We start from the raw sequence: 53820 nt of genomic DNA, 5'->3' as shown, positions 1-53820 counted from the left end.
TAGTCAACGCCGCACCTCTAAATTACCACCCTCTCTTTTCGTCGGCAGCGTAAGATGGGTAAAAGAGACGGCCGGAGAGGGGTTAGAGGTGAGGGTGACGCGCTCCATCCTGAAATACCTTTGATGTTACGAACCTGACCTTCGAAACGACGACGGGGCCGCCTCCTCCCGGAAGCGGCCCCGCCCATCATCCCGATCCGGCCTGACGCCGGCGCGTGTCACTGCACCAGGCGCGGCCCGCCGGTCTGCACCTTCTCGTTCTCGCCCAGGATGCCGAGGCGGCGAGCCACCTCGGTATAGGCCTCGATCAGGCCGCCGAGGTCCTTGCGGAAGCGGTCCTTGTCGAGCTTGTCCTGGCTCTTGATGTCCCAGAGGCGGCAGGAATCCGGGGAGATCTCGTCGGCGACGACGATGCGCATCATGTCGCCTTCCCAGAGCCGGCCGGTCTCCATCTTGAAGTCGACGAGGCGGATGCCGACGCCGAGGAAGAGGCCCGACATGAAGTCGTTGACCCGGATGGCCAGCGCCATGATGTCGTCGATCTCCTGCGGCGTCGCCCAGCCGAAGGCGGTGATGTGCTCCTCCGACACCATCGGGTCGTTGAGCTGGTCGTTCTTGTAGTAGAACTCGATGATCGAGCGCGGGAGCTGGGTGCCTTCCTCCAGGCCCAGCCGCGTCGCCAGCGAGCCGGCCGCCACGTTGCGCACCACCACCTCGAGCGGGATGATCTCGACCTCGCGGATCAGCTGCTCGCGCATGTTCAGCCGGCGGATGAAGTGCGTCGGCACGCCGATGTCGTTGAGGTGCTGGAAGACGAACTCGGAGATCCGGTTGTTCAGCACGCCCTTGCCGTCGATCACCTCATGCTTCTTGGCGTTGAAGGCGGTCGCGTCGTCCTTGAAATGCTGGATGAGCGTGCCGGGCTCGGGACCCTCATAGAGGACCTTCGCCTTGCCCTCGTAGATGCGACGGCGGCGGTTCATAGGCGTGTACCGTGGTTTGAGGAAGTCCATGGGGCCGAGGCTCCTGACGACGTGTGGGACCCGCGGCGCGGCGACCTCTGAGGAGAAGGTCGGGCCGGGGGACGCGTCGCTCCGGGCGTCCCGGCGGCCGATGGCAAATTAGCCGAACCGCGAAGGCAGCACAACGCGTTAGCCGGAACGCCCGGGGGCGCCCGGACGCCGCTGCGGTGAATTGCGGTCGTTGGTCGCGTCGATATGCGCATGAGGGGGCGAGGATGCAAGCGTGGCGGGAGGGGGCGGCATGTCGCGGGCGCTGGCGTTGCCGCCTCGACGGCGACCTCCGGGCTGACCTAAGCTCGCCGGACGAGCCGCGGCGAACGCGCGGCCGATCCGGGAGGGACCACGATGGCGGAACGGGCGATGGCGGAACGCGGCGGTGCGGTGGCCGCCCTGGCGGCGCGGTTTCGCGAGGGCAAGCCGCTGATCACGGCCTGGTGCGGGATTCCCGAGCCCGCGGTCGCCGGGCTGCTCGCCGCCGAGGCGTTCGACACCGTGACGCTCGACATGCAGCACGGCGCCCACGATTTCGACAGCATCAACCGCACCGTCGCCCTCGTGGCGGCCCGCGGCAAGCCGACCCTGGCGCGGGTGCCGGTCGGCGGGTTCTCGACCGTCTCGCGCCTGCTCGATGCCGGCATCTCCGGGATCATCGCCCCGATGGTCAACACCGTGGAGGATGCGAGGCGCTTCGCCGCGCTCGCCAAGTACCCGCCGCTCGGCGAGCGCAGCTGGGGGCCGGCCCCCGCCCTGATGCTGTCGGGCTTGTCCCCCGAGGCCTACCTGCGCGAGGCCAACGGCTTCTGCCAGACGCTGGCGATGATCGAGACCAAGGAGGCATTAGCCGCCCTCGACGACATCCTGGCGGTGGACGGGATCGACGGCATCTTCATCGGCCCCTCCGACCTGTCGATCGCCCTTTCGAACGGCGCCGGCCTCGACCCCGACGGCGCCGCCGTGCGCGACGCGCTCAAGCACGCCATGGCGCGCACCCGCGCGGCGGGCAAGCGGATCGGGATCTACTCCCTCTCCGGCCCGCGCACCCGCGAGCTGATCGCCGAGGGCTTCGACCTGATCGCGCTGTCGGGCGATTCCGCCCTGCTGCGGGCGGGCGCCGCGGCTGCCCTGAAGGAGGCGCGAGGCTAACCCCTCCGCGCCGCCCGGGCGAAACCGGCGGCGAGGAACTGCCCCGCATGGTGGAGGGCGCCGTCGTCGATGCCGTGGCCGATCCCGGCGGAGAGGTGCCACTCCGCCGGCACGTCCGCCGCGGCGAGCGCTTCCGCCGAGAGGAACAGCGCGTCGACCGGGATCACCTCGTCCTGGTCGCCGTGGGCGAGCAGGACCGGCGGCACCGCCGCGACGGCCGGTTTCAGGCTCTCCGGCCCCTTGCCTTCCTCCAGCACCAGCATGCCGGACAGCCCGACCACGGCCGCGACCGGGGCCGGGCGGCGTAAGGAGACGTGCAGGGCCATCATGCAGCCCTGGCTGAACCCGACGAGGGCGAGCTGGTGGGCCCCCAATCCCAAAGCCTCGAGCTCCGCATCCAGGAAGGCGTCGAGCGCCGGGCCGGCCCGGTTCACGCCGCGCCAGCGCTCGTGGGGGTCGCGGAAGGTGAGGGAGAACCATTGCCGCCCGAAGCCCTGGATGCACGGCTCGGGCGCGTGCGGCGCCACGAAGGCGGCGTCGGGCAGGAGCGGCTGCCATTCCTGCGCGAGGTCGATCAGGTCGTTGCCGTCGGCACCGAAGCCGTGCAGCAGGACGACGAGCTGGCGCGGCCTGGCGCCGGAGCGGGGCATCAGGCGCGGGCCGGTGAGGATCGGCATCGGGTCGGGCTCCGTGGCATCGAAAAGGAAGCGGCGCGGGCTCAAGGGGGCAAGAGACGCGCCGCGCCGGCTCAAGGGGCAAGAGCGCGCCGTCGCGCCGGCTCAAGGGGTGAGGGGCGCGCCGTCGCGCCGGCTCAAGGGGTGAGAGGCGCGCCGTCGCGCGCTTTGGCGACCCGGTAATAGGCCCATAGCACCTTGGCGGCGACCCCGCGCCACGGCCGCCAGGCCTCGGCCCGCGCCGTGAGGGCGGCGGCGCTCGGCCGGGTCTCCAGCCCGTCGGCGAGGCGCGCCGCCTCCTGCAGGGCGAGGTCGCCGGCCGGGAAGGCGTCCGGGTGGCCGAGGCAGAACAGCAGGTAGACGTCGGCGGTCCAGGGCCCGATGCCGTGGACCGCCACCATCCGGCGGTGGGCCTCGTCCGCCGGCAGGGCGTGCAGGGCGGCGAGGGGCAGGGCGCCGTCGATGACCGCCTGGGCCGCCGCCCGCAGGGTGCGGATCTTCGGCGCCGACAGGCCGGCCCCGCGCAACCGGTCGTCCGGCGCTGCCGCCAAGGCCTCGGCGGTGAGGTCCGGCAGGGCGGCGGCCAGCCGGCCCCAGATCGCCGCGGCGCTCGCGGTCGAGATCTGCTGCGACACCACGATGCCGGCGAGGCCCTCGAAGCCCGGCGGGCGCTTGCGCAGGGGCGGCACCGCGCCCTCGGCCACCAGCCGCCCCATCACCGGGTCGAGGACCGTCAGGGCCGCCAAACCCTCCTGCAACGCGGCCTCGGAGTCGAGCAGCGGGCCGGTGACGCCGGTGGCCGGCAGGCTTATGGCTTGAGGAATCGTCCGCGTCCGCATCCTGCCGTGTCGTCTCCCCGCCTGCGCTTCGCCCCGAGCCCGAACGGGCGCCTCCATCTCGGCCACGCCTACTCGGCCCTCCTCAACGCGGAGGTCGCGCGGGCGCTGCGCGGAGACTTGCTGCTGCGCATCGAGGACATCGACCCGGCCCGTTGCCGGCCGGAGCTGACCGACGCGCTGGTCGCCGACCTCGCCTGGCTCGGCCTGACCTTCCCGGAGCCGGTCTGGCGCCAGTCGGCCCGGATGTCCACCTACCGCGCCGCCCTCGACGGCCTGCGGCAGCGGGGCCTGATCTATCCCTGCACCTGCACCCGCCGGGAGATCCTCGCGGCGGCCGGCGAAGCCCGCGACCCGGACGGGGCGCCGCTCTATCCCGGCACCTGCCGGGGCAGGCCGCTGCCGGACACCCCCCATGCCTGGCGCCTCGACATGGCGCGGGCGCTGGAAGTCTGCCCGGGGCCCTTCACCTACTCGGCCTTCGCGCCGGGCGAGCCCGGGCGGGTCTGCACCGCCGATCCGGCCCGGTGGGGCGACGCGGTGCTCGGCCGCAAGGACGTGCCGACGAGCTATCACCTCGCCGTGGTCCTCGACGATGCCGCGCAGGGCATCACCCACGTGGTCCGCGGCCAGGACCTCGAAGCCGCCACCGACCTCCACGTCCTGCTCCAGCGCCTCCTCGGCCTGCCGACCCCGCGCTACCACCATCACGGGCTGATCCGGGACGCGGCGGGGGACAAGCTGTCGAAGAGCCTGCGCTCGGAGGCGCTGGCCGCGTTGCGGGAGCGGGGCGCGAGCGCGGCGGAGCTGCGGGCGCGGCTGGGCTTCGGCATGGACGAAGGAGAGGCCCGACAGCCCTTGCACCCCACCCCGCCGTAGGGAATCCTGCCGCGAAACCGGAGGACTCTCTGTGTCGCTCAGCTTCGGACTCCTCGTCTTTCCGCAGGTCCAGCAACTCGACCTCACCGGGCCCTACGAGGTCTTCGCCTCGGTGCCGGACAGCGCGGTCCATCTGATCTGGAAGGACGGCGAGCCGGTGCGCTCGGCGACGGGTATCCCCTTCGTGCCGACCGCGACCTTCGACACCTGCCCACCCCTCGACGTGCTCTGCATCCCCGGCGGCGCCGGGGTGAACCCGCTCATGGAGGACGAGGAGACCCTGGATTTCGTGCGGGCGCGGGCGAAGGAGGTCCGCTATCTCACCTCGGTCTGTACGGGCGCGCTGGTGCTCGGGGCGGCCGGGCTGCTGCAGGGCCGGCGCGCGACGACGCACTGGTACGCGCACGATTTCCTCGCCCGCTTCGGCGCTGTGCCGGTGCAGGACCGGGTCGTGCGCGACGGCAACCTGATCACCGCCGGGGGCGTGACCTCGGGGATCGATTTCGGGCTCGCCGTGGTGGCCGAACTGCTCGGCCGCGAGGAGGCCGAGACGGTTCAACTGGCGCTCGAATACGCGCCGGCCCCGCCTTTCGGATCCGGCACCCCGGCCGAGGCCCCGGTGGCGGTGGTCGAGCGGGCAAAGAAGCGGCTCGGCGGCTCGCGGGCGGCGCGGGAGGCGATCGTCGGGCGGATCACGTGACGTCATGCCAACGGCCTAAGATGCTGACGCGTCAGGCCGTTGAACCATCTCGAATTTTCGATTTCAAGCCAAAGGCTTGGCGGAAATTCGAGAACGGAACCGAAGGTCGTTTTCAACGACCTTCGGTATCAGGGCTCGCGTAGCCCACGGTCCTGCCACCCTCCGCATCATCCCGCGGCCCGGCGCAGCCGGGAACCTGGGATGTTCGCGCCGGATGGCAGGACTGTCGGAGGAAACCAGAACTCGCGTCAGGCGGCCTCAGCGCATCGCCTCGCGCTGCGCCAGGGTGGTCGGTGCGCCCGATTTCTGGATCAGGCCGTCGATCTGGTCGCGCTGGCGCCGGAACTCGGCCAGGAGCCGGCCGTCCAGCTCGCGGCCGCGGGGCACCCGGATCTTCATCGGGTCGACGAAGTGGCCGTTGATGATCACCTCGTAGTGCAGGTGCGCGCCGGTCGAGAGGCCGGTCGAGCCGACATAGCCGATGATCTGGCCCTGGCGCGCCTTGGCGCCGGCGCTGACGCCGCGGCCGAACCGCGACATGTGGTTGTAGGTGGTGACGTAGCCGTTGGCGTGCTGGATCTCGACCCGGCGGCCGTACCCTGAATCCCACTCCGCCTTGATGATCGTGCCGTTGCCGGCGGCGAAGATCGGGGTGCCGATGCGGATCGACCAGTCGACGCCGGTATGGAGCTTGGCGTAGCCGAGCACCGGGTGGCGGCGATAGCCGAAGCCGGAGCTCATGTTGCCGTCGGCCACCGGCTTGCGCAGCAGGAACTTCTTGAGCGAGCGGCCGGCCTCGTCGAGATAGTCGACGCCGCCGTCGTCGGGCGACTGGAAGCGGTAGATCCGCCGCGATTCGCCGCCGAGATTGAGCGCCGCGAAGAGGATGTCGGGCCGCTCGGCCGAGCCGCCGGATTCCTCGTCGTAGGTGTAGAACAGCTCGATGCCGTCGCCGGTGGCGACGCGGCGCTGGAAATCGACGTCGTAGCCGAAGATCCGCACCAGGTCCTCGACCGTGGAGCGCGGCAGGTCGTGGCGCGCGGCGGTCTCGTAGAGGCTGGCATAGAGGCGGGCCCCCGTGCCCTCCTCGTCGTCCTCCGCCTCCGGCTTCGGGGCGGGTTTCTGGACCGCGCCCTCCGGCACCGGCGGGGCCACCGACACGAAGGCGCCGCGGTCGTTCATCGCGGCGATCGCCTCGACGCCGGACTCGCCGTAGAGGATCACCCGGGTGAGCTGGCGCGGGTCGCCGGTCCGGGGACCGGGGCCGATCTGGAGCCGCATCTGCTGGCCCTCGCCGACCGCGCCGGCCCGCACTCTGGTGCCGAGGGCCGCGAGGATCGGGCGGATCTGCTCGTCGAGGCCGCCATTGGCCTTGAGCACGCCCTCCAGGGTCTCGCCGCGCTTGATCGCGACGTCGCGCTCCTCGACCAGGGGCGCGTCGCGCTCGCGCTCGATCTTGGCGAGATCGGTCACGTTCTCGCGCATCACCCGGACCTCGATCGACTTGAACGGGCCGGAGCTGCCGCCGAAATCACCGCCGCCGTCGAGGCCCGGCAGGGCCGCCATGCTGCGCAGGGTGCGCGAGAGCATCAGCTGGGGGGCGATGGGAAGGGCGGCGCGCCGCCCGGCCTCGGCGGCCAGCCGCCGCTCCTCCTCGATCTGCGCCGCCACGTCCTCGTCCGAGAGGGCGGGGGAGCCGGACGGCACCGCGACGTCGCCGAGGTCGCGCTTGACCACCGAGACCTCGGCATCCGGCATGTCGGCCGCCGCCTGGGCCTCCGGCGCGCGGTCGGTGCCCGGATCGGTGAAGAAGCGCATCGGGTCGAAGGGCGGGATGTCGGTCGCCGCCATCCCGGCCGTGGTCGAGAGCGCGGTGGCGATCCGCACGAAGGGCCGGACCTTGATGATCTCGCGCTCGCCCGCCCGGAGGGTCACAGGTGCCTTGAAGCTCTGCTTGGCGAGCGCCACCATCGGGTTGCGCACCAGGCGGTCGCCCTTGCGGGCGAGGTTGGTGCCGCCCTCGCTGGCGACCGGGCGCGGCGCCACCGCCACCGCCTGGGGCAGCTCCGCGAAGGTGATCTCGCCCTGGAGCGAGACCCAGATCGCCGAGCCGATCAGCGCGGCACCGGTCATGCCGGTGAGCACGCAGGCGGTGAGCCAGCGCAGGTTGACGTCGCGGCGGTCGGAACGCGGCGAGGCGGTGCCCGAGAGGTCGAGCGGCGGCTCGCGGCCCGGATCGGCGGGCCGGCCGCGGGGCGCCTGCTGGGATCCGACAGGGTCGAGCCGCGCGCGCTTCACCGTCACTCCTTTGGCCGTCTCGTTCCGGTGCCGTGGCCGGCGCCTGTGGCGCGCCGTTGCGGCAGGGGCAGGGAGCGCTCCGCGCTGCCGCGACCATGCGTGGCTCACGCATGGAAATCAACGGCGGGCGGGGCCCGCATCCCCAGGGGGCAGATCGGGCCGGAGCGTCACCCGTCTCTCCGGCGCCAGGATGTCAGGATTGAGGCGCGCGCGGCCCGCGGCGGTTTTCCCTCATCCCGGCATGCCCTACGGTTCCGCCGGCGCGCTCCGAAACTTCTTTCTGACGCCGCGCCATATCGATCTCGGCCATATCGATCTCGGCGCGACGGGTCGGCGGCCGGACGAAGGAATCTGCGCGGCCATCCCGGTCAGCCCGGGTTGAACGCCGTCGCGAGCCAGCAGGCCGCGCCGAGACGCACCGGTCCCTCCGCCGGCATCGCCGCCCGCACCGCCGCCACGGCCCGCTCGCGCAAGGCCGGATCGTCGAGTTCGCGCAGCAGCCCGGCCACGGGACCGACGGTCACGGCAAAGCGCGTCGCCGCCCCGATGTCGTCGCCGATCGCGATCGCCCGATCGACGGGCGCGACCGCGGCACCCGTGAAGCCGGCCTGCGCCAGGAGTTCGGCCAGCGCGGCGCCATCGGCGAACCGGAACGGTCCCGGACCGCCCGGAGGCGGCGGTTCGGGCGCCGGCACCACGCCCAGCACCGCGTCGCGCGGCAGGCTCACCCACTCGTTCTCGGTGAGCGCGCGCCAGCACAGGACGACGAGGCGGCCGCCCGGCCGCAGGGCCTGCCGGATGTTGGCGAAGGCCGCGCGGGATTCCTCGAAGAACATCACCCCGAACCGCGACAGCGCCAGATCGTGCCCCGGCGCGAAGGCGTGGATCTGGGCGTCGGCCTCGATCCAGGTGATCGGCGCGCCGGTCGCCGGCCGGGCGCGAGCCCGGGCCAGCATCGGCCGCGACACGTCCAAAGCCGTCACCGCGCCGCCGGCTCCGAGCCGCTCGGCCGCCAGGAGCGCGGTCTCGCCGCAGCCGCAGCCGATATCGAGCATCCGCTCGCCGGACCGGAGTGAGGCGGCGTCGAGCAGGGCGGCGGTCAGGGGCGCGAACACCCGGTCCAGCTCGGCCTGCATGGTGACCCAGCGTTCGCCGACATCGCTGTTCCAGTACTCGGTCTGGGTGGCCGGCTCCGGCATCGGCGGATCTCTCGTCCCATGGGCGTCGCATGACGGTACCGCCGCGGCGACGCCCGGGACAAGCCGGACGGGGTGCCTCAGGTCGCCTTGCTGCCCCGGGGCCGTCCGCGCCGCGCGGCGGGAGCGGCGCTCGCCGGTGCGCCGTCATTCCCCTCGGCGCCGCGCAGGCGGCGCCGGCCGAGGCCGCTGTTCTTGGCGAGTTCGGAACGCTGCGAGGCGTAGTTGGCCGCGACCATCGGGTAGTCGCGCGGCAGTCCCCATTTCTCGCGATACTGCTCCGGCGTGAGGCCGCGGCCGGCGAGGTGGCGCTTGAGCGTCTTGTAGGGCTTGCCGTCCTCGAGGCTGATGATGTGGTCGGGCGTGACCGTGCGGCGGATCGGGATCGGCGGCTCGGGTTTCGGCGCCTCGGGCGCGGGCGGCGCCATCAGCTGAGTCAAGGTCGAGTGTACGGCCCCGATCATCGGCGGCAACTCATTCGGCGGCACCGCATTGTTGGACACGTAGGCCGTGATGATCGCGGCGCAAAGATCGACGACGCGGTCACCAGAGCCGTTCTCCTCGACATTCATCGCCCTACCCCGTCTGCATTCGTGATAAAGAATGCATGACCACGATCGAACGTCAAACAGACTGAGCGTTCACGGAGGTTAATCCTGTGGACGTAACCGCTGTTCATCAGTCAACCACGATGAACGGCGACTAACTTATGTTTATGAAACGGGCTACGCTCTTCGATGTAGGGGGCGCCCCGGGGATGGCGGCGCCTCTGCGGCGCGCGGCCTCCGCGCAAGGGGCGGTCGACCGCGCGCGGGACCGGACGCGCGGCGTCGCCGGCATCTGTGGACGGTCTGGGGATGAAGAGGAGGGAGGATCCGCGCGGCCGGCGGAATGAATGGTCGGAGTGGCAGGATTTGAACCTGCGACCCCCACGTCCCGAACGTGGTGCGCTACCAGACTGCGCTACACTCCGACGCGCCCGAAGGCACGGGTATCATCTTGTCAAAACATCCCGGGCAGATGTTTTGTAGTCTCGGGAAGACACAGGCTCGTGAGAGCGCTGGTCGGAGTGGCAGGATTTGAACCTGCGACCCCCACGTCCCGAACGTGGTGCGCTACCAGACTGCGCTACACTCCGAACGGCCGGCCGTGGCCGACGACCGGGCTTATAGCGAGGGCTTCCGGGGGCCGCAAGGCCGTTCGTGTGCGATGGCCGAGTTTCTTGAGCCGGCATTTCTCGATCGGCATGCGGCGAGCGGCATGGGGAGAGAGCGGCATGGGGAGAGCCTGAGCCCTCCGACCAAACGACGCGCGCAGGGGAAGGCCTTGCGCGATCTCCTCCCGGCCCCCATTGTCGCGCCACGAAGATGGTCGACACCGGCGGGGTGGCGGATGGCGTGCCGGATGGCGGCGTGAGCGAGGACGATCAGGCCGGGGCGCCGGAGCCGGGAGCCAGCCACTCCGCGCAGGCGCCGTCCTTGGCGCATCTGAAATCCGCGACGATCCGCGAGCCCGGTCTCGACGACCGCGGCAGCGTGTTCTACGCGGCGATCGAGATGACCCGGATGCCGATGATCCTGACCGATCCGCGGCAGCCCGACAACCCGATCGTCTTCGCCAACCGGGCGTTCCAGGACCTCACCGGCTACACGCAAGCCGAGCTGGTCGGCCGCAACTGCCGCTTCCTGCAGGGGCCCGAGACCAGCCGCGAGACCGTGGCCGAGCTGCGCGAGGCGGTCGCGGAGCGGCGGGCGATCGCCACCGAGATCCTCAACTACAAGCGCGACGGATCGCCGTTCTGGAACGGCATCTTCATCGGCCCGGTCTTCGACGAGGCCGGGGAGATCGTCTACTTCTTCGCCTCGCAGCTCGACGTGACGCGGCGCCGGGTCTCGGAGCAGGCCTTCCGCCAGGCCCAGAAGATGGAGGCGATCGGCCAGCTCACCGCCGGCCTCGCCCACGACTTCAACAACCTGCTCCAGGTCGTCTCCGGCAACCTCGAACTGGCCCGCGGTTCCGTCACCGGCGAGCGGGCGCAGCGCCAACTCGCCAACGCGGCCGGCGCGGCGGAGCGGGGAGCGAAGCTGACGAAGCAGCTCCTGTCCTTCGCCCGCAAGGCGCGGCTGGAGCCGCGCCCGCTCAACCTCAACGCCCTGGTGCTCAACCTCGCCGAGGTGGCGGAGAGCACGCTCGGCAGCAGTGTCTCGGTGCGCCTCGACCTGACGCCGCGGCTGCCGGCGGTCACCCTCGACCGCACCAATCTCGAGATGGCGCTCCTCAACGTGCTCATCAACGCCCGCGACGCGATGCCGGCGGGCGGCACGGTGACGATCTCGACCGCCTCGGTCCATCTCAACGGCAACGGCAAGGCCCGCGGCCTGCCGCCCGGCGACTACGTGGCCCTGCGGGTGCGCGACGAAGGGGAGGGAATGGCGCCCCACGTCGCCGCGCGGGCGACCGAGCCGTTCTTCTCGACCAAGGGCCCCGGCAAGGGCACCGGCCTCGGCCTCGCCATGGCGCACGGTTTCGTGCAGCAATCCCGCGGCCGGCTGGAGATCGAGAGCCGGCCGCACACGGGCGGCTCCGGGGGCGGGACGATCATCACGATGCTGTTCCCCGCCGGGATCGACCCCGCTGCCGAGGAGGAGCCGGCCGAGCGGAAGGCGGTGCTGCGGCGCGGCGACGAGACCGTGCTGGTGGTCGAGGACAGCGACGACGTGCGGGCGCTCGCCCGCGAATACCTCGAGAGCCTGGGCTACCAGGTGCTCTCCGCCCGCGACGGCGAGGAGGCCCTCGACATCCTGGAGCGCGGGGGGCGGATCGACCTGCTGTTCTCCGACATCGTGATGCCGGGCAGCATCAACGGCCTGATCCTGGCGGAGCGGGCCCAGAGGATGCGGCCGGACCTGCCGGTGCTGCTGACCACCGGCTACAACGAGGACCTGGTGGCGGAGGGACCCGCGACCCCGACCATGGACGTGCTCGGCAAGCCCTACCGCAAGGCCGAGCTCGCCGATCGGATCCGCGCCGCCCTCGACCGCGGCGCGAGGGCCATGCCGGCCCCGGGCGAGCCGCATCACGGCTGAGGATTCCGCGGGGGCTCGTCTCCGCGCGGATGAGGCGACAGGGCATGTCGTCACTTCGCCGACATGGGTGATGCGCCAGAAGGGCCGTGCCCTTCCACGCGAGGATGCCGCGCCGTTCCGTCCTCGCCCTCTCGCTCCTCCTGTCGGGCGCTTCCGCCGCCCTGGCCCAAACCTCCCAAGTTCCCCAAGCCCCCAGGCCTCGCCCGCGCCCCAATCCTTTCCCGCCACGCTCGCCGGCCACGCCGTGCTGCCGGCCGACAGCGTCGCGCCGCTGCCGGCGGACGCGCCCAAGGACCTCGCCACGCCGGGCAAGTTCACCACCGGGCGCCGGGTCGAGGCGGTCGGCACGATCGAGGCGCAGTCGATGAGCCGGGCCACCAGCATGAGGCTGCCCCGGTTGATTCAGGTGGTCGTCGCAACGGCCTGGCGGCGGGCGGTGGTGATGCCAGGTCGGCGGCGTTCGGATCGGTGCCTTCGAGAGAAGCTGCGGTCGCCGCACCTCGGCTCTTGCGCTCGAACTCGTAAGGTCGCGCGCCGCCCACGGCGCCGGATACGAGAGCAAGAACCGGGATGCGGCCTCATCCAGGCCGTGCTGCGATGCCCCGAAATAAGAGGTGCCCGATGCTGTCGATCCGAGTTGGCTGCTGCCTGGCGGCGTTGCTCATGCCGCCGGCGTATGCGGCGGAGCCTGTCATGCTGGAGAGCGGCAGCTACGAGGTCGAGGTGAAGCTCGAACTGCCGCACCTGGAGGACATGACCGGCAAGAAGGTGGTCCGGCTCTGCCTCACCTCGGAGGCGAACGGCAACAACCACGGCATCGCGGTGCTCAGCGAGAACAACCCCCTGAGCCGGTGCCCGGTCTCCAACGTCCGCCAGGACGGGGGCGAGCTCACCTTCGACATCGCCTGCGAAGGCAAGAACTCGGCGCGTGCCAGCGCGCGCTACGTGCTGGCGCCGGCCTCCTTCCGCGGCCGCATCGCCATGCAGATGGGCGGCAAGAACATGACCATGACCGAGGTCCAGGCGGGCCGGCGCACCGGGGCCTGCGACGCCGGCAAGACCCCGGCCCCGTGAGCGGTCCCGACCCGGTCCGCCCGACCCGGCGCGGGTTCGCCGCCCTCGCCCTCGCGGCCGGTCCGACGCGGGTCACGAGGCCGGTCCGGGCAACCCGGAGCGGCCGGCCCGGATGCGGGCGGTCGACGACGCGCTCGCCGGACCGGGCTTCGCCGCCTTACGTCGCGAGGGGGCGCCGATGCGGGAGGACGTCGAGGCCGCGATTCTGCGCGTGCATTCCGCCGCCCACCTCCACCGCATGCGGGTCGCGGCGGAGGAGAGCCGCACCGGACCGGTCCACATCGATCCGGACACGGTCGTCTCCGCGGGAACCTGGGAGACGGCCCACTCCATCGCCATGCGAGCCTTGCGCGAGGCGGACGCCCTGCCGACCGGTGACATCGGCCTGCTGCGCGCCCTGGAGGACGAAGTGGGTCGCCCGACCGCCAAAGCCCTTGAGGTGCGCTCGGCGTCATGGCGGCCCTGGAGGTCCTATGCCGTGCTGCACCTTCGGGCGCACGACGCCGACCGGATCGCGGCGCTGCCACCGCGACCATCGACAATCCAGAAAACGGCAAAAACGATACCGGAGCAAGGAGCGGGATGCGGGCGCGGCGGAGGCGTCGCAAAGATGTCCTCACGAGGTGGCGCCGAGCGGTGCCGCAGCCGACAACGCAAGGAGATGCCGCGATGTCACTCGCCGAACGCGCCCGCCCGCAGGCGCCCGTCGCGCCCCCCGGCCGACGACGCCGTCCAGTGGACGGCGCTGAGGACCCGCGACGCCCGGGCCGACGGCAGCTTCGTCCACTCGGTCCGGACCACGGGCGTGTATTGCCGGCCGAGCTGCGCGGCCCGACCAGCCCGGCCCGAGACCGTCGGCGTCCACGCGACCTGCGCGGACACCAAGCCGGCCGGCTTCCGCCCGTGCAAGCGCTGCCGTCCGAACGAGCCCGCCCTGGCCGAGCGACAGGCCGAGGCCGTCGCCCGCGCCTGCCGCCTGATCGAGGCGGCCGAGACGATGCCGGCGCCGGAGCGCCTCGCCGAGGTCGCCGGCATGAGCGCGTTCCACTTCCATCGCGTGTTCCGGAAAGGTGCCGGCATGACCCCGACTGCCTATCGCAAGGGCGACCGGGTGGTCCGCTCGGACGGATCGCCGTCGGGTTATCGCCGGGGCGTCGAACGCAAGCGCGACCTGCTGGCCCGCGAGGGGGCGGCCCGATGAGCGCGGCGACCGCACGGCCCGCGGCCGAGCCTCACATCGTAGACGGTCTCGACTGGCCTCGCATCGAGGCGGAGCTCGACGCGGTCGGCTGCGCCGCCACGGGCCCGCTCCTCGACGAGGCGGAGTGCTCAGCCCTGCGCGGCCTCTACGATGACGACGCCCGCTTCCGCAGCCGGATCGTCATGGCCCGGCACGGCTTCGGGAAGGGGGAGTACAAATACTATGCCCACCCCTTGCCCGATCCGGTCGCTCGGTTGCGGCCGGCGCTCTACGAACGCCTCGTGCCGCTGGCCAACCGCTGGAACGCGGCGATGAGCGTCGACGTGCGCTATCCCGCGGGGCACGAGGCTTTCCTGGAACGCTGCCACGCGGCCGGCCAGGGACGACCGACGCCCCTGCTGCTGAGGTATGGGCCCGGCGACTACAACTGCCTGCACCAGGACCTTTACGGGGAGCACGTCTTCCCGCTTCAGGTCGCAATCCTGCTGTCCGAACCCGGACGCGAGTTCACGGGCGGCGAATTCGTGCTGACCGAGCAGCGCCCGCGCATGCAGTCCCGGGCCGAGGTGGTCACCCTCCGCCAGGGCGAGGGCGTGGTCTTCGCCGTCCATACCCGGCCGGTGCAGGGGACCCGCGGTACCTACCGGGTGAACCTGCGCCATGGAGTCAGCCGGGTGCGCTCGGGCGAGCGCTTCACCACCGGCATCATCTTTCACGACGCCAAGTAGACGACAACAGGACGAGCCCTCATGCCCTGACGCTGCAAACTGATCCGCGCCAAACGCAAGTTTTTTGGGCATCTGCGGCTGGCCCGGTTTTTGGTCATCGACCTATGCAAGCTCTCGGGTTGCGGCAGATTGGTTGGCGGACCCGCTGATTGCGGGCTGCTCGATTTATGCTCTATCCTGTATTGTGGCAAGCTTGCGATCGGCGCCACGCTGGGCTCACAGACGCTCGCTGGAGCGCGCCGGCATCGCCGGCGTCTTCCACGAGCCGGCCTGCTTCACCTCGAGTAGTTCGAACCCAGCTGCGAACATGTCCTGCGTCGCACAAGGGCCGCTGCGTCGGGTGGCCCAACTCTCGGCTGCGCTCTGTCTCCTACCCTTACCCATCGTCGCCACGGCGCCTAGTCAGTCACCGTGGCGTCGCCATCACAGCGAGAGCCCGAGATCGGGGTCCTGCTCCGGATCTCGCTCCTGCGCCCTGCTCATGAAGCGCCCCCGGAACAGCGAGCCGTCCTCGACATAGGAGGCGACGAGGCGACGAAGCCGCGCCCGGTCGAGGTCCGGGCGCGGTATCCACCGACGGACGTGCCACCGTTCTCTGGCGCATTCGATCCCGTGCGCAGGGTCAACGGCGAGCCGGCGTCGCTCAGCGCGCGGATTGCGGAGATCGAAACCACGCTCGGCACTTTATGAAGTTCACAACAAGCGCGCTTTTCATCGCAGCGATCACCTGCGTACCGATCACGTCAATGCCGGAACTGAATGCGTTAGACACGCTCGCATGCGCCATGACACTATCGTTTTAAGCAACGTCCGAACCAGAATCTCAGAAATGTTCTCAGCAACTAGAGCGCGGGTCAGTTCCGCCGTGTGCGCGGCATGCCTCGTCGCGTCTCCCGTCTCGGCGCAGAACCAGGGCGACACCATCCAACTCGAGGAACTGGTGGTCACCGCCAACAAGCGCGAGCAGCGCCTCGACAAGGTCGACGGTGCCGTCTCCGCCGTGACGGCGGCGCGGCTCGCCGACAACGATGTCCGCGAGGTCAGCGACCTCCAGAAGGTTCTGCCCGGCGTCGTGATCGCGAATCGGGGCAGCAGGCCCTTCGCCAACGTCACGATCCGCGGCATCTCCTCGCCGGACTTCTACAACCCGGCGGTACAAGTGTATGTCGATGGCGTCCCGCAGGCCTCGGCCAACTTCGCCCAGGACCTGCTCGACGTCAGCCGGATCGAGTTGCTGCGAGGCCCGCAGGGCAGCCTCTACGGGATGAACGCCTTCGCCGGCGTCCTCAACATCACCACCGAGAAACCACGCGAGAAACGCATCGACGTCTTCGCCACGGCCTCCGAACGGCTGTTCGCGACCGGCACCGCGACCACGAGCGTGCTCGTCCCCGAGACGCTGTTCCTCGATCTCGGCTTGAAGGAGCGCTACTTCACCGGTCAGATCCGCGACATCGACCGTAACCGTAACGACATCGACTGGTCGAACGGGCTGCTCGGGCGCGCTGCCCTCCGTTATGCCCCGCTCGGCGGTGACTTCGATGCGAATCTTTTCGCCTCCCACGACACGGTGCGTTCGCGCGAGGAGACCTACATACTGGACTCCGACGTCAAGCAGCGGGTGTTTCGCTCCTCCGTCATTCGAATCCCCTACAGCTTCCTTGACCGCGAGGTCACGACGGCCGGCCTGACCATGAACTACCGGCTGAACGACGTCACCTTCTCCAGCGTGACCTCGTTCCAGGGCGTCAATCTCCAAAGGCGCCTGTTCGGGGTGTCCCTGCCTGAAACGCACCAAGTCCTCTATCAGGAGTTCCGCGCCGCCTACGATGCGGGCGGCCCATTGAAGGGCGTTGCCGGACTTGTCTTCTTCGACAACCAGTTCACGCTCAGCCGTCTGGGCACCCGCAACGCCGTCGATGCGAGCAGCATCGCGGTCTTCGGAGAGGCGACCTACTCTCTTACTGACCGGCTCGATCTCACCGTCGGAGCCCGCTTGGCCTATGATTGGTCGGCGACCCGCTTCAATGGGGCCAGCTTCGGATTCAACTTCAACAACGACGCCGACTTCACCAATTTCCAGCCGAAAGTGTCGCTCGGCTATCAGGTCGATCCGACGACGCGGATCTACGCTCTCGTCTCGCAGGGCTACAAGCCGGGCGGCTTCAACCGTGTCGCCTCAAGCCCGCTCGATGCGGTCGCCTACCAGCCCGAAACGGCCTGGAACTACGAGGTCGGCGCCCGCACCGACATGCTGGACGGCATGGCGACCGTTTCGGGCGCGTTCTACCGAATCGAATCCTCCAACCAGCAGATCTACACCGGCCCGGTCGGCTTCCAGGTCCTGCGCAATGCGGCGGAAGGCACGAGCACCGGGGTCGAGATCGAGCTGGCCCTGCGGCCCACCGACCGCCTGACCCTGACCGCGCAGGGCGCGCTCGGCCGCTCCGAGTTCTCCGGCTACACCGATCCGGTCACCGGCCAGCGCATCGCCGGGGGTCGCACGCCCTATGCGCCGGACCTCGTGACCAATCTCGGCTTCCGCTACCTGATCGACCAGACTTGGATCCCCGCCCAGATGGCCCTGACCGGTGCCGCCCGGACGGTGAGCCGGACCTATTTCGACCCGGCCAACGCCTTCTCGCAGGGTTCCTTCACGACCTTTGATGCCGGGCTCGATTTCACCTTCGGCACCGCCTCGACCCTGCGCGTCTTCGCCAACAACCTGACCGACCGGACCTACAGGACCTACAGCTTCGGCTACGGTCCGACCACGTACGCCACCATCGGACAGCCGCGGATCGTCGGCGTGTCGTGGCGGACGCGGTTCTGATGGAGGCGGCCCGCGACATGGCCCCCCGGGCACCCGCGCTCGCCCCGGTCCTGGCCGCGGTCGGCGGCCTCGCCGTCACACAGAGCGTGGTGTCGGGCATCGCCTTCGTCGGCCTGCCGGCGATCATACGCGAGGCGGGGCTATCTCTCGACCGGATCGGCCTTGTCTACCTCCTCTACCTCCCTTGGGTGCTGAAGTTCCTCTGGGCTCCCGCCGTCGAGCGCTGCCGGCTGCCGCCGGACGGCAGGTTGCCGACTGGGGGGATCGTCGCCACGGGCACGGCGGTCGGCGGCACAGCGAGCGGGGCGCTCGCGGCACGGCTCGGTTATCCCGCCTGCTTCGGCCTCGCAGCAGTCATTGCGCTCGCGGCGGTCCCGGCGACTGCGCGCTTGGTCCGGCATGCCCCCCGATAGCGCCGAGCCCGCCGGGCCGTCCCGGGGACCGCCAGCCGCGCCACCTGCGGGGGGCCTCGGCGCGACTTTCGCCCGTCTCGCCGTCCTGCTGGCTAGCCGGCCCTGGGCGGCGGTATCCTCGATCGCGCTCGGTATCCTTGCCGCGCTCCTCGGCCTCGCTTGGCAGTTCGGCGTGAGCCTGCTGATCATCGAGACCCTGGAGCCGGCGCCGGACGGCGCCCGGATGAGCTGGACGCTCGCCGCCGTCGCAGCCGCGATCGTCGCTGGACGGCTCGCCTTCCTCGGCTCGACCGCCCTGTCGCACATGATCGCGATCGACGTGCAGTTGGACCTGAGGCTGCGGATCGCCGATCATCTGGCCCGAGTCCCCCTGTCGGTCTGCGAGCGCTACGGGACCGAGGCGCTGCGCCGGCTGATCGTCGACGACGTGGAGAGCGTCGAGGACGGCTTGGCTCATCTGGTGCCGGAGGCCACGGCGAACTTCGTGGCGCCGTTCGTGGTCATCCTGGCCCTGTTCGCCCTCGATTGGCGCCTCGCACTGGCCACGGCGCTGCCCGTCGTGGCGGGTCTGGCCGTCATGCGGGCGATGACGCGACACTCCGCCGACATCACGCGCGCTTACACCATGAGCGGCGCGGGGATGGCCGTGGGCGCGGCCGAGTACGTCGCGGGCCTGCCGACGCTACGCCTGTTCGAGGGAGGCGACCAAGCGCTCGCCCGCTTCCGCGCGCTGAGCGAGCGTTATCTCGCCGTCATCGCGCTCTGGGTTGAGCGCGTCCTGCGCGCCAGCTCGCTGCTTCAGGTCTTCGTCGGCTCCGGCCTCCTGTTCGTGCTGCCGCTCGGGCTCTGGCTCCTGGCGCGCGGGGACCTGCCGGCGGCACACTTGGTGCTCTTCATCGTGTTCACGCCGAGCCTCGGCTCCCTGGTCACCAAGCTGCCGAACTTCGCCTTCCGCTTCGCACAGCAGAATGAGGTGCTCGGTCGGATCGACGCCGTGCTGGCCGAGGCCCCGCTTCCTCTGGCGGCGCTGCCCGGGTGTCCGGCCGACCGGACCGTCCGCTTCGAGGGTGTGGTCTTCCGCCGCGAGGGGCGGCCTGTGCTCGACGGCATCGACCTCACGCTGGCGCCGGGCACCGTGACGGCGCTCGTGGGCTCCAGCGGCGCCGGCAAGACCACGCTCGCCAACCTGCTTCTGCGCTTCCACGACCCACACGAAGGCCGCATCACAATCGGCGGCGTGGACCTGCGCGACATGAGCCAGGAGACCCTTTATGGTCTGGTCGGTACGGTGCCCCAGCACCCCTGGCTCTTCTCGGGAACGGTGGCCGAGAACCTGCGGCTGGCCGCGCCCGAGGCGGACGCGGCGGCCCTTGCCGGGGCGCTGGCGGGCGCCCGCGCGGCTGACTTCGTCGCCGCGATGCCGCTGGGCGTGGACACGATCCTCTCCGGCGGGGGGCGCGCGCTCTCGGGCGGCCAGCGCCAGCGCCTCGCGGTCGCGCGCACGCTGCTGCACGATGCCCCGATCCTGGTCCTCGACGAGGCGACGGCCGCGGCCGACCCGATCAACGAGCGCGAGATCCAGCGCGGGCTCGGCGCGCTCGCCCGGGGTCGCTGCGTGCTTGTCATCGCGCATCGCCTCGCGTCGATCGTCGACGCCGACCAGATCGTCCTCCTTGAGGAGGGGCGGATCGCCGAGAGCGGGGACCACGCCGCGCTGCTCGCCCTGGGAGGCCGCTACGCCCGGTTCTGGGCGCTCCAGAATGGCGACGTCACACCGGAGTCCCTCCCCCGTGCCACAGCCGGCTGAGCCTCCCGCGCTCTGGTGGGGCGACCTGACCCGGCGCATGCCGCGGCGTGCGCGCGGCCGTTACCGCGTCGGACTCGCCGTCCTGGCCGCGGACGCCGCGCTGGCCGCGGTCCCGCTCCTGACCGGGGCCTGGATCATCCACGGGCTCGCCGCCGGGATATGGACGGGCGCACGTTCCGTGGCCGCGGTCGCGCTCGTCCTCGCCGCGTTCGCGGCCCGGATCGTGGTCATGCCGATCGGGTTCGCTCGCGGGTTCGAGTCCGGATACCGGGCGGTCGCCGAGTTCCGGCTTGACCTGTTTGCGCACCTGCGCCGGCTGAATCTCGGCGCCCTGGCGACGATCGGCCCGGGCACCCTGTCGGACCTCGTCACCAACCGCTTCCGCTGGCTTGAGGAGGAGGCGGGCTACGGGCTCGGCCGGCAGATCGGCCACTTGGCCACGGCCGTCGTCCTGGTGACCGCGCTCACGGCCGTGCACCCGCTGTTCCTCGCGGCCGCGCTCCTGCTGGCCGCCGCCGCCGCGCTCGTCTACCGCGCCCTCGACAGGGCCTTCGCCGCGCTCGCCCGTGATCAGGCGCGCCTGGTCGGCGAGACGGCCGACGGCATGGTCGAGTTCCTGTCCGGGCTGCCAGTGCTGCGCACGATGGGCGGGGTCGACGCCCGGCAGGGCGCCTATCGGCGCCAGATCGACCGGCTGCACGGCTTCTACAGGGGGACGATCATGACCGTCACGCCGCTTTTCAGCGCGGCGCGGATCACCCTCGACCTCGCGGTCCTCGCGCTGGTCGGGCTCGCCGTGGCGCTGTTTGCCCACGGCGCCGTCGACGCGCCGGGTCTGGCTGTCGCCCTGATCCTGTTGCTGCTGCTGCTGCCCCTCGAAGCCTCCCTCGGCGAAGGGTTCATGCTGCGGCTCGCCAACGAGGCGCACGGCCGGGCCTCGGCCATCCTGGCCCGGGACCCTTTGCCGGACGGGCCCGAGGCGGCTACCTTGGGCGACATCGGCTTCGAGGGGGTCCGGTTCGGATATGGCGGCCCCGTTCCGGTTCTCGACGGGTTCGATCTCGTCATCCCCGCGGGGCGGGTGACGGCGGTGATCGGTCCGAGCGGAGCGGGGAAGTCGACCGTTCTGTCGCTCCTGGCCCGGGCCTTCGACGTCGAGGCGGGCCGGATCACCGTTGGCGGCGGGGACATCCGCGCAGTGTCCCTCGACCAGCACCTCGCCCGGCTCGGCGTGGTCCCTCAGGAGGTGTTCATGCTCGCCGACACCGTGGCCGAGAACCTGCGCCTCGCCCGACCGGACGCAACGCCGGAGGAATGCCGCGCGGCGGCACGAGGGGCTTGCTGCGACGGGCTGATCGAGGGACTGCCTTACGCCTACGAGACGCTCCTCGGCGAGGGCGGCCGCGCGCTGTCGGGCGGCGAGCGCCAGCGGCTGGCGATCGCCCGTGCGCTCCTCAAGGACGCGCCGATCGTCCTCCTTGACGAGGCGACGTCGGCGCTCGATCCGGAGAACGAACACCGGATCGTGGAGGGGCTGCGCACCTTGTTCCGAGGCCGCACCGTGGTGATGGTCGCCCATCGCCTGCAGACGGTCGCCAGCGCCGATCACATCGTCGTCATGGACGCCGGCCGCGTCGTCGATGCCGGCGCCCCGGCCGAGCTTGAGGCGCGATGCGCTCTCTACAGGGAGCTCTGGGAGGCCTATCGCGATACGGCGCGCTGGCGACTGACAAGCCCGGACCGACTCGCACTCCCCGCGCAGGAACGGGCGTGATCCCGGGTGAGGCGAGCGGTGCTCGGCGGACCCGGTCACATCCCGCGAACGGGCGGCCTCGGACCCGAGGCCGCTCCGCCGGGATCCATCGTCTCTTCCGTCGCGGGGGGCTCAGCGGCGGCGCGCATACAAGCTGGGGCGGACGCCCTTGGCTTCGCGGAACACCTTGCTGAAGTGGCTGAGGTTGCCGAAGCCCACGGCCAGGGCCGCGTCGGTGACATTCATCCCGCCGTCGAGATGGCGCGCCGCGGTGTCGAGGCGGATCTTGGTGAGGTAGGCGTGGATCGGAAGACCGACGAGTTCGCGAAACCCGAACTTGAGCGGCTTCTCGCCCAGGCCGACCTCGCGCGCGAGGCGGCCGATCGTCCAATTCTCCTCGTAGCGCTGCTCCAGTCTCGCGCGCGCCTGCTCGACTTTGGAACGATCGCTCGGACGCAGGATCCCGCCGGGTTCCCGCCGACGGCTCAGCGTCTCGATGGCGGCCCCCAGAGCCTCGATGACCTTCCCGTGCAGGATGAGGCGCCGGGCGATCGTGTCCGTCCTCGACGCCACCATGATCTCGGCCGCCAAGCGCAGCAGGTGACTGGAGGCAGGGAAGCCGGCCAGCAGCAGATCGGTCGCATCCAGCGGGTGGGCGTTCCAGAGTCCCAGATCCGTATCGTCCATGCGTCTCAGGAAGCCGCCCTCGAAGCGCACGTCGATGAACTGAAACTGTCGGCCGCCATGCAGGGTGTTGACCCCCGACGCCCGATCCCTGCATCGAAACAGGATGGCAGTGCCCGGCGCGACATCGACAGGGGGCACCCCACGCGCAGAGAGCGTCCCGCGGCCCTGTAGGAAAACGCTCAGGGAGAACGTCGTCGGCCCGTCGAGGGCGAAGGTCACGTCGTCGGCGAGCGGCGCGTCGACGACCGTCAGTGCGATGTCGTCGGCTAGATGGTCGGTATGGGCGTGTTCCGACCACCCAAGGCGATCCAGCCCCTGCGCTACGATCGCTCGCCACCCCTCGCCGGGGACCTTACCCTGTGCTGGCGGATACTGGCCCGAGCCCACAGTACACCCTCTCCCCGGTCTGGTTGGTTGCCCTAGGGTCGATCGCAATATGTTTGGAAATGTAGATCGTCAAACGAAAATTTATATGAAAAACATCTATTATATGTATTTATAAAAATTCTAGACTGTGTTTGCGCCGGAAGATCAATAGTAATATAAGAAATTATATTATCTCAAATCGATTTTTCATGAATCAAATCGCAGAAATCAGCAGCATCAATGCGCATTTGCAAACTTATGAATGATCTCATGCCGACACGCCGGAGCAAAACCAAGCCGGACGCTGATATCCGGTTGCACGATGACATGATCAAACTGGAAGGATCTCGCCTGTCTCGAGGTCGAGGAGATCGACACCGACCCGGATTTGCTTCGAGCCGCCCGTGCCGTCGCGCCGGCTTCGGGAGGATCTGAGGCGGTAGCTGTCGCCGTTCAGGCTCAGGACGCTGATGTGGCGGGTCAGCCGGTCGAAAAGCGCTGAAGCCGACGGGCTGGCCTACATGAGCGTCCCGGCCAGCCATCGGATCAAGTTCTCCATCATCGATTCGCTGGAGCGACCGAACGGCGAGATCAAGCACAGGGCCGAGGTGGTCGGCATCTTCCCCAACCAAGACGGCCGCCGCCTCATCGGCACGATCCTGCTCGAACGGAACGACGGGTGGGCCGTCCAGCGCACCCGCCCCATGAGCCTGGAAAGCATCGCCCCGATCGGCGATATTCCCCTCGTCAGCCCGCTCACCCTGGCAGCCTGACCGATCCGGCCCAGCCGGTGATCGTGGTGCCCCTCGGCGGGTAACACGACGCCAAGGGACACGCCCCCCGCTGCTTCACATTTCCCGGCGCGGACAAACTGTGAAAGCGGGACATCAGGCGCCCTTCCTGTGGCCCACAGTCGGGTTTGCGACACGCTCCCTGCCGTCACCCGGGGACAACTGCCACGCCACAATCGTCAGACCTTGATGCGTCGTCGGAAGATGGCGGCCGGGACAGGGCTGTGCTCGATCGGAAACATGTCGAAATTCGCCTCCCTGGCCTCGTCAGCCAGTTGGCTCAAACCGAAGGCGTGCCACTCGCGCTCGATGATGAAGCGGCGGACGATGCGGGAGCCCCGGAGGATCTCGCACCGCATGGTCCAGACGATGGTGTCCTGCGCGCCCGGCCGCCCCGATAGCCAGATCTCGTAGCGCTGCTCGCCGACATCCGCGCTGGCCACCCGCGTTTCGTCGACGACCTGCGGAGCGCCGACCCGCATGAGGTCGGCGAACACGAAGCCTTCCTCGTCGAGGCATCGTTGCAGGCGGAGCCAGAACGCCCGCCGATCCTGCCGACCCAGGAAACCGATGGATCCGAAGGCGAAGGCTGCCGAGAGCCGGGATGGAAGCTCGGCCTCTTGGAAGCGCCGATCGCAGACGGTGACGCGGTCGCGCATCGTGCGGTTGGCGAAGACGCGCGTCATGAGGCCGACGCGCATCGACGCCGACGGCTCGATCGCCATGACGCTCACATGAGGAATATGATCGGCGATCAACGCCGTGCCGCGCCCCGTTCCCGCACCGATATCGACGACGTGCCCGGTCATGCCGGCCGCGTCCGCCAGCGTGCGCAGGATCGAGTCGCGTCGCTCCGACCAGTGCTGCTCGCTCAAGATCTCGTACAGCTCTGCCGTCTGAGCATAGGCATCGGCCTCTTGGTCCGGGTGCGTCGATCCCATCGTATGGCTCTCATATCGGTTGGCATGATCGGGGGTGTCGCGCGCGGCCGGAAGGTCGCGGGGCGGACGTTGTCGCGCGCGACGGCCGGCCTCTCCTCGGCGAGGAGAGCGCGGGTCGAGCATATCGCGGCTGGGTTGCTCAAGTATAGCATAGATTTCTGAAACAGCCCCGATGACGGCACCCAGCACCCCAGAACCGTTAGACATGCCATCCTGAAATTCCGACAACAGAGACACGGCACGGCTAGGAGGTATTTTCACGAATTAGAACATTTAAAATGACAATTTGCTCTTTTTAGCCGCTAAAAAGCATAGAAATGCCAAAAAGAAAGCGAATCTGATGCAATAATAACTACAAAGTACCTGCCATCATCACCTGGAATGGCTGGGCATGAGAAATTCCTTGTGCCCGTGGCCAGCGCATCTGAAAACTGGAGGAGTACATGGTAAATACTAAATTAATAAATTTAAACCTCTGATATAATCCCCACCTTCAGCAGAAAACATAGATAAGCCATGGATCCATTTATCGATACGGCATCCTGGCCAGTGGTCAGGCTTCACATGCCGGACCACGTGCCCGACGCGAGCAGCGAGATCCTGCTGAACGACCTGAAGGCGCTCTACGCCAAGCAGGACCGCTTCGTGCTGATCATGACCGGCGCGGAGCTGCCGCAGAACTCGCCGCGCTTCATGGCGGACTACCTCGCCTGGAGCCGGGAGACGGTCGCGCTGCAGAGCAGATTCTGCGCCGGCGCGGTTCGCGTCGAACCCGGTCCCGAGCGGCGGCGGACCTACGAGAAACAGGCCTCGGCGCTGAACCAATCCGGCAAATCGCCCTACCCCTACTCCGTCGCCGCGAGCCTTGAGGCGGCGCTGCTGACCGCCGCCGAATGGTTGAAGATCAATGCGTGACAGCGACAGATCGTCGGAGACGCTGAAAAGCGAGCTGGCGCGAAGCCTGCGGGTGCCGGTCGACGCGATCGACGATCACACCAACCTGATCGAGATCGGCCTCGACTCGCTCTGCGCGATGCAGTGGCTCAACACCTTCCGGAAGCGAGGCTACAGGGTCTCGCTCCGGGAACTCTTTGGCCGGCCGACATTGGCCGGTTGGGAAAGCCTGCTGAAGAGAACGGGCGCCGAATCCCGGGGAACGTCACCCGCAGATCTCCCGTCCATGCTGGACGGGCAGCCGTTCCCGCTTAGCGCGGCGCAGCACGCCTATCTCGTGGGCCGCGATGCCAGCCAGTCGCTCGGCGGCGTCGGCTGTCACCTCTACCAGGAGTTCGACGGGCCGCGGGCAGGGGGGCGTGCCCTCGAACCGGCCGCCGTCGAGAACGCCATCCGCGCTCTGCGGCGGCGGCATCCCATGCTGTGCACGGCCTTCCAGTCCGACGGGACGCAGCGCTATGTCGGGCACCCTGACGGGTTCCACCTACGGGTCGAGGACCTGCGCGGCGCGGATCCGGCGACGACGGATCGCCGGCTCGCGGAGCTGCGCCGCGAGCACGGGCACCGCGTCCTCGACGTGGCGCGCGGAGAGACGCTCGACTTCCGGCTCGTTCTTCTGCCGGAAGGCCGCCACCGCCTTTGCGTCGACCTGGACCTCCTGGTCGCCGATGCAGCTAGCTTTACGCTGCTGTTCGACGAACTGGCGGCGCTGCTCGACGGGCGCGACCTCCCGGCTCGTCCGCGGGACTACGACTTCCGCAGCTATCTGGCCGACCTGGAGAGGCGCACGGCGGACGAGCGCCGCGCCGCCCGGGCCTTCTGGGACGAGAGGCTCGCGGCGCTCGCGCCCGCGCCGAACCTGCCGCTGGCGCGCGATCCTGCCGTGAGCGCGCCGGTGCGCGTCACACGACGCCGCCACCGCATCGACGACGGGGAATGGCGGCGTATCGTGACACGCGCGCGCGATGCCGGTTTCACGCCGTCGACCGCGCTGGTCACCTGCTTCGGCCACGTCCTGGGGCGGTGGGGCGGGCAGGAGCGGCTGCTCCTCAACCTCACGCTGTTCGACCGCCTGTCCCTTCATCCGGCCGTGGACGGGATGCTGGCCGATTTCACGAGCATCCTATTGCTCGACCTGGATGTCGGGCCCCGACGTCCGTTCGTCGACCTCGTGCGCGCCAATCAAGAGGTCTTCGCGCAGGCGCACGAGCACCGTCACGTCTCGGGCGTCGACGTCGCGCGCGACCTGCGACGGGCCGGCAGCCACCCGCACGGCGCGCCCGTGGTGTTCACGAGCAATCTCGGCCGCCCGCTGTTCGGCCACTCGACCGACGGCGCGCTCGGCGTGCCGGGCTGGGGCATCTCGCAGACACCCCAGGTCTGGATCGATCACCTCGCCTACGAGAACGACGGCTCCGTCCACCTGCAGTGGGACAGCAACGAAGCGCTCTTCCCAGACGGCCTCGTCGCCGCCATGTTCGACGCCTACGTCGCGGTGGTCCGCGGTCTGGCGGCGGAGGATGCCGTCTGGACGGCGCCTCTCCCGGACGCGATGCCGGAAACGCAGGCCGCCACGCGCCGCCGCGTCAACGCGACGTCGGCCGAGCGCCCGGCCGGTCTTCTGCACGAGGGCGTCTTCGCCCGCGCCGCGGCGACGCCCGGCGAGACCGCGATCGTGCACGGCGACGACGCGCTGACCTGTTCCGAGCTCGTCGATCTCGCCCGCAGACTCGCTGCGACGCTCCGCGCGCGGGGCGTCGCGCCCGGCGACCGCGTCGCGATCTGCATGGACAAGGGCGTCGGCCAGATCGTCGCTGCGCTCGGCATCTTGCAGGCCGGCGGGGTATTCGTGCCGGTCGCACCGCAGCAGCCGTCCGAACGCCGCGCCGCGATCTACTGCGGCGCAGGAGTGCAGATCGTCCTGACCTGCTCCACCGCCGATGACCGCGACGACGAGGGCGGCCCCGCCTGCCTGACGTGGCAGAAGGCCTGCCGGGCCGAGCCATTGGCTGAGCCGGTCGCCGTCCCGGCGGACCGGCCGGCCTACGTCATCTACACGTCCGGCTCGACGGGCACCCCCAAGGGAGTCGTCATCTCGCACGCCGCAGCGCTCAACACCTGCGCCGACGTCACCCGGCGCAACGGGGTAGGCCCCGGCGACCGCGTGCTGGGCTTGTCGGCGCTGCATTTCGATCTGTCGATCTACGACATCTTCGGGGTGCTCGGCGCGGGCGGCGCCCTCGTCCTCGTCGACGAGCAGCAGCGCCGCGATCCGGCCGCCTGGTGCGCGGCCATCCGCACCCACGGCGTGAGCGTGTGGAACACCGTGCCGGCGCTGTTCGACATGCTGCTGACTTACGCCGAGGGCGTGGGCGCCGACGCGCCGGCCAGCCTGCGCCTCGTGCTGCTATCAGGCGACTGGGTCGGGCTCGACCTGGCCCCTCGCTATCGCCGCTTCCGTCCGGACGGCCGGTTCGTGGCCATGGGCGGGGCAACCGAGGCCGCGATCTGGTCCAACGCCTTCGTCGTCGACGCAATCGACCCGGCTTGGCGCTCGATCCCCTACGGCTTTCCGCTGGCGAACCAAGCGTACCGAGTCGTCGATCCGCTCGGCCGCGACTGTCCCGACCGTGTTCCGGGCGAACTGTGGATCGGCGGCGACGGGGTCGCGCTGGGCTATCTCGGCGCGCCCGAGCGCACGGCCGAGCAGTTCGTCGAGCAGGACGGCGCGCGCTGGTACCGCACCGGCGATTTCGGCTGCTACTGGCCGGACGGGACGCTCGAGTTCCTCGGGCGCCGCGACCGGCAGGTGAAGGTCGGCGGCCACCGCATCGAACTCGGCGAGATCGACGCGGCCCTGCGCGGCCTGCCCGGCATCCGCGGCGGACTGACCCTGGCGCTCGGCGACCGGGACAAGCGGCTCGTGGCCTTCGCGGTGGCCGGGGACGGTGCGGACCAGGACCGTCTGGACCTCCCTGCCGTGCTCGCGGCGACGGACGCATCCCCCCTTCCGTCCGCCGATGCCGGCGACGAGGGCCCCGTGGCCGGCTTCCTCCTGGAGCACCTGCGCCGCGAGGGCATCGACTTCTCTACGCCGATCTCGGCCGACGACGTGCTCGTCCGCTACGGCGCGCAACCCGCTTGGCGGGGCCTGTTCGAGCGCTGGCTGCGTTGGCTGGCGCAGCGGGGCGCACTGGCTGCGGTCGCGGTCGACCGCTTCGCCCGCGGCGGGATCGAGGCCGAGATGCCGAGCGACCCCGACCTCGCCATGCACCACACGCTCCTGCGAGACATCCTGCACGGCCGCGCGACCCCCCTCACGATCCTCGACCATCCCCGGCTCTCCCCCGAGGCCCTGCAATGCGATGGCCCCGGTCGCGCCGCGATCGCGCGGGTCGCGGCGATCGTGCGCGCGATGGCGGCTCGGCTCGGCCGGCCTGTGCGCATCGCCGAAACCGGTGCGCGCAGCGGCATGGCCGCGGAGCGGCTGCTGGCGAGCCTCGACCCGGACACGGTCTCCTATCTCGGGATCGAAACCTCGCCGGACATGGTCGGGCGCGCCCGTGCGCGCCTCGGTGGGTTCCCGAACGCCGAGGTCGTCACCGCGGCGCGCTCGCGCGGGCGCGAGCGGTGGGCCGACCTGCTCTGGCTCAACAACCACCTGCACCGGCTCGACGATCCCGGCGAGGGCCTGCGCGACGTGCTCGGCTTGGCCGCGAGCGGCGCTCTGATCGTCGTCGCCGAGCGGCTGCGGCCGACGGCGCGTGCGCTCGTCGGCGCCGAGCTGCTCGAACCGCGGGGCCTCGCCGAACGGCTCCACGCGGTCCCGTTCTGGCGCGCGGCCTGCGAGGCCCGCGCCCTGTCGCTCCTGCGTGCCGACGAGGGGCCCGACGCGGTGCTCCTCTTCCTGCACGACACGGCTGCGCGCGGACCCGACCGGGCCGCGCTGCTGGCGGGTCTCGCACGCAAGCTGCCCGCCTACATGGTTCCCCAGCACTTGCACCTGCTCGACAGTCTGCCGCTGACCGCTAACGGCAAGATCGACCATCAGGCACTGGCAGGGATCGACGGCGGTGGTCGGTCGTGCCCGACGACCGCGGGGGAGGACCCGTGCGGGGAAGCCGAGCGGGCCGTCGCGGAGCTGTGGACCCGCCTGCTCGACGTCGAGCGGCCCCACCGCAGCAGCGGATTCTTCGAGGACGGCGGCGACAGCCTGCTGGCGACGCGCTTCGTCGGCGAGCTGGCGAAACTCGGCTTCGTGGCAGAGCTCCACAACCTCTTCGCGCGACCGCGGCTATCCGATTTCGCCGCCAGCCTGCGCCGCAGCGCGACGGGCGCGGCGCCGGAACCGCTGCGCGCCGATCCGGCGGCGCGCCACGAGCCGTTCCCGCTCACCGAGGTGCAGCAGGCCTACGTTGTCGGCCGCTCGCCCGCGTTCCCCCTGGGCGGCGTCGGTGCACATTTCTTCGTCGAGTTCGAGGTCATCGACCTGGATCTCGACCGGTTCGCGCGGGTCTGGGACCGCCTGATTGCCCGGCACGACGCGTTGCGGACCGTGGTGCGCGACGGCTGCCAAGTGGTCCTCGCCGAGGTTCCCGCCCTGGCCATCGTCCGCCATGCCCTGGACGACCTCGACGGCAGGCAGGCCTCGGACCTGCGCGGGCGCCTCTCGCACCAAGTGCTCGATCCCGCGCGCTGGCCGGTCTTCGATGTGCAGGTGGCGGAGGACGGGAGCGGGCGCAGCCGCGTCTATGTCGGTCTCGACAACCTGCTGCTCGACGGCCTGAGCATGCAGATCCTGCTCGCCGAACTGGAGCAGCTCTACATCGACGAGGCGGCACCGCTGCCCGTGCTCGACATCGGCTTCCGTGACTACGTGGTGGGGCACGGAGCCGCCGAGACGGAGGCGGACCGCTCCTACTGGAGCGAGCGCCTCCCCGGCCTCCCGCCCGCGCCGCAGCTTTCCTTACGCGCAGATCCGGCACAACTCCGCAGCCCGGTCTTCGCACGGCGCAGCGCGCGCCTGAACGCGCGCGACTGGGCCGGCTTGAAGGGCCAAGCGAGGGACCTCGGCATGACGCCCTCGGCCCTCCTCCTATCCTGCTACGCGGCCGTTCTCGGCGCTGGGAGCGCGCGACCCGACCTGACGATCAACCTCACCCTGTTCGACCGCGCGCCCGTGCATCCCCACATCGAGCGTGTGCTGGGGGACTTCACCTCCCTGCTGCCGCTGGCGTGGCACCCGGAGGCGACGCTGGAGGCCGGCGCTCAGCGCTTGCAGCGTCAGCTCGGCGAGGATCTCTCGCACCGTCGCGTCTCCATTCTCCGTCTCCTGCGGGAACTCAGCGCACGCGATCGCGCCTTCGCCGTTGGGCTGCCGGTGGTCTTCACGAGCGCGATCGGCTTCGACACGAGCCGCTTTCTCCACCATGCCTCGTGGCTGAGGCCCTGCTGGGGCATCTCACAGACACCGCAGGTCTGGCTCGACCACCAAGTCTACGAGTCCGACGGGGATCTGTGCTTCAACTGGGACTTCGTCGAGGCGCTGTTCGCGCCGGAGACGATCGACGGCCTGTTCGACGCCTATGTGCGCCTCCTCAGACGCCTCACCGTCGAGCCGGACGCGTGGACGGGTCCGCTCGACGCGCTGGTGCCGCCGCGCGCCGTGCCGCCCCCGCGCGCGGCCGATCCGATCGCGGCCGACCCGATCACAGCGCCGGCTGGCCCCGCGGCTCCGGCGCAGGTCGCGCTGGTCCGCGGTTTCTTCAAGGAGGTCGTCGGCCGGGACGTCGGGCCGGCGCAGAACTTCTTCGAGGCGGGCGCGACGTCGCTCCAGCTTGTCCAGCTCCACGGCAAGCTGATCGGCGCGGGTCACGACATCGCCGTGACGGACCTCTTCGCCCATCCCACGCCCTCCGCGCTCGCGTCGCAGATCGGTGGGGCCAAGGGGACCGATCACGCAGCCGCCGACCGGAGCCCGGCCCTGCAGCGGCGGCGCGACCGTCTCCACCGCCGGCTGGGTCATCGGCCGTGAGGCGCGGGCCCGCACATCCGCGGCCGCGCACCTCGCGGCATCTCGACTGGGCTACGCGGCGAGCGGCCCGGCTTGCACCTATCGTCCGGGGAGTCGCCTGATGGACAGCGTCCGATCCCGCAGGGATGACAACGGCCCGTATGTCGAGGCGGGGGGCGAGGGGCCGCCCTGCCGGATCGAGCCGTCCTACGGGACGTGCGAGCCGGTGGCGGTCATCGGTCTGGCTTGCCGGTTTCCGGGCGCGCCCGACAGCGACGCCTACTGGCGCAACCTCGTCGCGGGCGTCGAGAGCAGCCGCCGCTTCACGCGCGAGGAACTCGGCGCGGCGGGTGTTCCGCCGGCCGTCGCCGACCGCGCCAACTACGTCAACGTCGCCGCCGTGATCGACGACGTCGAGGCGTTCGACGCACCGCTTTTTGGCTATGCGCGCCAGGAAGCGGAGATCCTCGACCCGCAGCAGCGGCTATTCCTGCAGATTGCGTGGCACGCGCTCGAACATGCCGGCTACGCGCCGCGCCACGTGCCCCACAAGACCGGTGTGTTCGGGGCGGCGCGCCTGAGTACCTATCCCGGCCGGGACCGGATGGCGCTCGGCGTGTCGACCGCGTCCGGGCTACAGGCCTTGCTCGGCAACGACAAGGACTACCTCGCCACGCGCGTCGCCTAAAAGCTGAACCTGAAGGGGCCGGCGCTCACGGTGCAGACGGCCTGCTCCAGCTCGCTCGTGGCCGTCCACATGGCCTGCGAGAGCCTGCGCTCGGGCGAGTGCGACATGGCGCTCGCCGGGGGCGCGGCGATCTCCTTTCCCACCGAGGTCGGCTATCTCCACCAGCCCGGGATGATCTTCTCGCCCGACGGGCGATGCCGGCCGTTCGACGCGGGCGCGCAGGGCACCTACGGTGGCCACGGCGTCGGCGCAGTGACGCTGCGCCGGCTCGACGACGCGCTGCGCGACGGCGACCCGATTTTGGCCGTGCTGCGCGGCAGCGCGATCAACAACGACGGCAGCCTCAAGGTCGGATTCACCGCACCCTCCGTTCTTGGCCAGCGCGAGGTCGTGCGCGAGGCGATGCTGGTGGCCGACGTCACGCCCGCCGACATCGGCATGATCGAGGCGCACGGCACCGCGACGCCGCTCGGGGACCCGATCGAGGTCGAGGCGTTGGCCGCGGCCTTCGCGGAGCGCGGGACCGGGCCGGTCTGGCTCGGCTCGGTCAAGGGCAATTTCGGCCATCTCGACACGGCCGCCGGCATCGCCAGCCTCATCAAGGCGGTGCTGGCCGTCCACCACGGGACGATCCCACCGAGCCTCGGCTTCGCGCGCCCCAACCCGGCGCTGAAGCTGGAGCGGACGCCCTTTACGGTCCCGACGCGGGCACAAAACTGGCCGCAGGCTGTGCGGACGGCCGGCGTGTCGGCCTTTGGCCTGGGCGGGACGAACTGCCACGTCGTGGTGCAGTCCGCTCCGCTCCAGCCGCAGGTACCCTCGCGGGAGCCGGTCGCGACGGCCGGCCTCCTGGTGTCCGCCGCGACGGGGGATGCGCTGAGGACGCTGGCCGCCGCATACGCGGCTGAGTTGCGCCGGGGCGCCGACCCGGTGCAACTTGCCGCCACGGCCTGCCACGGGCGCGAGCGTGATCTCGGCCACCGCCTCGCGGTACCAGTCGGCGCGGACACGGCGGCGGCGCTGGAGGCCTTCGCGGCGGGAATCGACCATCCTCTGGCCTGTGCGGGGCAGGGGCCGGCGCGCGCGCTCTGGCTGTTCGGCGGGCAGGGCACGCAGTGGGAGGGCATGGGCGAGGAGCTGTAGCGCACCTCGGCGGCCTTCGCGCGCGGCCTCGACCTGTGCTGCGATCTCGTCGCGCCGCATCTCGACCTGCCGCTGCGTGACGTCATGGCCGGACGCCACCCCGGGGCGCTGGCCGACATGCGCTACACGCAGCCTGCGGTCGTCGCCTTCCAGATCGCCATGGCGGCGTTCTGGCGCGACCTCGGCCTCGCACCGGACCTCGTGCTCGGCCACTCGGTGGGCGAGTACGCCGCCGCGGTGGTCGCCGGCATCCTACCCGCCGAGATCGCGATGCCCCTCGTCGTCGAGCGGGGCCGCCTGATGCAGGCGCACGGGGCGAACGGGGCCATGCTGACCGCGTTCGCCGACGAGGACACCCTGCGCCCGCTGCTGGACCGGGCGGACCTGGACGTCGCCGCCTACAACGATGCGGGCCACCTCGTCCTATCGGGCCGCGCGACAGCCATCCGGTCGCTGGCGGACGCGCTGGACGCGCACGGCGTGCGCCACAACCTGCTCGCGGTCGAGGGCGCGGCCCATTCCGCCCTGCTGGATCCGATGCTCGACGTCTTCGAGCAGGCTGCCGCGCGGGTTGAGGCAGCGAGGCCAGCCGCGACCTCTCCGACCTACCTGTCGGGCCTGCTCGGCCGAGCGGTCGATGCGGCGGATCTTTGCACACGCGGCTACTGGCGCCGGCACGTGCGCGAACCCGTCCGGTTCGGGCAGGCGCTCCGGTGCGCGATCGAGGGTGGCACGACCTTCGGCCTGGAACTCGGCGCCGAAGCGCCGCTCTCCGGCATCGGTCGCCGCGCTTATCCGGGGTACCGGTGGATCGCCAGCGCGCGCCGGCAGCAGTCGAGCGCGGAGTGCCTCCAGGCAGCCTACCTCCAGCTCTACGCGGCGGGCGCCGACCTGCCGTGGCAGCGCATCTGGCCGGGTCGCGCGCCCCGGTGCCGGGCGCCGCTCTACCCGTTCTCGACCGAGCGCTTCACATGCCCGCCCGCTCCTGCGGCGACGGACACCCCGCCGGCGGCTGCCGACGCGGGCGGCGCGCTCGACGCCGGCCGCGCGGTCGCCGTCCGAGCGGGGAAAGCCCTCGACCTGCCGCGTCTGGCCGCGCTCTACGCCTGCGTCGTCCCGCTCCACGCGATCTACGTGGACGCGATGGTGCGGGCCTGCGTCGGGGACCGGATCGAGGCGGGCGTGTCTGCGGCCGAAATCCTGCGCGGGGGCCGCCTCCTGCCGCGCTACTGGCAGCTCCTGGTCCGGCTCCTCAACGCTTGCGTGGAAGACGGCTACTACCGGCGCGACGGCGATCTGTTCGGCGCGGCGCGCCCCGTCCCGCACGAGGCGCGCGCACGGCTCACCGAGGAACTTCGCGGCTATTGCGAGGGGCTCGACGTCATCGCCGACACGGTGACGTCGGCCGGCACGCAGCTGCACGCCATGATGCGTGGCGCGGTCGAGCCCGTCGGCGTGATCTTCCCGGCCTCGGCATCCCAGGGCGTCGAGGTCCTCTATCAGGACTTCAGCTTCGGCCGCTACTTCAACCAGATCGCCGCCGGCGTGGTGGCCGGCCTCGCCCGGGACCACCGCGAGCCCCACTTCGACGTCCTGGAGGTCGGCGGCGGCACCGGCGGCACGACGGCTTGGCTGCTGCCCGAGCTGACCCACCGGCCGGGCGTGCGCTACGACTTCACCGACATCTCGCCGATCTTCACGCGGCGCGCGGCCGACAAGTTCGCGGCCTACGACTTCGTCGCCTACCGCGAATTCGACCTGCAGCGTGACGCGCAGGACCAGGGCTTCGCGCCGGCCGGCTACGACCTCATCGTGGCGGCCAACGTGATCCACGCGACGCAGCATGTCGGGCGCACCCTGCGTGCCCTGCGCGGGCTGCTCAAGCCGGGTGGGCACCTGGTGATGCGTGAGATCACGCGGCCGATGCGCCTGTTCGACTTCGTGTTCGGCCCGTTGGTCGCGCCTCTGCTCGACCTGCCGGACCGCGGCGGCGAGCTCTTCCTCGACACGGCGCGCTGGGAGGCCGCCTGTCGCGGCGCCGGCTTCTCGACCGTCGCGTGGCTGCCGGACGACGGCACCGCGACCGCGCGGATCAGCGAGCACGTGATCGTCGCCGGCACGGCTGCGCCTTCCGGAAGGGTCGGTCGGGTCGGTCGGGACAGCGGGCACCCCGTCCTGGGTCGGGTCGTCGGCAGCGGCGCCTACCTCGCCGACTGGTCGGACGACCTCGACGACGCGGCGTGGCAGGACCGGCTCCGGCAGGCGGCCGAGGAACTCACGCGGCGCCACGGCGCGGGCGCGGGCGTGCCCGCATGGCCCGCTAAGCTGGAGCGACCGCCGGGCTCCGGCGAGGTGCGCCTGACGTGGCGGCCGGGGTTGTTCGGCAAGGCCCATATCGACATCGAGACAGCGCATGCCGGGGACTGGCAGCTCGTGGCGCGCGCAGGACCCACCGCACGGTTCGCGACAGCGCCGCTGCCCACGCCCGCGCCCGGCACCACCTACCGCTGGCGCTGGCGGCCTGTCGCCACGTCGCGCTCCACGACGGCGTGGCGGCCTGTCGGCGCGGATCCCGAGACGCAACGCGCGTGGGGCGCGGCCGGGATCGTTCTCGACGCGGGCGCCGACGCGCGGCTGATCGTTCCCTTCGGGAATAACCTGGCCGAACGGGCGACCGACGTCCTGCACGCGCTCGGGCTGTCGCCGCGGCGGGCCGTCGTGCTCACGCGCGGCGCCTGGCACGCGGGCTCCGCCGTCGATCCGGCGCAGCGCGCGCTCTGGGGCCTCCTGCGCGTCGCCGGAACTGAGCATCCCGGTGCCGAGATCGGCGCGATAGACCTCGCTGTCGATGCCGACACAAGCGATCTGGCCGTCGGCCTGGCGGCGATCGAGGCCGGGGAGCGGTGGGTCGCGGTACGCGACGGCGTCGCGCAGGCGCAGGAGTTGGCCGTCGATCCGAGCGCGCAGCCGGGCATGCCGCCCGACAGCCTGCACACCGTCCGCTGGCACGTGGTGACGGGCGGGTTCGGCGGCCTCGGGCGCGCGAGCGTCGCCTGGCTCGTCCGACTGGGCGCCGAGCGGGTGGCGATCCTGGCCCCGCGCGCCGACGAAGGCGCCCGCGCCTGGCGCGCCGACCTCGAGAGGGCGGCGGGTGCGACGATCCGATGGCTCGCCTGCGACGTCGCCAGTCCCGACGACCTAGGTTTGGCGTTGCGGACCCTGGAGGCGGAGGGCGGCATCGCGGGCATCCTGCACGCGGCGGGCACGCTCGACGACGCACCTCTCGCCGATCTGAGCGTGCCGCGCATCGAGCGGGTCCTGTCCGTCAAAGCCGACGCCGCGGAGATTCTCGTCGCGCACTTGGAGCGAGAGCGGCGCGAGGGCTACCTCGTGCTCTATTCGTCGGCCGCCGCCGCGCTCGGCGCGCGGGGTCAGGGAGCCCACGCACTGGCCAGCGCCCATCTCGACGGGCTGGCCGAGCGGGCACGGACCTCGGGGCTGGCGGTCGTCTCCGTCGCCTGGGGCGCCTGGGGCGAGATCGGGCGGGCGTCGACGCCCGCGCTCCGGCAGCGCCTCGCGGCCGAGGGCATGGGTGTGCTCACGACCGGCGAGGGGCTGTGGCACCTCGAACAGGCGCTGCTCGGCGCCCCGGCCTACCGGCTGGCGATGCGCGTCGACCTGCCGGAGAGCGACGGGCGCCGACGTCTCCTGGCGCAGACGCCGCGTCCGCAGGCCGCCCCGCCGGACCCGGATCGGGCGACGCCGGTCGCACGGGCGGAGAGCCCCGCGCAGCCCCACGCTCCCGACTTGACCGGCGACGGCGAGACCGACGCACCGGTCCTGCGGGACTGGCTCGCGCGTCGCATCCGGGCGCAGCTGCGCCTGGACGCTTTCGTCGCGATCGACGCGGACCAGGACCTGCTGCGGCTCGGCCTCGACTCCCTGCTCTTCCTGGAACTGTCCGCAGAGGTCGAGCGCGCGCTGGGCGTCCGCCTCAACGCCGCGCGCGCCTACGAGGCGATGACCGTCGCTGGGCTGACCGCGCTCATCCTGTCGGAGCGTGCACCGTCGGAGACCCCCTCGCGGGTGGAGCCCGCCGAACCGGCGGCGATGGCGAGCACGGACGCGCGAGCGCGGTTCGAGCCGTTCCCCCTGACCCCGATCCAGCACGCCTACTGGCTCGGACGCACGGACGTCATCGACTTCGGGGGCATCGCCTGTCACGTCGTCTTCGAGTGGGACAAGACCGTCGCGGATTGCGATCCCGACGCGCTGGAGCGGGCCTGGAACGCGGTCGTGCGGCGCCACGACATGCTGCGCGCCACGATCGGTGAGGACGGCTTCCAGTCCGTCGCGGCCCAGGTGCCGGACTACCAATTCACCCGCAGCGACCTGCGCGGGCTGCCGCCCGCCGAGGCGGAGGACCGCCTCGGCGCCACGCGGGAGAGGCTGTCGCGCGACGTGACGCCGGCGGAGCGGTGGCCGCTCTTCGAGGTCGTCATCAGCCGCCGGGACGAGGCGCGCTACCGCCTGCACATGAAGCTCGATCTGCTGCTGTTCGACGTGCAGAGCTTCAAGGTCCTGTTCGACGATCTGGCCACCGCCTATTCCGGGCAGGCGCTCGCGCCGCTCGACTTCACCTTCCGCGACTACGTCCTGCACCAGCTCGCCGCGCGCGAGCGGCAACCCTGGCGCGCGGCTTGGCGCTACTGGCTCGACCGGATCGAGACGCTGCCGCCCGCTCCGCAACTCGCGCTCGCCGAGGGCGGGCCGGCGTCCCGCCCCCGGGTGACCACGCGCCAGGGACGAGTGCCGGAACCGGTTTGGACCCGACTGAAGGCAGGCTGGCAGGCGTGGGGCGTGACGCCCTCGGCCGCGCTGCTGACGCTGTTCGCGATCGTCCTCGAACGGGCGTGCCGGCGGCCGGACTTCACGCTCAACCTCACCTTCTTCAACCGGCGGCCGGTCCATCCGGACGTGCCGCAGCTCATCGGGGACTTCACCTCCGTCCTCCTCGTCGAGTTCGAGCCTGGATCCGGCGAGGGCCTGCGGGAGCGCATGGAGGCAACGCAGGCTCGTCTCTGGCGGCACCTGGCCAACAGCGACGTCAACGGGGTCGACGTGCTGCGCGAGCTCGGGCGCCGCCACGGCGTCGCGGGTCGCCCGCTGATGCCGGTGGTGTTCACGAGCATGCTCGGCATGACCCTCGACGGGATGTCGATCGACCGGGCGATGACGCGCCTGCTCGGCGAGCCGGTCTGCGTCCTCACGCAGACGCCGCAGGTTTGGATCGACCATCAGGTGATGGAGGAGGACGGCGGCCTCCTGTTCCACTGGTACTGCATGGACGCGGTGCTGGCCCCAGGCCTCGCCGACGCGCTGTTCCGGGACTACGAGCGGCTGCTGGACGCGCTGGCGAGCGAGTCCGACAGCGTGGGACTGCCGGCGATATTGCCCGCGCGCCGCGCGCATCCGGAGGCTGCCGGGCCCGGTCTCGACTGGCGCGACCTGGAAGCGGTGCTCGGTACCTATCCTGGCATCAAGGGCGCCCTGATCGAGGCGCGCGCGGACGGGCCTGCCGTCGCGTGGCTCCGCATCGATCCGCATCACGACGCGCCGGCCCGGCTGCACTCGATCGACGTCGACACCGCGTCGCTGCCCGTCCTGGACGCCGGCCAGCGGGCCGAGGTCGAGGCCGTCTGGCAGGCCCTCGAGGCGCGCGCGCTGCACGGTATCTGGGCGACGCTTCAGCGCCACGGTCTCTTCGCCGCCGAGGGGCAGCGTTCGACACACCGCGAGGTCTGCGAGCGCGTGGGCGCCACCGCGACCACCGAGCGCCTGCTGCGGCAGTGGCTCGATCACCTCTGCACCCGCCGCCTCCTGCGGCGCGAGGACAAGAGCTATGTCCGGACCGATACGCCCCGGCCGGAGCGATCGGCATTCCCGAACGACGGCCCGGACTGGGGACGGGCGCTCTTCCGCTTCACCGATCGCAGCATCGAGGCGCACGACGCGCTGATGCGCGGCGAGCGCTCGGCGCTGGAGATCTTCTTCGACGCCGAGGCGGGCGGCGAGCAGGCGCTCTACCGCGCCCATCCCGTCCCCGATTGCCTCAGCCGGGCGGCCGCCGAGATCTTGCGGCAGCTCGCTCACGGGCGCAGCGGCCTCACGGTCCTCGAAGTCGGCGCCGGGACAGGCGCCACGACGCGGGCGGTCCTTCCCGCGATCCGCGGCGCGCTCGCCCGATACGTCTTCACCGACGTCTCGACGCTCTTCCTCGACGACGCGCGCAAGCTCTTCCCGGACGAGCCGGCCCTGCGCTTGGCGATCCTCGATATCAACGCGGCGCCGGACTTCGCCGCTCATCCCGAAGTCGGATACGACATCGTCCTGGCCGTCAACGTGCTGCACGACGCGACCGACGTCGTCCGGTCGCTGCGGCGCCTGCGCGGGCTGCTCAGCCCCGACGGCGTGCTCCTCGTGGTCGAGGCGACCGAGCGGGACAGCACCTTCCAGCTCGCCACCGTCGGGTTCATCGAGGGCCTCAACGCCTTCGACGACTTCCGCGTGGAGGACGGCAAGGCGATGCTCGACGTCGGCCAGTGGCGCCGCGTCCTCGACGAGAGCGGCTACGCGCTGCACCTGACTTGGCCGCCGCAGGCGCAGGGCGATTGGCGCCAGACCCTGTTCGTGGCCACGCCCCGGGCGTCCGCCCGCCCGAGCCTCGCGGGGCTCGCCGACCACCTGCGGGCGATCTGGACCGGCCCGCTGCCCGCGCTCGACCCGCGGCTGTGCGAGCACCTGCCCCGGCCCTCGGCCGGCCGGCCGGCTTCCGAACGGCCGACCGTTGCTCCCGACCTCCCGGCCGGCCTGCGGCGGGCGGACGTAGAGCGTGTCGTGTCGGAGGTCTGGTCCGGCCTGCTATCGCGCCCGATCGACGCGACGAGCGACTTCTTCGCCAGCGGCGGCGACAGCTTGGTCGCGACGCGGATGATCGCGATGCTGAAGGGCCGTGGCTTCCCGCAAGCCGGCCTCAGGCACGCCTTCGAGCACCCTCGCCTGGCCGAGTTCTGCGCGGCGATCGCGGCGGCCGAGCCGGAGCGTAACGACCGGCTTCGGACCCTGTCGACGGGGGGCGACCCTGTCGAAGTCTACGCCTTCCACGGCTCCGACGGGGGCGTCGACCCCTACCTCTCCCTCGCGAGGGCGCTCGACTGCACCGTCCACGGGCTCGCGGCCGAGCCGTCGGTGTCGGCGCCGTCGCTGGCCCTGCTCGCCCGCCGCTACGTCGCGGCCATCCGACGGCGCAGGCCGAAAGGGCCCTACCACCTCCTGGGCTGGTCCTACGGGGCGTTCCTGGCCGCCGAGGCGGCCGCCGCCCTGCACGCGGACGGCCAGACCGTGCGGCTCGTTCTGCTCGACCCGGTCAGCCGCGCCGACTTCCGCTACGAGGATCGCGCCGGCCTGCTGCGCCTCCTGTGCGAGGGCCGGACGCGGGTCGCGCTGCCCGCGGACTTCGACAGCCTGCCCGCACAGTCGCAGTTCGACGTCTTCTTGGAGCGTGCGAAATCGGCCGGCGCCTGGCCCGAACTTCCCGACCTGGCGGACACGGAGGTGGCGATCGCGCGGATCGACGCGCTGCTGGGACTGCTCGGGACCGCCTCGAGTGCCGCTGTGAGGGTCCCTTGCCTGTGGCTGTCAGCGGTGCGCCGTCCCGCCCACTGGCGGCCGGCGGCCGAGGAGTGGGGCGAGCGCCTGCCGTTCGCGACCCGGCAGGATATCGACGCCGACCACTGGCAACTCGTCCTTGACCGGGAGACCTGCGCGCGGGTCGCCGAGCGCTGGCAACGATGGCGCTTCGAGCAAAGGGAGTCGGACACATGATCGAGCCGCGGCGTCTGCTCATCGTCGGCGCGAAGTTCGGCGAAATCTACCTGAATGCCTTCATGCAGGGGCAGGCGGCCGGCGCGCACGGCGCGTGGGAGCTGGCCGGCCTGCTGGCCAACGGCAGCCCCCGGTCGCGGGCGCTTGCGCACGCCTTCGGCATCCCGCTTTTCACGGCCCTCGACGAGCTGCCCTCCGGCATCGACGCGGCCTGCGTGGTCGTTCGCTCGACCAGCGTCGGCGGTGCCGGGACATGGCTCGCCGAGGGCCTGCTGGAGCGCGGCATCCACGTCGTCCAGGAGCATCCCGTCCACCCCGACGAGATCGCGCGGCTGCAATCGACGGCGGGCGGGCGAGGCCTCGTCTACTGGGTCAACAGCTTCTACCCGTGGTGTCCGGCCGGCCGGGTGTGGGTCGACCGGGCCCGGCGCGTCCGCGACCTCTGCCAGGGGGCTCTCCCGACCTTCGCCGAGATCGCGACGAGCCGCCAGCTCCTCTACTCGAGTCTCGACCTGCTCCTGCAGGCGACTGGCTGCGACCCGGATCGCGTCGCCCCACGGCGGCTTGCGGCCGGTATGCGCGCCTTCGACGCGATCGAGCTCCCGCTGGAGGGGAGCACCGCGCTGCTGCGGCTGCAGACTTACATGGACCCGTCCGATCCCGATCTGTCTAGTCTCGTCATGCACCGCATGAGCCTCGGCTGGGACGCCGGCTACCTGTCGCTCGAGGCCAGCCACGGCCCGGTGACCTGGACGCCCGCGCTGCATCTGGAAGGCCACCGGAGCGACACGCGCAGCCTCTACGGCCGCGCGGCGCTGCCGGAGGAGGGCCGGGCCCTGGCCTTGCCGACCTCCGTCGTCCTGCGCGGGGCGGCGCCCGACTGGGCGACCGCCTTCGAGGTCGAGAGCCCCGCGGGCATCGGCCTGATCCTTGACCGCCTCGCTGCGCATCTCGACGGTGAGAGCCCCGGCCGCGGCCTGGAGTTGGATTATCAGCTCGCCCTGTCGCGCCTCTGGCAGCGCACGCAGCGCTGCGCCGGCCCCCCGCAGGAGCGGCGCCTGCCTGCGCCGGCGGCCGTCGATCCCCGCGACCTGCTCGCCGACGACCCGAGGCCGTTCCCGTGACGGGCCGGATGCTCGATCACGCTCGCCTCGGCACGCCGCGCGAGCACCTCCTCGTCCTCTGCCCGTTCGCCGGGGCAAGCCGTGGCGCCTTCAAGGACTGGGAGCGAGTCGACGATCCGCGGATCGCGCTCGCCCTGGCGACCTATCCGGGCCACGATCACCGCATACGCGAAGCGTGCGCGAGCAGCATCGCGGAGCTGGCCGACGCGCTCAGCGCGGAGATCGCCGGCCTGCCGCCCGAGCATCGCCGGTCGGTGGTATTGGCCGGGCACAGCATGGGCGCACAAGTCGCGTTCGAGACGTGCCTGCGGCTCGAAGGGCGCGGGTTCGCAGCCGCCGCCCTCATCCTGTCCGGATGCCACGCGCCGCACCTGCGCGGCCGTCGGCGGCTGAGCCACCTGGAGGACGGTGCGTTCATCGAGCAGCTGGTGGAGATCGGCGGCTTTCCCCCCGAGTTGCGCGGGTGCGACGAGCTGCTCGCCCTCTTCCTGCCCCTGCTGCGCGCCGACTTCCTGGCCACGGAGGGCTACGGGCGGGCGCTGCCGCCGCCGCGCCGCGTCCGCGCGCCGACGACCCTCGTGCACGGGACGCGCGACCTCGAGGCCACGCGAGACGAGGTCGAGGCCTGGGGAGAGTGGGTGGAGGGAACCTGCCTCTGCGAAGCGCAGGAGGGCGACCACTTCTACGTCACCCGCGATCCTGGCGGCTTCTTGCGGGCCGTGCGCCGCGCCCTTGAGACGCGCGAGACCGCCACCGCGCCGACAGGCCCAACGATCCACGCTCATCCCGAGGCCGCCGACATGGACGCGCACGCACCGACCCTCTTCGCCTGCCTTCACGAAGCCGCCCGGCGCCACGGGGGCCGCACCGCCCTGGTCTGTGAGGAGACCCGGCTCGACTACGCGACGCTGTTTGCCAGGGCGGGGCGGCTCGCGGGGGGCTTGCGCGAGCGGGGTATCGCCCGCGGCGACCGCGTCCTGGTGCAGATGCCCAACGGCGTCGCGTTCGTGGAGATCTTACTGGCCTGCCTGTGGATCGAGGCGGTCCCTGTCCTGGTCATGCCGAACCAGCGCACCCGCGACGTCGAGGCCCTGTGCCGGATCGCCGAGCCGGTCGCATGCTTCGTCCCCGGCCGGACGCCGAGCCTCGACTATCCGGATCTCGCCGCGCGGACGCGCGACGCCCAGCCCTCCCTCAGGCACGTCATCGTCGACGGCGAGGCGGGCACGTCCATCGCCCTGAGGGACATCGACGGCGCACCGCCCGAGCCGCCCTCATGCGCACCCGACGACGTCGCCCTGCTCCTCATCTCCGGCGGCACGACGGGCATTCCCAAGCTGATCCCGCGTACGCACGGCGACTACGCCTACAACATTCAGGCCATGGCGGCGGCGAGCGGCCTCGCCGCGGACAGCGTGTACCTCGCTGTCATACCGGTCGCGCACAACTTCGCGCTCGGCTGCCCCGGCATCCTCGGCACGCTGGCGCAAGGCGGCACGGTCGTCCTGTCGGAGAGCGCCGGCTGCGACGAGGCGATGCCGGTCATCGCACGCGAGGGCGTGACGCACGTCGCCCTGGTGCCGCCGCTGGCCAAGATGTGGGTGGATGCGCGCGACTGCGAGGACAGCGACCTGTCCAGCCTGCGCGTCGTCCAGGTCGGCGGGTCGCGGCTCGCGCCCGATCTCGCAGGGCAGATCGAGCCGCGCCTCGGCGGCAGGCTGCAGCAGGTGTTCGGCATGGCGGAAGGGCTGCTGTGCCTGACGCGGCTGGATGACGATCCCGACACGATCCTCGGTACGCAGGGGCGTCCCCTGTCGCCCGACGATGTCGTCCGCGTGGTCGACGCGGACGGCCGCGATGTCGCGCGGGGCGAGCGGGGCGAATTGTGGACCCGCGGCCCCTACACCATCCGCGGCTATTTCCGCGCCGAGGAGCACAACCGACAAGCCTTCACGCCCGATGGCTTCTATCGAACCGGTGACCTCGTGCGCTGGCACGGCGACAACCTTGTGGTCGACGGCCGCGTCAAGGAGCAGGTCCACCGCGGCGGCGAGAAGCTGTCGGTCGTCGAGATCGAGGACGCGCTGCGGAGTCTCGACGGGATCGATGCCGCCAAGGTCGTGGCCGTCCCGGATGACGTACTGGGCGAGCGCGCCTGCGCCTTCCTCATCGGCGCATCCGGGAACCTCGACGAGGTCGTCCTGCGGTCCAGGCTGGCGGCGCTGGGCCTCTCTCGCGAGAAGATCCCCGACCAGTTCGAATGGCTCTCCTCCTGGCCCCTGACGGCCGTCGGCAAGATCGACACGCAGCAACTCGTCCCGGTCGCCCAAAAGCGAGACAGATGATGCAGGATCCCCACTCCCTCGGACACTACCACGAGGCGCGCCTGACCGTCGCGCACCCGCCGCTGGACCTCGCCGTCAGCCTTGTGCTCGCCCTAGCCCCCACGCGCTACGTTCTCTACGAGATGCGCGACTGCATTCGCATCGCGCTCGGCGCCGCCTGGAACCTCGACATCGACCAAGCAGGCACCGTCCGCTGCGGCGGCAGGCGGGTCGAGCCCCGCCAGACACTGGCGGACACGCTCACCGCGGCCGTCGCCGATGTTCCCGTCCCGGAGTGGCGCGCGTATGGCCGCGCCTCCTTCGAGCTGGCCTATCTCGCGCAGGGCCTGGCCCTGCCCAAGGCTCCGGGCCCGCTCCTCAGGCTCTCGATCCCGACCTCGGAGATCGTGATCCACGACCGGGACGTGCTGCTACGCAGCCTCGACGAGCGGGACCTGGCGCGGCTGGTCGACGACGTGTCCCATCTTGATCGGAGGGCGGAACTCGTTCCGCCCAGTCGGCCCCTCCAGCCGGGGAACTTGGACCACGGGCACGAAAGCTTCATGGCGGGCGTCGCCGATGCCGTGTCGGAGATGCGCGCGCGCGCCTACGACAAGGTCATCCTGTCGCGCGACGTGCCGATCCCGAGCGAGGTCGACCTGCCGCTGAGCTACCACGCTGGGCGATTGAGGAACACGCCGGCCCGCTCGTTCCTGCTGCGCGACGACGACCTGGAGGCCTACGGCTTCAGTCCAGAGACCCTGCTCGAACTCGATGGCGGCCGGATCAGCACGCAGCCTCTGGCGGGCACGCGGGCGCTGAGCGGGCGGCCGGAGGAAGACACCCGCCTGCGCGAGGATCTCCTCTACGATGCCAAGGAGATCGCCGAGCACGCCGTCTCGGTGCGCCTCGCCATGCAGGAGATGGAACCCCTATGCGCCCCCGATACCATGGGCGTCAGCGAGTTTATGGCGATCAAGCAGCGCGGTAGTGTGCAGCATCTGGGCTCGCTGGTGCGCGGCCGCCTCGCGGGCGGCCTCGGACCGTGGCACGCGTTCCTACGCCTCTTCCCGGCGGTGACGGCCTCCGGCATCCCCAAGATCGCCGCTCTGGACAGCATACGGCGCCACGAAACGTCGGTACGCGGCCTCTACAGCGGCTGCGTCTTCATGACGGACGGCTCGGGCGCGATGGATGCGGCGCTGGTGCTGCGGTCGGTCTACCGGACCGGGTCGCGGTGCTGGCTGCAGGCCGGCGCGGGCGTCGTTCCTCTGTCAAGCCCGGAGCGCGAGTTCGAGGAGACGAGCGAGAAGCTCGCATCCGTCGCCCGCCACCTACGACGGCGCTGAGCCTGCAGGGCGAAGCGGCTGTGAGCGGTACCACACCCTCGCCCGGCAGCCAGCCGTCACAAACCGCTGAAACGACACCGCCACCGAATTCCTGAGGTGGCGTGCGCCCCTGGCAGTGGACGGCGCTCGTTGTGAGGATTGCCCCGCCGCGCTGGGCTTCCGGAGGATGGAAGTCATGGCTCGGCATCGAACACACGGTGTCGTGTTCAAGCCGCAGGTCGTGCAGGCGGATCTCGCGGGCGAGACGCTGCGCGGCCCTGCCCTGCGGCACGACCTTTCGCGCAACCTGATCCGGGCCTGGATCGCCAAGCACGAGGCGGGCGCCCCTTACGAGGACGTGCGGTCTCCGGCAGGACGAGGCTGCCGTCCGCGCGGCCATCGTCAAGCTCCGGAGCAACGGCCCTGTCGAGGGGCAGGTGAACCGCCTCAATCCGATCGAGCGGAGCATGTATGGCCGCGCCAAATTCGATCTGCTGCACCAGCGTGACCTCCATGCCGCCTGAGGCCGATCAGCAGAGCATGGCCGCACGGAAGCCCGCGGCGGAACGTTGATCGCCTCTTCCGGGATTCTCGGCGGTTATGGATCCGAGTTCTCGTCTTCGACGAGTTCGGGATGATGTAGTGAAGCGTCGGCATCCGCGCCAGATGACTGGCTGGGCAAGTCAAAAAAACTCGCAGGTAAAGTCGAATTGTCCGACTTATGTTAGAAATGACGGCAAAATCCAAGTAACATCGCTATCGCCAGGGCGATCCGCCCCGGCCGCCATCGGTTCGGACGGGAGAGCCGGGCGTCCGGCCCTCCCACCCGTCATGTCCTCACTGCGCCGTCCAGCCGCCATCCACCGTCAGGTTGCTGCCGGTGATCTGGCTCGCCGCGTCCGAGCACAGGAACGCCGCGATCGCCGCGACCTGATCCACGGTGACGAACTCCTTGGTCGGCTGGGCCTTCAGCAGAACTTCGTCGATCACCTGCTCCTTGGTCAGGCCGCGGGCCTTCATGGTGTCGGGGATCTGGGCCTCGACGAGCGGGGTCCAGACATAGCCCGGCGAGATGCAGTTGACGGTGATCTTGTGGGTCGCGAGCTCGAGGGCCGCGGTCTTGGTCAGGCCGGCGATGCCGTGCTTGGCCGCCACGTAGGCCGCCTTGTAGGGCGAGGCGACGAGCGAGTGTGCCGAGGCGGTGTTGATGATCCGGCCCCAGCCGCGCTTCTTCATGCCGGGGATCGCCGCCCGCAGGGTGTGGAAGGCCGAGGACAGGTTGATCGCGATGATCTGGTCCCACTTCTCGACCGGGAATTCCTCGATCGCCGAGACGTACTGGATGCCCGCATTGTTGACGAGGATGTCGACCGCGCCGAACGTCGTCTCGGCCTCGGCCACCATGGCGGCGATCTCGTCGCCCTTGCTCATGTCGGCGCCGGAATAGACCGCGCGGACGCCGAACTCGGACTCGATGCCGGCCCGCTCCTTCTCGATGGCATCCGGCTTGCCGAAGCCGTTGAGGACCACGTTGGCGCCCTGTTGCGCCAGCGCCCGCGCGACGGCGAGGCCGATGCCGCTCGTCGAGCCGGTGACGAGGGCTGTCTTGGATTGCAGCGACATGAAACGTCTCCTCAGGCCAGGTAGTCGTGCAGCACGTGGCCGTACGGCAGGGTGAAATCGACGATCTGGTGGCGGCCGCCGACGATCCGGCGCACCGGCAGGTCGGCGACGCGGCAATTGACGTGCGGGATCAGGTGCAGGCGGGCGTCACCCTCCCAGGCCCCGTGGACCGTGACGTCCTGCAACCGGTAGCCGACGAGCTGCGCCACCTTCACGCCGCCATCGACGTCCGGAAGCAGCTTCAGGTTGACGTTGAGCCGGCCGATCCCCTCGCGCACCGTGTCGAGCCGGTCCTCCAGGCTGCGATGCTTGTAGGTCATCGTGCCCATCGCCACCCGCTCCTCGTCGTAGTGCAGGGTGCCGGTCAGCGTGTCCTTCATCACCTTGAGGCGGGGTACGCCCCACTTCTTCGGGAAGCCCCAGATCTCGCGTCCGGCCGAGATCGGCGGCTCGTCGTCGAGATACATCTGGACCGAGTAGGTGCAGGGCTCGCCGTTCCAGGTGGCGGCGATGGCCGAGCCGCTCTCCTCGTAATCGCCGAAGCCGGAGGAATCCGGCATCTTCATCCACTCGTAGGAGGCGAGGTTGCCGGGGGCCGGCTCCAGCGGCTCGGGGAGCGCGGCGCGCAGGGCGTCCGGATCGGTCTCGTAGGTGATGATGAGGTATTCGCGCCTCATGAACCGGTACGGCCCGCGCGGGTAGCTCGGGCTGAAGGCCGGCATCGAGGGAGCGCTCAGGATCTCGTCGCGGGTCATGCAGCGTATCCTTTCCGTGTCAGTCCCGCGCGTCGCGGGTGAGGTCGAACACGGTCACGCCCCGGTCGGGGCGGCAGCGCTCGATCCAGTGCCGGTGGCGCAGGGACCGGCGCACGTCGTTGCGCCCGGCCTTCCAGTGCTCCAGCATCGTGGTGCGCGAGAACTCGTAGTCCTTCGCGTCGCTTTCGTAGTTCTTCGCCCGGTAGATCAGCTGCAGGATCGTCACCGCGTTCTGGTGGCTGACTTCCGACAGGAAGGCGACGTCCGGATCCTCGCGCAGCGCGGGAGGCAGCTTGTCGTAGAGGCGCCGGAAGGCGATCTTCGCCTTGTGGATCTCGATCTGGTCGTCGGTGTTGAGCCGCGTGCGGCTGGAGAAGCGGATGTCCTTCTCCCGCTCGGCGGCCTCCGACAGGGTGCGGGGAAGCGGGCCCCGGGCGCTGAACAGGTCGACCTGGAACACCGCGAGGTCGCGCAGGCGCTCCTCGTCCAGCACGTATTGCAGCGGCGTGTTCGAGACGATGCCGCCGTCCCAGTAATGCTCGCCGTCGATCTCCACCGGCGGGAAGCCCGGCGGCAGGGCGCCCGAGGCCATGACGTGCTCGGGCCCGATCCGCTCGCGGCGGTTGTCGAAATAGACGAAGTTGCCGGTGCGGATGTTGACCGCGCCGACGCTCAGCCGCGTCTCGCAGCGGTTGATGCGGTCGAAATCGATCAGCTCCATGAGCGTCTGCCGCAGGGGGGCGGTGTCGTAGTAGCTCAGCGCCTCGGGTGCGCCGGCCGGGTAGAGGGGGGCGGGGGGAACGCGCGGCGCGAAGAAGCCCGGCACCCCCACCGTCGCCCCGAAGGCGGCGCTCCAGGCGTTGAACACCTCGCGGGCCTGCTCCCCGGGCCACCAGGGCGAGACGGTGATGGCGGAGGAGACCTTCTCCCAGAAGGCCCGCAGCCGCTCGACCCGGCGTCCGGGCGGGTTGCCGGCGATGAGCGCGGCGTTGATCGCCCCGATCGAGATGCCGGCGACCCATTCCGGCGAGAGGGACGCGTCCTGCATCGCCTCGGCGACGCCCGCCTGGTAGGAGCCGAGCGCGCCGCCGCCCTGCAGCACCAGCACCCGGCACTCGTCGCGGTCGGCTTGCTGCCCCGCCTGGCCCCGCCCGTTCATATGGCCTCCGCGTGTGAAGTGGCCGCCGCGCGAATCTCGGCTGTAAGATGATGCTGCACTGCCGCGAGACAAGGCTTGCGCCGAACCGCGCCCCGCGCCGGACGCTCGGCCGGCCTCCCGGGTTGACACGGGCCGGCCCCTCCGCCAAGCCTCCGCGCCGCCCGGTCCCGGGTTCCCGGGGCCGCCCGCCCGCGCCCGCGCGGCGGACTCCTCAAGGCCCCGCAGGGCTTTAGCCCCGGCCCCCGCCGAAGCCCCAGCGACGCCGGCCCGACACAGCACAGGTTCCGATGCGCTCCTACCTCGACTTCGAAAAGCCCGTTGCCGAGCTCGAGGCGAAGCTCGAGGAACTGAAGGCCCTCGGCGACCGCGACGGCGCGGTGGCGATCAGCGAGGACGTGGCGCGGCTGGAGGCCAAGGCCGCGGCGGCCCTCGCCGAGCTCTATGCCGGCCTCACCCCCTGGCAGAAGACGCAGGTGGCCCGCCATCCCCAGCGGCCGCACTTCGTCGATTACTGCGCCGGGCTGATCGAGGAGTTCCAGCCGCTCGCCGGCGACCGGGCCTTCGGCGAGGACGAGGCGGTGGTCGGCGGGTTCGGCCGCTTCCGCGGCCGGCCGGTCTGCGTCATCGGCCAGGAGAAGGGCGCCAACACCGAGGCCCGGATCCGGCACAATTTCGGCATGGCCAAGCCCGAGGGCTACCGCAAGGCGGTGCGCCTGATGGGGCTCGCCGGCCGTTTCGGGCTGCCGGTCCTCACCTTCGTCGACACCGCCGGCGCCTATCCGGGCATCGAGGCGGAGGAACGCGGCCAGGCCGAGGCCATCGCCCGCTCGACGGAGGCCTGCCTCGCCCTGCCGACCCCCAACGTCACGGTGGTGATCGGGGAGGGGGGCTCGGGCGGCGCCATCGCGCTCGCCACCGCCAACACGGTGCTGATGCTGGAGCATTCGATCTACAGCGTCATCTCGCCGGAGGGCGCCGCCTCGATCCTGTGGCGCGATGCCGGCCGGGCCCAGGACGCCGCCACCGCGATGAAGATCACCGCACAGGACCTGCTGCGCCTCGGCGTCATCGACGGCATCGTGCCCGAGCCGACGGGCGGCGCCCACCGGGACGGCGAGGCCGCCATCCGGGCGACCGGCGAGGCGATCGCGAGCGCCCTGGAGCCGCTGGCGGGCCTCGACGCCGACACCCTGCGCGACCGGCGGGCGCAGAAGTTCCTGGAGATCGGGCGGAGCCTGTAACCGACCCCATCCTCATCATCCACAGCCCCGCACAACCCACGCACCGCAGACACGACCCGGCCTTGGTTTTGCCGAAGACCGGGCGGATGTCTTCGCGGGTGAACCCCGTGACACCGTGCGCCGGCTTCTTGCCCGGCGCGCCTGTTGAACGAATCCCCGCAATCTTAACCGTTCTTGCGGTAAGAGCCGGGTAAGTTTAACGAAGCTATGGGGTTGGGGAGACCGGTCCGCGGCGTCAGTGTGCCGGCGGTTCGATGGTGAGAAGGCGGGGTTCCCATGATGGGTCTGGCGAGGCGTCTGGCGATGCGTCCGGTGCTGGCGGCGAGCGCGCTCGCCGTCGCTCTGTCCCTCGGGGCGTGCCAGGATGCCGGCTTCTCGGCCGCCGGCTCGGCCCGGGCCCGCGAGCCGATCCCGCCGAAGACCGTCGCCCTGATGGCGACGAAGTCCATGTCGCCCCGCGACCCGATCCTGATCCGCGCCTTCAAGAAGGAATCGGAGATGGAGGTGTGGAAGCGCGGGGCCGACGGCCGGTACGCGCTGCTCAAGACCTTCCCGATCTGCCGCTGGTCGGGCCAGCTCGGTCCGAAGATTCGCGAGGGCGACCGGCAGGCGCCCGAGGGGTTCTATCCCATCGCCATGGGCCAGATGAACCCGAACTCGTCCTACTATCTCTCGTTCGATACCGGCTATCCGAACGCGTTCGACCGCGCCAACGGCCGCACCGGCAGCTACCTGATGGTGCACGGCACCTGCTCGTCCGCCGGCTGTTTCGCGATGACCGACGAGGCGATCTCCGAGATCTACGCCATCGCCCGCGAGGCTTTCGCCGGCGGGCAGCGGGCGTTCCAGTTCCAGTCCTATCCGTTCCGGATGACGCCGCAGAACCTCGCCAAGTTCCGCAACGACCCCAATATCGGCTTCTGGCGGAACCTGAAGGAGGGCTCGGACTATTTCGAGGCCCTGAACGAGGAGCCGCGGGTCGGGGTGTGCGGCACCCGCTACGTCTTCGGCGGCGCGGACGCGGCGGCAGGCGCCTGCAACCCGAAGGTCGATCCCCTCGTCGCCGTCAAGCGCGAGAAGGACGAGGTCGAGGTGGCCGAGCTCATTGCCAAGGGCGCGCCGGCGACCCGCCTGGTCTACCAGGATGGCGGCCAGCACCCGTTCTTCCGCGAATCCTCGCCCAGCACCCAGCTCTTCGCCGAGCAGGCGCAGCCGCGGCCGAACATGGGCATCATCAGCCGGCCCGAGGCCCTGGCGGCGGCGCCGGAGGAGATCACGATCGAGCCGAAGGTGAAGCCGGTCCTGCTCGCCAAGGCCGATGCCAAACACGAGAAGGGCAAGCACGGGGCGGTGAAGCCCACGGCGCTCGCCTTCGCGGCGCCGGCGGCGAACCCGGCCCCGATCCCGACCCGCGAGGCCGCGGCGGCGAGTGCCGCGCCTGCGGCGCCGATCACGGTCGCGAGCGCCGACGGCGACCCCGCGGCCTACCGCAAGCTCCTCGGCAACCTGTTCGGCGGCGCCCCGGCGGCGGCCCCGGCCGCGCCCGCCGCCCTGCCGGCGGCCGACACCGCCCCGGTCGCGGCAATCTCGCCGGCCGCCCCCCTGCCGAAGAAGGTCACCGCCCGGCTGCATCCGGCCCCTTCCGCCCACGCGGCCGCGGCGCCCAAGGTCGACGGGCTCAATCCGGGAGCTTCGAAGAAGGCGGAGGCCAAGCCGGCCGAGGTGAAGCCTGCCGCCAAGGCCGGCGAGGCGAAGCCCGCCGAGAAGGCGCCGGAGACCGGCAAGCGCACCGAAGCGCCGAACCGCAACCGCGTCGCCGCCTCGCAGCCGGCGAACTGAAGGCGCCCATCGACACTCTCGACGGACCCCCCACCCTCCGCGTCGTCCCGGGGCCGCGAAGCGGGGCCCGGGATGGACCCTGTGGGCTTGGCGCGCGGAGCGGCCGGCTCGGCTGCCGCGCTTCTGCGCCGCTACTCCGCCACCACCGGCCGCGCCGCCGCCTTCCCGCCGAGCGACAGCACCAGCGCCCCGGCGGCGGTCGAGAGCACCGAGCCCAGGATCACCCCGAGCTTCGTCTCGGTGTCGAATTCGGGCGTAGCCGCGAAGGCGAGGCCGCCGATGAACAGGCTCATGGTGAAGCCGATCCCGCAGAGCAGCGCCACGCCGTAGACGTGGCGCCAGGTGGCGCCCGCGGGCTTCGGCGCCAGGCCGGTCCGCACCGCGAGCCAGACCCCGCCGAACACCCCGACCTGCTTGCCGACGAACAGCCCCGCGGCGACCCCGAGGGTGACGGGGGCGAGCAAGGCTGCCGGCGTCAGCCCGGCGAGCGACACGCCCGCATTGGCGAAGCCGAAGACCGGCAGGATCCCGTAGGCGACCCAGGGCTGGAGCGCGTGTTCGAGGACGTGCAGGGGCGAGGTCCCGTCATCGGGCTTCCCCAGGCTCGTCCGCAGCGGGATCGTCAGCGCCAGGATCACGCCCGCCACGGTGGCGTGGAGCCCGGAGCGCAGCACCAGGACCCAGAGCACGGCACCGAGGATCAGGTAGGGTCCGAGCCGGCGCTGGCCGAGGCGGTTGAGCACCGTCAGCATCGTCGTCACGGCACCGGCGAGCGCGAGCATCGGCCAGCTCAGGTCGGCGGTGTAGAACAGCGCGATGATCACCACCGCGCCGAGATCGTCGAGGATGGCGAGCGCGGTGAGGAAGACCTTGAGCGAGACCGGCGCCCGGGAGCCGAGCAGCGCCAGCACGCCCAACGCGAAGGCGATGTCGGTGGCGGCGGGAATCGCCCAGCCGCGCAAGGTGGCGGGCGAGGACCAGTTGACGGCCACGTAGACCAGGGCCGGCATCGCCATGCCGCCTAGGGCCGCGATGCCCGGCAGCGCCCGGTCCTGCCAGGTGCGCAAGCCCCCGTCCAGGATCTCGCGCTTGATCTCCAGGCCGACCAGCAGGAAGAACACGGCCATCAGGCCGTCATTGATCCAGTGCAGCAGGCTCAACGGCCCGATCGCCGCGTGGAGCGCGCGGGCATAGGCCTCGCCGTAGGGGCCGTTGGCGACGATGAGCGCGAGCACCGCGCTCGCCATCAGGACGAGGCCGCCGCCCGCGCTGCTGACGAGCAGGTTGCGCAGGGCGGAGAAGGGGCGCGGCAGGGGC

32 protein-coding genes, 2 tRNA genes and 4 pseudogenes are annotated in these 53820 nt (G+C 71.0%); 24 read left to right on the top strand and 14 right to left on the bottom strand.

The genetic code is table 11. The features are described 5' to 3' along the window. Positions 1 to 218 precede the first annotated feature (218 nt). Positions 219 to 1013, bottom strand: coding sequence for a phosphoribosylaminoimidazolesuccinocarboxamide synthase (gene purC, locus VQ03_RS18105; RefSeq protein ID WP_063928401.1), 795 nt, complete (start codon positions 1011 to 1013; stop codon positions 219 to 221). 369 nt (positions 1014 to 1382) lie between these two features. Between purC and VQ03_RS18100 the strand changes: the two genes are divergently transcribed. Beyond that, the gene (locus tag VQ03_RS18100) at positions 1383 to 2165 is read left to right on the top strand and encodes an HpcH/HpaI aldolase family protein (protein ID WP_048452293.1); all 783 of its coding nucleotides are present in this window, start codon (positions 1383 to 1385) and stop codon (positions 2163 to 2165) included. Here the strand turns inward: VQ03_RS18100 and VQ03_RS18095 are convergent. Both VQ03_RS18095 and VQ03_RS18090 read right to left on the bottom strand, forming a co-directional pair. Beyond that, complete coding sequence (locus VQ03_RS18095; protein ID WP_048452279.1) at positions 2162 to 2842, bottom strand: alpha/beta hydrolase; 681 nt, start codon at positions 2840 to 2842, stop codon at positions 2162 to 2164. The two genes, VQ03_RS18100 and VQ03_RS18095, sit on opposite strands and share 4 nt — an antisense overlap. 134 nt (positions 2843 to 2976) lie before the next feature. Continuing rightward, on the bottom strand, positions 2977 to 3678 hold the full coding sequence (locus VQ03_RS18090) for a DNA-3-methyladenine glycosylase family protein (RefSeq protein WP_083468079.1): 702 nt from the start codon (positions 3676 to 3678) through the stop codon (positions 2977 to 2979). A 6-nt stretch (positions 3679 to 3684) separates the two neighbouring features. Here VQ03_RS18090 and gluQRS point away from each other — a divergent pair, with 6 nt between their 5' ends. Together gluQRS and VQ03_RS18080 are read left to right on the top strand one after the other, a co-directional pair. Then, a complete protein-coding gene (gene gluQRS / locus VQ03_RS18085; RefSeq protein ID WP_048452278.1) occupies positions 3685 to 4554 on the top strand; it encodes a tRNA glutamyl-Q(34) synthetase GluQRS in 870 nt (289 codons plus the stop codon). 31 nt (positions 4555 to 4585) lie between these two features. After that, on the top strand, positions 4586 to 5254 hold the full coding sequence (locus tag VQ03_RS18080) for a DJ-1/PfpI family protein (protein ID WP_048452277.1): 669 nt from the start codon (positions 4586 to 4588) through the stop codon (positions 5252 to 5254). Between the two features lie 258 nt (positions 5255 to 5512). Here VQ03_RS18080 and VQ03_RS18075 read toward each other — a convergent pair whose 3' ends face one another. The 5 genes from VQ03_RS18075 to VQ03_RS18055 form a co-directional block, all read right to left on the bottom strand. Beyond that, the gene (locus VQ03_RS18075; RefSeq protein WP_048452291.1) at positions 5513 to 7552 is read right to left on the bottom strand and encodes a M23 family metallopeptidase; all 2040 of its coding nucleotides are present in this window, start codon (positions 7550 to 7552) and stop codon (positions 5513 to 5515) included. A 368-nt stretch (positions 7553 to 7920) separates the two neighbouring features. Next, the gene (locus VQ03_RS18070; protein WP_048452276.1) at positions 7921 to 8751 is read right to left on the bottom strand and encodes a class I SAM-dependent methyltransferase; all 831 of its coding nucleotides are present in this window, start codon (positions 8749 to 8751) and stop codon (positions 7921 to 7923) included. 77 nt (positions 8752 to 8828) lie between these two features. Continuing rightward, positions 8829 to 9320, bottom strand: a complete 492-nt coding sequence (locus tag VQ03_RS18065) for a Ros/MucR family transcriptional regulator (RefSeq protein WP_048452275.1) — start codon at positions 9318 to 9320, stop codon at positions 8829 to 8831. A 324-nt stretch (positions 9321 to 9644) separates the two neighbouring features. Continuing rightward, positions 9645 to 9721: transfer RNA gene (locus VQ03_RS18060), tRNA-Pro, on the bottom strand. Positions 9722 to 9809: 88 nt separating this feature from the next. After that, a tRNA-Pro gene (locus VQ03_RS18055) sits at positions 9810 to 9886 on the bottom strand. A 229-nt stretch (positions 9887 to 10115) separates the two neighbouring features. Between VQ03_RS18055 and VQ03_RS18050 the strand changes: the two genes are divergently transcribed. The 8 genes from VQ03_RS18050 (at position 10116) to VQ03_RS18015 (ending at position 21664) form a co-directional block, all read left to right on the top strand. Continuing rightward, positions 10116 to 11834 carry a histidine kinase famiy protein gene (locus VQ03_RS18050; protein ID WP_083468078.1) on the top strand — a complete coding sequence of 573 codons (1719 nt, stop codon included), beginning with the start codon at positions 10116 to 10118 and terminating at the stop codon, positions 11832 to 11834. 693 nt (positions 11835 to 12527) lie between these two features. After that, on the top strand, positions 12528 to 12908 hold the full coding sequence (locus VQ03_RS18045; RefSeq protein WP_245292119.1) for a DUF3617 domain-containing protein: 381 nt from the start codon (positions 12528 to 12530) through the stop codon (positions 12906 to 12908). A gap of 112 nt (positions 12909 to 13020) precedes the next feature. Then, positions 13021 to 14109 (top strand): MGMT family protein, encoded by a 1089-nt coding sequence (locus VQ03_RS35305; protein ID WP_425350076.1) that lies wholly within the window; start codon positions 13021 to 13023, stop codon positions 14107 to 14109. Continuing rightward, positions 14106 to 14837 (top strand): 2OG-Fe(II) oxygenase, encoded by a 732-nt coding sequence (locus tag VQ03_RS18035; protein WP_048452274.1) that lies wholly within the window; start codon positions 14106 to 14108, stop codon positions 14835 to 14837. Before VQ03_RS35305 ends, VQ03_RS18035 begins: the two co-directional genes overlap by 4 nt. Before the next feature lie 655 nt (positions 14838 to 15492). After that, positions 15493 to 17670: a TonB-dependent receptor gene (locus VQ03_RS18030; protein ID WP_157064154.1), complete on the top strand. Its 2178-nt coding sequence runs from the start codon at positions 15493 to 15495 to the stop codon at positions 17668 to 17670. Further along, entirely contained in the window at positions 17652 to 18083 is a 432-nt protein-coding gene (locus tag VQ03_RS18025; RefSeq protein WP_048452272.1) for an MFS transporter, read from the top strand. The genes VQ03_RS18030 and VQ03_RS18025 overlap by 19 nt, the downstream gene beginning before the upstream one ends. Continuing rightward, a complete protein-coding gene (locus VQ03_RS18020) occupies positions 18070 to 19890 on the top strand; it encodes an ABC transporter ATP-binding protein (RefSeq protein WP_083468076.1) in 1821 nt (606 codons plus the stop codon). The genes VQ03_RS18025 and VQ03_RS18020 overlap by 14 nt, the downstream gene beginning before the upstream one ends. Then, positions 19874 to 21664, top strand: a complete 1791-nt coding sequence (locus VQ03_RS18015) for an ABC transporter ATP-binding protein (RefSeq protein WP_167376108.1) — start codon at positions 19874 to 19876, stop codon at positions 21662 to 21664. The genes VQ03_RS18020 and VQ03_RS18015 overlap by 17 nt, the downstream gene beginning before the upstream one ends. 111 nt (positions 21665 to 21775) lie before the next feature. Here VQ03_RS18015 and VQ03_RS33140 read toward each other — a convergent pair whose 3' ends face one another. Then, a complete protein-coding gene (locus VQ03_RS33140) occupies positions 21776 to 22717 on the bottom strand; it encodes a helix-turn-helix transcriptional regulator (RefSeq protein ID WP_157064151.1) in 942 nt (313 codons plus the stop codon). Positions 22718 to 23193: 476 nt separating this feature from the next. On the opposite strand from VQ03_RS33140, the pseudogene VQ03_RS33135 reads away from it, so the two are divergent. Further along, positions 23194 to 23469: pseudogene (locus VQ03_RS33135) on the top strand (transposase); the annotation flags it as partial. A 197-nt stretch (positions 23470 to 23666) separates the two neighbouring features. Here VQ03_RS33135 and VQ03_RS18000 read toward each other — a convergent pair. Beyond that, a complete protein-coding gene (locus VQ03_RS18000) occupies positions 23667 to 24428 on the bottom strand; it encodes a class I SAM-dependent methyltransferase (protein ID WP_053078642.1) in 762 nt (253 codons plus the stop codon). A gap of 564 nt (positions 24429 to 24992) precedes the next feature. Between VQ03_RS18000 and VQ03_RS17995 the strand changes: the two genes are divergently transcribed. The 10 genes and pseudogenes from VQ03_RS17995 to VQ03_RS35300 form a co-directional block, all read left to right on the top strand. Continuing rightward, the gene (locus tag VQ03_RS17995) at positions 24993 to 25343 is read left to right on the top strand and encodes a hypothetical protein (protein WP_208605522.1); all 351 of its coding nucleotides are present in this window, start codon (positions 24993 to 24995) and stop codon (positions 25341 to 25343) included. After that, complete coding sequence (locus VQ03_RS17990; RefSeq protein ID WP_048452269.1) at positions 25336 to 31416, top strand: non-ribosomal peptide synthetase; 6081 nt, start codon at positions 25336 to 25338, stop codon at positions 31414 to 31416. Before VQ03_RS17995 ends, VQ03_RS17990 begins: the two co-directional genes overlap by 8 nt. A gap of 100 nt (positions 31417 to 31516) precedes the next feature. Further along, positions 31517 to 32350, top strand: a pseudogene (locus VQ03_RS31080) (beta-ketoacyl synthase N-terminal-like domain-containing protein); the annotation flags it as partial. After that, a complete protein-coding gene (locus tag VQ03_RS31075) occupies positions 32336 to 33226 on the top strand; it encodes a ketoacyl-synthetase C-terminal extension domain-containing protein (RefSeq protein WP_245292121.1) in 891 nt (296 codons plus the stop codon). The pseudogene VQ03_RS31080 and the gene VQ03_RS31075, both read left to right, overlap by 15 nt. A gap of 15 nt (positions 33227 to 33241) precedes the next feature. Then, positions 33242 to 34003 (top strand): annotated as a pseudogene (locus VQ03_RS35065) (acyltransferase domain-containing protein); the annotation flags it as partial. A gap of 366 nt (positions 34004 to 34369) precedes the next feature. Continuing rightward, positions 34370 to 41110 (top strand): SDR family NAD(P)-dependent oxidoreductase, encoded by a 6741-nt coding sequence (locus VQ03_RS17985; protein ID WP_342586468.1) that lies wholly within the window; start codon positions 34370 to 34372, stop codon positions 41108 to 41110. Next, on the top strand, positions 41107 to 42234 hold the full coding sequence (locus tag VQ03_RS17980; RefSeq protein ID WP_048452268.1) for a Gfo/Idh/MocA family oxidoreductase: 1128 nt from the start codon (positions 41107 to 41109) through the stop codon (positions 42232 to 42234). Before VQ03_RS17985 ends, VQ03_RS17980 begins: the two co-directional genes overlap by 4 nt. Before the next feature lie 8 nt (positions 42235 to 42242). Continuing rightward, positions 42243 to 44579, top strand: coding sequence for an AMP-binding protein (locus tag VQ03_RS33130; RefSeq protein WP_157064149.1), 2337 nt, complete (start codon positions 42243 to 42245; stop codon positions 44577 to 44579). Next, positions 44576 to 45907 (top strand): salicylate synthase, encoded by a 1332-nt coding sequence (locus tag VQ03_RS33125; RefSeq protein ID WP_167376107.1) that lies wholly within the window; start codon positions 44576 to 44578, stop codon positions 45905 to 45907. Before VQ03_RS33130 ends, VQ03_RS33125 begins: the two co-directional genes overlap by 4 nt. Positions 45908 to 46248: 341 nt before the next feature. After that, positions 46249 to 46410: pseudogene (locus VQ03_RS35300) on the top strand (ISL3-like element ISMdi2 family transposase); the annotation flags it as partial. A 313-nt stretch (positions 46411 to 46723) separates the two neighbouring features. On the opposite strand, the gene VQ03_RS17965 reads toward VQ03_RS35300, so the two are convergent. The 3 genes from VQ03_RS17965 to VQ03_RS17955 are packed head-to-tail and all read right to left on the bottom strand — an operon-like array spanning position 46724 to position 49423. After that, entirely contained in the window at positions 46724 to 47509 is a 786-nt protein-coding gene (locus VQ03_RS17965) for a 3-hydroxybutyrate dehydrogenase (protein WP_048452266.1), read from the bottom strand. An 11-nt stretch (positions 47510 to 47520) separates the two neighbouring features. Further along, positions 47521 to 48264, bottom strand: a complete 744-nt coding sequence (locus VQ03_RS17960) for an acetoacetate decarboxylase (protein ID WP_048452265.1) — start codon at positions 48262 to 48264, stop codon at positions 47521 to 47523. 19 nt (positions 48265 to 48283) lie between these two features. Continuing rightward, a complete protein-coding gene (locus tag VQ03_RS17955; protein WP_048452264.1) occupies positions 48284 to 49423 on the bottom strand; it encodes a patatin-like phospholipase family protein in 1140 nt (379 codons plus the stop codon). 287 nt (positions 49424 to 49710) lie between these two features. Between VQ03_RS17955 and VQ03_RS17950 the strand changes: the two genes are divergently transcribed. Together VQ03_RS17950 and VQ03_RS17945 are read left to right on the top strand one after the other, a co-directional pair. After that, on the top strand, positions 49711 to 50664 hold the full coding sequence (locus tag VQ03_RS17950) for an acetyl-CoA carboxylase carboxyltransferase subunit alpha (protein WP_048452263.1): 954 nt from the start codon (positions 49711 to 49713) through the stop codon (positions 50662 to 50664). 297 nt (positions 50665 to 50961) lie between these two features. Beyond that, positions 50962 to 52503: a L,D-transpeptidase family protein gene (locus VQ03_RS17945; protein ID WP_048452282.1), complete on the top strand. Its 1542-nt coding sequence runs from the start codon at positions 50962 to 50964 to the stop codon at positions 52501 to 52503. Positions 52504 to 52634: 131 nt separating this feature from the next. On the opposite strand, the gene nhaA is transcribed toward VQ03_RS17945, so the two are convergent. After that, positions 52635 to 53816 (bottom strand): Na+/H+ antiporter NhaA, encoded by a 1182-nt coding sequence (gene nhaA / locus VQ03_RS17940; protein ID WP_048452281.1) that lies wholly within the window; start codon positions 53814 to 53816, stop codon positions 52635 to 52637. Positions 53817 to 53820: the final 4 nt, after the last annotated feature.

The sequence above is a fragment of the Methylobacterium tarhaniae genome (assembly GCF_001043955.1).
In the GTDB taxonomy this organism is placed as follows: Bacteria; Pseudomonadota; Alphaproteobacteria; order Rhizobiales; family Beijerinckiaceae; genus Methylobacterium; species Methylobacterium tarhaniae.
The sequence above is the reverse complement of the archived record's forward strand: the minus strand, read 5'-3'. Positions and strand labels throughout refer to the sequence as shown.

What these genes read in the sequence shown, in the direction of transcription:
- purC (WP_063928401.1), bottom strand. Translation starts at nt 1,013, where the DNA reads ATGGACTTCCTCAAACCACGGTACACGCCTATGAACCGCCGCCGTCGC.
- VQ03_RS18100 (WP_048452293.1), top strand. Translation starts at nt 1,383, where the DNA reads ATGGCGGAACGCGGCGGTGCGGTGGCCGCCCTGGCGGCGCGGTTTCGC.
- VQ03_RS18095 (WP_048452279.1), bottom strand. Translation starts at nt 2,842, where the DNA reads ATGCCGATCCTCACCGGCCCGCGCCTGATGCCCCGCTCCGGCGCCAGG.
- VQ03_RS18090 (WP_083468079.1), bottom strand. Translation starts at nt 3,678, where the DNA reads ATGCGGACGCGGACGATTCCTCAAGCCATAAGCCTGCCGGCCACCGGC.
- VQ03_RS18070 (WP_048452276.1), bottom strand. Translation starts at nt 8,751, where the DNA reads ATGCCGGAGCCGGCCACCCAGACCGAGTACTGGAACAGCGATGTCGGC.
- VQ03_RS18065 (WP_048452275.1), bottom strand. Translation starts at nt 9,320, where the DNA reads ATGAATGTCGAGGAGAACGGCTCTGGTGACCGCGTCGTCGATCTTTGC.
- VQ03_RS18050 (WP_083468078.1), top strand. Translation starts at nt 10,116, where the DNA reads ATGGTCGACACCGGCGGGGTGGCGGATGGCGTGCCGGATGGCGGCGTG.
- VQ03_RS18045 (WP_245292119.1), top strand. Translation starts at nt 12,528, where the DNA reads ATGCTGGAGAGCGGCAGCTACGAGGTCGAGGTGAAGCTCGAACTGCCG.
- VQ03_RS35305 (WP_425350076.1), top strand. Translation starts at nt 13,021, where the DNA reads ATGCGGGCGGTCGACGACGCGCTCGCCGGACCGGGCTTCGCCGCCTTA.
- VQ03_RS18035 (WP_048452274.1), top strand. Translation starts at nt 14,106, where the DNA reads ATGAGCGCGGCGACCGCACGGCCCGCGGCCGAGCCTCACATCGTAGAC.
- VQ03_RS18020 (WP_083468076.1), top strand. Translation starts at nt 18,070, where the DNA reads ATGCCCCCCGATAGCGCCGAGCCCGCCGGGCCGTCCCGGGGACCGCCA.
- VQ03_RS18000 (WP_053078642.1), bottom strand. Translation starts at nt 24,428, where the DNA reads ATGGGATCGACGCACCCGGACCAAGAGGCCGATGCCTATGCTCAGACG.
- VQ03_RS17995 (WP_208605522.1), top strand. Translation starts at nt 24,993, where the DNA reads ATGCCGGACCACGTGCCCGACGCGAGCAGCGAGATCCTGCTGAACGAC.
- VQ03_RS17990 (WP_048452269.1), top strand. Translation starts at nt 25,336, where the DNA reads ATGCGTGACAGCGACAGATCGTCGGAGACGCTGAAAAGCGAGCTGGCG.
- VQ03_RS17985 (WP_342586468.1), top strand. Translation starts at nt 34,370, where the DNA reads ATGGTGCGGGCCTGCGTCGGGGACCGGATCGAGGCGGGCGTGTCTGCG.
- VQ03_RS17980 (WP_048452268.1), top strand. Translation starts at nt 41,107, where the DNA reads ATGATCGAGCCGCGGCGTCTGCTCATCGTCGGCGCGAAGTTCGGCGAA.
- VQ03_RS33130 (WP_157064149.1), top strand. Translation starts at nt 42,243, where the DNA reads ATGCTCGATCACGCTCGCCTCGGCACGCCGCGCGAGCACCTCCTCGTC.
- VQ03_RS33125 (WP_167376107.1), top strand. Translation starts at nt 44,576, where the DNA reads ATGATGCAGGATCCCCACTCCCTCGGACACTACCACGAGGCGCGCCTG.
- VQ03_RS17965 (WP_048452266.1), bottom strand. Translation starts at nt 47,509, where the DNA reads ATGTCGCTGCAATCCAAGACAGCCCTCGTCACCGGCTCGACGAGCGGC.
- VQ03_RS17960 (WP_048452265.1), bottom strand. Translation starts at nt 48,264, where the DNA reads ATGACCCGCGACGAGATCCTGAGCGCTCCCTCGATGCCGGCCTTCAGC.
- VQ03_RS17955 (WP_048452264.1), bottom strand. Translation starts at nt 49,423, where the DNA reads ATGAACGGGCGGGGCCAGGCGGGGCAGCAAGCCGACCGCGACGAGTGC.
- VQ03_RS17950 (WP_048452263.1), top strand. Translation starts at nt 49,711, where the DNA reads ATGCGCTCCTACCTCGACTTCGAAAAGCCCGTTGCCGAGCTCGAGGCG.